Here is a 45,280-nt window from a genome sequence, read left to right on the forward strand (position 1 = left end):
CCCCCCCCCCCCCCCCCCCCCCCCCCCCCCCCCCCCCCCCCCCCCCCCCCCCCCCCCCCCCCCCCCCCCCCCCCCCCCCCCCCCCCCCCCCCCCCACCCCGACCACCCACGCACCTCGGGCGCCCGCCCCCAGCACAGCGCAGCGCCCCAGCACAGCGCAGCGCCCCGCCCTGGTCAGCACCCCTCCCGCCTGGCAGGATCGCGCGCATGCCACCCACACGACCGAGGATCAGCAGCCGCCGGGCCCTGCAAGCCGCAGCCGCCGGCGTCGTAGCTCTCGGCCTGCTCCTGTGGTGGCTGCTCCCCCTGGGCGAGGCCCCGCCGAGCGGAACGATCACGTTCAGCACGGGCACGAAAGCCGGCGTGTACCAGCAGTACGGCAGACTCCTGCGCAACGAGTTCGACAAGGACATGCCGGACCTGCGCGTCACGCTCAAGACCAGCGACGGCTCCCAGGAGAACGTCCGGCTCGTGGCGACCGGCGGAGCCGACTTCACCATCGCCGCGGCGGACGCGGTCGACACGTACGAACTCGCGAACCAGACCGGCGCCGGCCAACTGCGCGGAGTGGCCCGCCTGTACGACGACTACGTACAGCTGATCGTCCCGCGCGACTCGGACATCCGCTCCGTCGCGGACCTGCGGAACAAGCGCGTGGCCATAGGCCGCCCCCGCTCGGGCGTCCGCCTGATCGCCAACCGGGTGCTCAAGGCCGCGGGCCTGGACGCGAAGCACGACATCACGCCGTTCGCCGACGGCATCGACACCGGCCCCGACCAGCTGAAGAAGGGCGGCATCGACGCGTTCTTCTGGTCGGGCGGCCTGCCAACCCAGGGACTGGCGAGCCTCGCCGACAACTTCACCTTCCGGTTCGTGCCGATCCCGGCCACCCTCGTGGCCAAGCTGCACGAACAGGGCGGCGCCACCCGCTACTACCGCGCCACCAACATGCCGGAGTCGGCCTACCCCAGCATCCAGAACGGCGTCGCCGTACCGACGATCGCGGTGTCCAACCTGCTGATGACCCGCGCGGACGTCGACGCGAAGCTCACCGAGTGGGTGACCCGCGCGGTGATCAAGAGCCGGGACGAGATCGGCCGGAACGTCCACTCCGCACAGTTGGTGGACCTGCGCACGGCGATCTACACGGACCCCCTGACCCTGCACGACGGCGCACGGCGCTACTACGAATCGGTCAAACCGTAGCCCGGGCTCAAACCGAGAGCCGACACAGACCGCGAGCCACACCAACCACAAGCCAACACAAACCATGGGCCCGTCAAACCGTGGGCCCACTCCTCGGCACCGACACAGTCACCGTCAACCCGTGCGGCTCATGCGGGCCGTACGAGATGTCGCCCCCGCCCGCCGCGAGCAGCGCGTGCGAGATGGACAGCCCGAGCCCCGACCCCTTGATGTTCTGATGGCGCCCGCTGCGCCAGAAACGGTCCCCGACCCGGGCGAGTTCCTCTTCCGTCAACCCTGGCCCGTTGTCGGTCACCACGACCTTCGAGACGGCCCCGTCGGCCGCGACCACGACCTCCACGGTCTCGTCCTCGGGCGTGAACTTGATCGCGTTGTCGATCACCGCGTCCAGCGCGCTGGAGAGGGTGATCGGATCGGCCCACGCGGTGGTGGCCGGACAGTCCGCCACCAGCCGTACCCCCTTCGCCTCGGCGGTCGGCGTCCAGGCGGCGACCCGCTCCGCGGTCAACCCACCGATGTCCGTGATCCGCAGATCCGCCTCCGTGTGCTCGGCGAGCGCGAGGTCGAGCAGGTCGTCGAGGACCTCGGCGAGCCGCTTGCCCTCGGTGCGGACCGAGGCGATCTCCTCGTTGCCCTCGGGCAGTTCGAGGGCGAGCAGTTCGATGCGCAGCAGCAGCGCCGCGAGGGGGTTGCGCAACTGGTGCGAGGCGTCGGCGACGAAGGCGCGCTGCTGCTCCAGCACCTCCTCGACGTTGTCCGCCATCTCGTTGAACGCTCCGGCCAGGCGCCGGAGTTCCGGCGGCCCGCCGGCCGCGGCGACCCTGGACTTCAGCCGTCCGCTCGCGATCGCGTGCGTCGTGGCGTCGAGCACCCGCACCGGCCGCAGCACCCACCCGGTCAGCCGCAGCGCGGCACCGACGGCCAGCAGCATCGCCGCGATCTCGCCCGCCCCGATGACCAGCCACCCGTGCAGGATCCGCGAACGCATGTGCCCGGTGGGCGAGTCGGTGACGACGACCGCGACGACGTCGCCGTCCCGGATCACCGGTGAGGCCACGACGAGACGGTTCCGCTGCCAGGGCCACACCTGCTTCGGGTCGTGGCTGCGGCGGCTGAGCTTCGCCTCGTCGAACGCGTCGCGGATCACGCCCAGTTCGGGCAGGTAGAACGTCGGCGGCGCCGTCGCCATGGGGATGTCGGTACGGCAGAAGACCCCGGCCCGGATGCCGTAGACGCCGTAGTAGCTGGCGAGTTCGCTGCTGAGGGTGTGCAGGCGCTCGTCCGTGGAGGTGGCCGTGGAGCTGCAGGCGTCGGTGACGAACTGGGCGAGCGAGGCGAAGCGCGCGGTGTCGTCGATCCGGTCGACGACCACGTCCTGCTGTTCGGCGGCGGCCACGCTCACGGCGAGCGGGATGCCGAGCGCGAGCAACATCGCCGCCATCAGGACGATGAGAAGCGGAAGAAGGCGTGTACGCACCCGTACTCGCTACGCGCCCGGCGCGACGAGCCGGTAGCCGACCCCGCGCACGGTCTCGATCAGCGCGGGCATGCGCAACTTGGCGCGCAGGGACGCGACATGCACCTCCAGGGTGCGCCCGGTCCCCTCCCAGCTGGTGCGCCACACCTCGCTGATGATCTGCTCCCGGCGGAAGACGACTCCGGGACGCTGCGCCAGCAGGGCCAGCAGATCGAACTCCTTGCGGGTCAGCTGGACGACCGAACCGTCCACGCTGACCTGGCGGGTGGGCAGTTCGATGAGGACCGGGCCCAGCCGCAGCGAGGTGTCGGCGCCCCCGGCGGCGTCCTCGTGGACGGTGCGCCGGCTGACGGCGTGGATCCGGGCGAGCAGTTCCCCGGTGTCGTAGGGCTTCACCACGTAGTCGTCGGCGCCGAGGTTGAGGCCGTGGATGCGGGAGCGGACATCCGCGCGCGCGGTCACCATGATCACCGGGGTGCTGGTGCGTTTGCGGATCTTGCCGCAGACCTCGTAGCCGTCCTGGTCGGGCAGACCGAGGTCGAGCAGGACGACGCCGAAGCCGTCCACCTCGGGGACGAGTGCCTGCAGGGCCTCCTCGCCACTGCGCGCGTGCGTGACGTCGAAGCCGTGCCGCGCGAGGACCGCGGACAGAGCGGCGGCGACATGGTTGTCGTCCTCGACGAGGAGAAGTCTCATCCGGGCCCCCTTCGGTTCAGCAGGCGTACGAACAGGATGGGTACAAAACGCGTGCGTACGCGCGCGTGCACCAAGGCAGTCACGCTGATGGACGAGGACGCCGTCAAGCCGGTTCCGGTTGCGGGGCTCTTCCGTTACCCGGCCGATACGAGCCACTGCGGCAAGTACACGGCAAGTGCTACGACATGTGTCCGATTGCTATCGGATCGTGATGCTCAGATTCCGCTCAGATCTACTGACGTCGGCATTACCTCCTCATTACTGTCCTCCGCAACCGAGGAGGACGGAGCCCGATAGCGATGACCGAAGTATCGGTGACCAAGGAAGACCTGGTCCCAACCGGCGAACTGGTCGTCCTGAAGAGCGTCAACAAGCACTTCGGCGCGTTGCACGTACTCCAGGACATCGACCTGACGATCGCCCGCGGCGAGGTCGTCGTCGTGATCGGGCCCTCCGGGTCCGGTAAGTCCACCCTGTGCCGCACGATCAACCGTCTGGAGACCGTCGACTCCGGCTCGATCGCGATCGACGGCAAGCCGCTGCCCCAGGAGGGCAAGGAGCTGGCCCGGCTGCGGGCCGACGTCGGGATGGTCTTCCAGTCCTTCAACCTCTTCGCGCACAAGACCGTGCTCGAGAACGTGGTGCTGGGCCAGGTCAAGGTCCGCAAGGCGGACCGCAAGCAGGCCGAGGAGAAGGCCCGCGCGCTGCTCGACCGGGTCGGTGTGAGCACCCAGGCCGACAAGTACCCCGCGCAGCTCTCCGGCGGCCAGCAGCAGCGTGTCGCCATCGCGCGCGCCCTGGCCATGGACCCGAAGGTGATGCTCTTCGACGAGCCGACCTCCGCGCTCGACCCGGAGATGATCAACGAGGTCCTGGAGGTCATGCAGCAGCTCGCCCGCGACGGCATGACCATGATCGTCGTCACCCACGAGATGGGGTTCGCCCGATCGGCGGCCAACCGCGTGGTCTTCATGGCCGACGGCCGGATCGTCGAAGAAGCTGCGCCCGACCAGTTCTTCAGCAACCCGCGCAGCGACCGCGCCAAGGACTTCCTGTCGAAGATCCTGCACCACTGACGCGCCCTCACCTGACACACCGTCACCTGACGTACCGCCACACCGTCCCGGACGGCCCTCAGCCCTTCTCCTCACCAGCCAAAGGATGTTCTCCATGAAGCTCCGCAAGATCACCGCCGCCACGGCCGCCGTGCTCGCCCTGGGCCTCGCCGCGACCGCGTGCGGCTCCAGCGACGATGACAGCGACAGCGGCTCCTCCGCCAGCAGCGGAGGCGGCGGCAAGATCAAGGTCGGCATCAAGTACGACCAGCCGGGCATCGGCCTCAAGGAGCCGGACGGCTCCTTCTCCGGCTTCGACGTGGACGTGGCGACGTACGTGGCCAAGCAGCTCGGTTACGAGCCCAACCAGATCGAGTGGGTCGAGACCAAGAGCGCCGACCGTGAGACCGCGATCTCCCGCGGCGACGTCAAGTTCATCGCGGCCAGCTACTCGATCAACGACGAGCGCAAGCAGAAGGTCGACTTCGCCGGCCCCTACCTGCTGGCCCACCAGGACCTGCTGGTCAAGAAGGACTCGGACATCGCCAAGGGCACGGACCTCAACGGCAAGAAGCTGTGTTCCGTGACCGGCTCGACCTCGGCGCAGAACGTCCAGGAGACGATCGCCCCGAAGGCCCAGCTCAAGGAGCTCGCCGGCTACTCGGAGTGCATCGCCGCCCTGCAGAACGGCGCCGTGGACGCGGTGACCACCGACGACTCGATCCTCGCGGGCTTCGCCGCGCAGGACAAGTACAAGGGCCAGTTCAAGCTCGCCGGCCTCAAGCTCAGCAACGAGAACTACGGCATCGGCCTGAAGAAGGGCGACTCCGCGACCCTCGGCAAGATCAACGACGCCCTGACGAAGATGGTCAGCGACGGCTCCTGGGACAAGGCGGTCAAGGCCAACTTCGGCCCGGCCGGCTACAAGAACGACCCCGCCCCGAAGATCGGCGACATCGTCAAGTAGTCCCTGGCACAGGCCGGGCACCGCAGGGTTCCCGGGGCGCGCCGCCGCCGTGATCGAGGCGGCGGCGCGCCCCGCCCTCTTCGTACGCCACACACCCGGAAGCGCGGGAGATCGTGTTCGACTTTCTTGAAGGTTACGACGTCCTCGGGGCGTTCTGGATGACGGTGAAACTCACCGCTCTGTCCGCCCTCGGCTCCCTGGTCTGGGGCACCCTGCTGGCCGCGATGCGGGTCAGCCCGGTCCCGCTGATGCGCGGGTTCGGCACGGCCTACGTCAACATCGTCCGCAACATCCCCCTGACGGTCATCATCGTCTTCTCCTCGCTCGGCCTCGCCGACGTCTTCGGCATGACGCTGGGCGCGTCCAACGACTTCACCGCCCAGGGCTTCCGCCTCGCGATCCTCGGCCTCGTCGCCTACCACGCGGCCTTCGTCTGCGAGGCGATCCGCTCCGGCATCAACACCGTGCCCCTCGGCCAGGCCGAGGCGGCCCGCGCGATCGGGCTGAGCTTCAGTCAGACGCTCCGCCTGGTCGTGCTGCCGCAGGCGTTCCGTTCGGTCATCGGCCCGCTGGCCAACGTACTGATCGCACTCACCAAGAACACCACCGTGGCGGCCGCGATCGGCGTGGCCGAGGCGGCCTACCTGATGAAGAAGATGATCGAGAACGAGGCACAGACGCTGCTCATCGGTGTGGTGTTCGCCTTCGGATTCGTGGTCCTGACCCTGCCCACCGGCCTCATCCTGGGCTGGCTGGGCAAGCGACTGGCGGTGAAGCGATGAGTTCCGTCCTCTACGACTCCCCCGGCCCCCGTGCCAGACGGCGCAACGTCGTCCTCTCGGCGGTCTTCGTCGTCCTGCTCGCCCTGGCCCTGTGGTGGGTCTGGCAGAAGATGGACGACAAGCAGCAGCTGAAGTGGGCCCTGTGGGAGCCCTTCACCACCTCGGAAGCCTGGACGACGTACCTGCTGCCGGGCCTCGGCAACACCCTGAAGGCCGCCGCGCTCGCCATGGTCATCGCGCTTCCCCTGGGTGCGTTCTTCGGCATCTCGCGCATGTCCGAGCACCGGTGGGTGCGGGTGCCGGCCGGTGTGATCGTCGAGTTCTTCCGCTCGATCCCGGTCCTGCTGCTGATGCTGTTCGCCAACGAGGTCTACGCCCGCTCCTCCGGCGTGAGCAGCGAGGACCGGCCGATGTACGCGGTCGTGACGGGCCTGGTGCTGTACAACGCCTCGGTCCTCGCCGAGATCGTCCGGGCCGGCATCCTCGCGCTGCCCAAGGGGCAGACGGAGGCGGCCTACGCGATCGGCCTGCGCAAGGGCCAGACGATGACCAGCATCCTGCTGCCGCAGTCCGTCACGGCCATGCTCCCGGCCATCGTCAGCCAGCTCGTGGTCATCGTGAAGGACACCGCGCTCGGCGGCGTGATGATCGGCTACTCCGAGCTGCTCACCGCGCGCAGCACGCTGGCGGCCAACTACGCCAACGTCATCCCGAGCTTCATCGTGGTCGCGATCGTCTTCATCGTCGTCAACTTCATCCTCACCAGCTTCGCGAGCTGGCTGGAGGGCAGGCTGCGCCGCAGCAAGCGCAGCACGGGCGCGGTCCTGGGCGCCGAGAAGATCGAGGACCTCAACCCGGCAGGAGTCGCCGGCTCCTTCGGTGCCGGTGCCGACAGGATCTGATGATCGGTCAACTCCCTTGACCCACACGGAGGCAGTGGCATGATCGCCACTGCCTCCGTCACTTGACGCAAGCACCGGCAATGGGTTGCATACGTTCTGTGATCGTGCACCCTGCCCCACCTCCCTGTTCACATGCGTCCCTCGGGACACCGTCGCGGGCAGGGGGCGCCGCGCCGTGGACCCGGTGATCATCGTCGGGGCGGGGCCCGTCGGGCTCACCCTCGCCCTTGCCCTGGCGCGTCAGGAAGTCCCCTCGGTCGTGCTCGACGAGGGTCCCGGCAAGGACGAACCCCGCCCCGCGCGCACGGTCGTCCTGCGGGAGGACACCACCGCCCTCGTCGAGCGGCTGACCGGCGCCCGCCTCGCCGACCTGGGCGTCCACTGGGCCGGATGGCGGTCGCTGCGGCGCAAGCAGGTGATGCGCGAGGTCACGTTCGGCACCCCCGACGAGCCGGCCCCCCTGCACATCGCCCAGCACGTGCTGACCGGCGCCCTGCGCGAGGCACTGGCCGGCGAGCGGCTGGTCAAGATCGCCGTGGACAGCCGCCTCGACACCATCGAGCAGGAGCCCTCGGGCGTCACCGCCCACACCCGCGGCCCGAAGGGCACCTGGTGGCGCGGCAGCCACCTGGTCGGCTGCGACGGCCCCCGCTCGACGGTCCGCAAACTCCAGGACATCCGCTTCCCCGGCCGCACGGCCGTGGAGCGACACGCCGTGGCCGCGCTGCGCACGGAACTTCCGTGGGGCGGTGAGGCGTTGCTCCATCGGATGCCGCCGTGGCGGACGTCGGGCCCCTCGGGCGGGGAGGTGACCGGACGCCCGCTCCCGGACGGGGTGTGGCGCCTGGACTGGCTGCTGCCACCGGGCAAGGACCTGGTCACACCCGAGCTGCTGCTGGCCCGCATCCGCGAGACCCTGTCCGGCTGGACAGGCGGCGGGACACCGTCGTACGAACTCCTCGACACCGGCGTGCACACGGTCCACCACCGGCTGGCCCGGCGGTGGCGCAAGGGCCGGATCTTCCTCGCCGGGGACGCGGCGCACCTGCTCGGCGCCCTCGGCACGCAGGGGCTCGACGAGGGGCTCAGGGACGCCGACAACCTCGCCTGGAAGCTGGCGCTGACCTGGCACCACGGACCGCACGAGGCGCTGCTCGACAGCTACCAGGCGGAGCGGCGCGGGGCGGTCGCCGCCCGCCTGCGCGCCGCCGACCAGGTGCTGCCGCTGCTGCGCGGAGGCGGCGGACTGCGCGCGTACGTCCCCGGCGCCGCCCGCGGGAACGACGCGCTGCTCACGGACGGTCACCTGGGGCACGGGGCACTCGGCGCGCCGGGGGCGTACGCCGCCTCGCCGCTGGCGCCCCGGCACCTCGAGGGCGAGGTGCCGGTGGGCACGCTGCCCGGGGCGCCGGTCGACGATGTGCGGGTGACCGCGGAGGACGGCACGTTCGTGGGGCTGCGGGAGCGGCTGGGGCGGGGCGCGCTGCTGGTCGTCCTGGTCGCGCCGGGCACCGGCGTGTGGGACCGCAAGCACTGGGTGACCGCCGGGATCATGCCCCGCCTCGCCGCCGCGGTGGCCGCGCTGCCGCACCCCGCCGAACTGCTGGTCGCCGAGAGCTACCCGGGCGCCGCCGCGCACACCGTGCTGCTCGTCCGGCCCGACGGGCACCTCGTGACCTCGCTGACGGGGGTCCGCCCGGCCGACCTGTACGCGGCCGCGGAGGCGGCCCTGGGTGGACCGGCCAAGGCACAGACCTCGACGGCGGAGGCGGGCGCGGGGGCCGGGTCCCGCTGAGGAGCCCGGGGCCGCTGAGCAGCCGGATCCCGGCTGAGGATCCCGGATCGCGATGAGATCGTCGTACTCACTGTCACTGTGCGGTCCACATAGTGACAGTGAGTTGACCGGCCCGCACCGCCATGGTGTACTCCGGATCGTGACCGACACCTGTGTGCGCCTGTGGCGGAGGGTCCATATGGACCTCGTCCGCTATGCGGGCTGCGTGTGTCGCCCGTCCTGCTGAATTCGCATCCCTTTCTCCCGCGCGCGCCGCCGTCGTAGCCGCCGCGCGCTCCGCGAACGCACATCAGGACGGTACCCGTGTCTGTCTCTGTCCCTCCCTCCGCCTCCCCTGCCGTCGCCGCACCGACCCAGGCCGACCTCCTCGACTTCGTACGACGCACCGCCGCCGACACCGAGCTGATCTCCTCCCTCCCGCTCGACCCGGAGGGCCGCACCTGGATCCGGCTCGAAGGCCCCGGCGGCAGCGAGGCCTGGTTGATCGGCTGGCCGCCCGGCACGGGCACCGGCTGGCACGACCACGCCGAGTCCGTCGGCGCGTTCATCACGGCGGCCGGTGAGCTCAAGGAGCACTCGCTCGCCGCCCGGCTGCCCGCCGACGGCTGGAAGACCCTCGAACTCACCGAGGGCGTGGACCGCGAGCGCAAGCTGCCCGCCGGCAAGGGCCGCGCGTTCGGCCACCACCACGTCCACGAAGTCCTGAACGAGTCCACCGAGCAGCACGCGGTCTCCGTCCACGCCTACTACCCGCCCCTCCCCCAGATCCGCCGCTACAGCCGCACGGGCCAGGTCCTGCGCCTGGAGCACGTGGAGCGCCCGGAGGACTGGCAGTGAGCGACACGACCCAACAGCCCGTCGGAATCGACGAGTTGCTGGAACGGGTGCGCGAGGACTACGAACGGATCGAACCCGCACGGGCCTACGAGGCCGCCCGCGCCGGCGAGGCCCTCCTGGTCGACATCCGGTACGCCGCCCTGCGTGAGCGGGACGGCGTGATCCCCGGTGCCGTGATCGTCGAGCGCAACGAACTGGAGTGGCGCCTGGACCCACAGGGCAGCCATCGCCTCCCCGAGGCCACCGGCCATGACCTGCGGGTCGTGGTGATCTGCAACGAGGGTTACGCGTCGAGCCTGGCGGCCGCGTCGCTGCACCAGCTGGGGCTGCGCCGAGCCACCGATCTGGTCGGGGGGTTCCAGGCGTGGAAGGCGGCGGGACTGCCGGTGGCGGCGGCAGGCGACGCGTAGCGGCTCGGCGGGGCGGCCTGGTCGGGGTCGACCGGAGGTCGGGCGGCCACGCGTCCGATCAGTAGAGGTCGGGCGGGCAGTACAGCGGGGCGGTGTCCGCGTTGTCTTTGGTGATCAGCTCGGCGGGGGTCCTGGCGATCCTCTCCGCCTTGCGACCGCGCAACAGGTCGATGGCGTTGGTGACCGCCAACTCCCCGGTGTCCGCGGCCGAGTTGGAGACAGTCGCCGCGAACCGGCCGTCCTTCAGGGCCGCCAGCCCCTCGTCGGTGCCGTTGACGGTCACGATCTTCACTCGCTTGGCGCCGGCCGCGTCGAAGGCCTTGCGGACGGCGAAGCCCATCTCCTCGTTGGCGACGAACGCGTAGTCCAGGTCGGGGTGGGCTTCGATCATGCCCTTGGCGACCAGGCCCGCCTTCACCGGGTCGAACATGCCGGGCCGGTTCGCGACCACCTTCGCGGAGGCGGGCAACTCGGCCGTGAAACCGCCGACCAGCAGGTCAGACGCGGCACCGGGGGCACCCGCGACGATCCCGACCCGCACGTCCTTGCCGCCCGCGTCCTGCTCGATCCAGTCGGCGTCCAGGCGGCCGACCTTCTTCAGGTCGACGACCACGGCACCCAGGATGTGCGAGGTGTCCGGCGGCACGACCGAGGTGAGGAAGATCGGTATCTTCGCGCTCCTGGCCCGCGCGATATCGTCCGCGAGCGCCTTCACATCGACGGTCTGCACGATCAGCGCGCTCACTCTGGCGGCGATCATGTCGTCGATGTTGGTCAGCTCCGCGCCCGCCTCCTGATGGGAGTTGGCGGTGCGGAGCCGGGCGAAGTTGCTCCTTGTCGCCTGCTCGACGGACTCCTCCAGGCACGTGTGGAACGTGGTGGTGCCGCCGTTGACGAAGCCGAGCGTGATGGTGCCCTGCACCGACGCGCCCGTGTCCCCCTCGCCGGGCACCAGCCCGCACCCGCTCAGCAGCAAGGCGGCCACACTCAGGGCCGTCACCGCGGGCGTTCTTCGTAAGCGGACAGCTTCGGACACGGCGGGGCCGCCTTTCGTGGCGTACGGAGGCTGCGTGCGGGGAGTGCGGGCGGGCACGTGCGGCTGCGGCGGAACGGTCCGTGCCCCGGTGGGACGGGCGAACGCTCGCGATGGCACGGGGCGACCTGTGGTCGGAGGGTCCCGCGACGGCAGCAGACGGTACCCGGGACCGGCACCGCTCAACCCTTCAAGGCGCGCAACCTAATGCTGCACACCGCGGCGGGCTCGAACCCGGCCGCGAGGCCCTAGCGTCGGACAACTCGGGGGGAGCCCAGGGCCTGTCTTCCGGCGCCGTCCGGAACGGCACCGCTGAACAACCGGAAGGCAGGCCTTGGTTGAGCTGAACAACCGGAAGGCAGGCCTTGGTTGACGGGACGTCAGTCGCGACCGGGATGCCGAGGGAGCGGGCGGGGCGTGTCGGGGCGTTGCCCGTCGTGGACGTTGCCCGTCGTGGGCGGGGCCCGTCGTCGGCGTGGCCTGTCATGCCGAGCCGAAACGCCGTGAGGGCGAAGCCCGTGTCTCCGCGGTCCGCGTCCCCGAACCCCGCGTCTCCGCCCGACCCTTGAACGCGATCGGCGCCCCCGCGCGTCCACCGTGTCCAGGGCCGGGCCCGTCCTCGACCCCGGTCCGGAGCGCACCGGTCCCACCGATCACATCGGTCCCACCGGCCGTCCCTCCGGGCTCAGAAACCCTTGGCTCAGAACCCCTCGTCCCCCAGGAACTCCGTGTCCTCGCCCTCTTCCGCCAGCGCCTGCCGGACCACCCGCAGGGCCATGCCCTCGGGGTAGCCCTTGCGGGCGAGCATCCCGGCGAGGCGGCGCAGCCGTTTGTCGCGGTCGAGGCCACGGGTGGCGCGCAGTTTGCGGGCGACGAGTTCGCGCGCGGTCTCCTCTTCCTGCTCGGAGTCGAGCTGTCCCACGGCCTCGTCGATCAGCGTCGAGTCGACTCCCTTGGTCCGCAGCTCCCGGGCGAGAGCGCGCCGGGCAAGACCCCGGCCGTGGTGCCGGGACTCCACCCAGGCGTCCGCGAACGCGCCGTCGTTGATCAGTCCGACCTCCTCGAACCGCGACAGCACCTCCTCGGCGGCCTCGTCCGGGATCTCCCGCTTGCGCAGGGCGTCCGCGAGTTGCTTGCGCGTGCGCGGGGTCCCGGTCAGCAGGCGCAGACAGATCGCCCGCGCCCGCTCGACCGGGTCCCCTGAAGGCCCCTCCTGCTCGGCCCTCGACGAAGAGGGGGAGCCTCCGTCCTCACCGGCGGCTTCACCACGACGCCGCTGCCGACGCCCACGGGTGCCGCCGCGAGAGCCTCCCCGAGAGGCCCGGGCCCCCCGCGCCGAGCCACCACCACCGGCCGCCCCGCCTTCGTCGTACGACCCGTCACTGCCGTACGAGATCCCGGTGCCGCGCCGTGCAGCGCGGCCAAACCCCTCATCCGCGCCGGACGCCCCCCTCGTGCCGTCCGGCCCACCAGAACCGTCCCCGTACGCATCGCCGTCCGGCTCGGCAGAGCCCCCGTCGCCGTCCCCTGCCCGTCCCCGCTCACGCGGGGCGTCGGGGTTGGCGCGCTCGGCCAAGTCGGCGAGCCATGCTTCTGCGTCACGCACGGTACGGGTCAGCTCTTGGCGGCCGGAGCCTTGGCCTTCGCCGCCTTGGCGGCCGCGGGAGCGGGCACCTTCGCGGCGTCGTCCGCGGGAGCACCGGCGGTGACGGTGGCGGCGTCCGCACCCGGTGCCGCGGTCGGCTCCTCCGGCCGCACACCGACGCCCAGCTTCTCGAGGATCTTCTTCTCGATCTCGTTGGCCAGGTCGGGGTTGTCCTTCAGGAAGTTGCGCGCGTTCTCCTTGCCCTGGCCGAGCTGGTCACCCTCGTACGTGTACCAGGCGCCGGCCTTGCGCACGAAGCCGTTCTCCACGCCCATGTCGATCAGGCCGCCCTCGCGGCTGATGCCGTGGCCGTAGAGGATGTCGAACTCGGCCTGCTTGAAGGGCGGCGCGACCTTGTTCTTGACGACCTTGACGCGGGTGCGGTTGCCGACCGCGTCGGTGCCGTCCTTCAGGGTCTCGATGCGACGGATGTCGAGCCGCACCGAGGCGTAGAACTTCAGCGCCCGGCCACCGGTCGTGGTCTCCGGGGAGCCGAACATCACGCCGATCTTCTCGCGGAGCTGGTTGATGAAGATCGCCGTGGTCTTGGACTGGTTGAGCGCGCTGGTGATCTTCCGCAGCGCCTGGCTCATCAGGCGGGCCTGCAGACCGACGTGGCTGTCGCCCATCTCGCCCTCGATCTCCGCGCGCGGGACGAGCGCCGCGACGGAGTCGATGACGATGAGGTCGAGGGCACCGGAGCGGACCAGCATGTCCACGATCTCCAGGGCCTGCTCACCGTTGTCCGGCTGGGAGAGGATCAGGTTGTCGATGTCGACGCCGAGCTTCTTCGCGTACTCGGGGTCGAGGGCGTGCTCCGCGTCCACGAACGCGACCTGGCCACCGGCCCGCTGTGCGTTCGCCACCGCGTGCAGGGTCAGGGTCGTCTTGCCGGAGGACTCCGGGCCGTAGACCTCCACCACTCGGCCGCGCGGCAGACCGCCGACACCGAGGGCGACGTCGAGTGCGGTCGACCCGGTAGGGATGACCTCGATGGGCTCGTTCGGTCGCTCCCCCAGGCGCATCACCGCGCCCTTGCCGAACTGCCGTTCAATCTGTGCGAGAGCGGCGTCGAGTGCCTTCTCGCGGTCGGTTCCTGCCATGGGTTCCACCCGATTTGCTTGAGTCGATCGCTTCACGTCAAAGACGCTAACGCCTGCCACTGACAATGCGTCCCGACGCCCGTCCAGCCTGTGGATAACTCGGGGACTTCTGCATCGAAAGCGTGTCGAAACCCCCGTCGGGATCCCTGTCGAGAACCTCGCCGGAACCCCCATAAGAATGGATGTTCGATTTTTGTGTCAAGCGCACCACGCGGCACCCCAGTGACTGGTTTCGCGGCCCTCCGACCCGACGGACTCCGGCCACCTCCCCCTGCGCGCACAGCGACTTTCACGAGGCGCACGGCCGCTCCCGCAAGGCATGCGGCTACTTCCGTCGGCGTACGACGGGTGTCTTCGGCGGGACGACGACCGGGTGGAGCCGTCCCGCGAGGCTGGGCGCATGCAGACCGAGAACATCACCCGAGCGGGCGGCACGAGGCGTTCCCCTGTGGGCGCGGACCGCCCCACCGTGCCGCCGGGCACGGGTGCCTTCCTGACCCCGGACACCGGTGAGTGCCTCTCGCCGAGAGGCACTGTGCTCACCGTCCCGACCGTCGCCGAACTCGCGGCCCTCGCCGGAGCCACGGCCACGCCGACACGGCTGCGGACCCGATGACGACACCGTCCACCACCCCGGCACAGCCATCGGCCGCCAGGGTCCGGCTGTCGGCGGCCGGGGCACGGCTGTCGGCCGCGACGAGACGGCTGCCCCGAACCCACCCCACCGAGCGCCTCTGCCACGCGACCGGTCTCCTCCTCGTCCTCTCCGGGCTCGCGCACCTGGTGGTGTTCGCCGTCGCCGGAGGCCCCTGGGACGGACCCGTCTCCTGGCGCAAGCCGGTGACGTTCGGGCTGTCCTTCGGGGCGACCCTGATCGCGATCACCTGGGTCACGTCGTATCTGTACGTCCGACCGCGGCTGCGCGCCCTGCTGCTCACCGTGTTCGCCGCCGACTGTGTCGTGGAGGTCGGGGGCATCACCGTTCAGGCGTGGCGCCGGGTGCCCTCGCACCTCGACATGGAGACGCCCTTCGACACCGTGGTGTCGATGACGCTCGCGGTGGGCGGCGGCGTTCTCGTGGCGCTGCTCACCGTGTTCGCGGTCGCCTCGTTCCGGCACCGCCCCACCGGTCCCGCCGGGATGGCGCTCGCCGTACGGTCCGGCTTCGCGATCCTGCTCGTCGGGCTCGCCTCGGGCGCCGCGATGATCGCGCGCGGTGTCGTCCTCACCCGTACCGGCCACCAGGAGGCCGCCTACCACTCGACGGCCCCGCTCAAGCCCCTGCACGGGGTCAGCCTGCACGCCGTGCTGGTCCTGCCGGCACTGGCCTGGCTGCTGTCGCACACGTCCTGGAGCGAGCCGACCCGCCGCCGGATCGTGGCCACGGCGACCGGCTGCTACGTGGCGGCGGTCGCCGGGGCCGGGGTGTGGGCCGTGCTCACGTACTGACGGCCTCGCACACCGATCGGCCCACTCCTCAGGGCCTCGGAACCCGCGGGTCCCTCATGACGAACCCCCTCCGTCACCGTCTCCGGAAGGGCTCTCCCCGCTCTGCTCCCGCTCTCCCGGCCGCCGTTCCCACAACAGCCGCGCGCGCGTGAACAGGCCGGGCCCCGATCGAGGCGAGCCACCTCGCCGGTGCCCCTGGACACGGGGGTCGTCCGTGACGGCGTACCGCTTCACGTACGCCCCGAGGAATGCCTGCAGCGTGGCGACCGCGGGGATGGCGATCAGCGCGCCGACCGCGCCGAGGAGCGCGGTGCCGGCGATGACCGATCCGAAGGCGACGGCGGGGTGGATGTCGACCGTCTTGGACGTCAGCTTCGGCTGCAGCACATAGTTCTCGAACTGCTGGTAGATCACGACGAAGACGAGCACCCACAGCGCGTACCAGGGATCGACCGTGAAAGCGATCAGCATCGGCAGCGCGCCCGCCAGATACGTGCCGATGGTGGGGATGAACTGCGACACCAGGCCCACCCAGACGGCGAGCACGGGCGCGTAGGGCACGCCCAGGGCCTCCAGCAGGATGTAGTGCGCGATGCCGGAGATGAGTGCCATCAGACCGCGCGAGTAGATGTAGCCGCCGGTCTTGTCGACGGCGATCTCCCAGGCGCGCAGCACCTCGGCCTGGCGCGCGGGCGGCAGTACGGAGCAGATCGCGCGGCGCAGTCGCGGGCCGTCCGCGGCGAAGTAGAACGAGAACAGTGTGATCGTCAGCAACTGGAAGAGGCCGCCGAGGACCTGGGCGGACACGTCGAGCACACCGGTGGCGCTGTTCTGCACGTAGTTGCGCAGCCAGTCGGAGCGGAGGAGGCCCTCCTGGACGTCGACCCGCTTCAGGTCGGTGTTGAAGTGGGTGTTGACCCAGTTGATGACGGAGTCGAGGTAGTCCGGGAAGTCCTCGACGATCTTGATGATCTGCCCCGCGAGCATGGAGCCGAGCAGGGTGACGAAGCCCGCCGCCGCGATCATCACGCCGAGGAAGACGAGACCGGTGGCCAGCCCGCGGCGCATGCCGCGCGAGGCCATCCAGCTCACCGCGGGCTCGATGGCGAGGGCCAGGAAGAACGCGATGAGGATGTTGATCAGCAGGCCGGTGAGCTGATGGAAGGCCCAAGTGCCCAGCTGGAACGTGGCGTAGAGGGTGAGCACGAGCACCACGGCACGCGGCAGCCAGCGGGGCATGCGCGTGCCCGGACCGTCGGCGGGGGGCCGCTCGGGCGGCGTCGTGCCGAACGGTGATGCGTGCTGGGCGACCTGCCCGGTCTCGTCAGTGGGTGCCACGGTGCCAGTCTCGCCCACGGGACCGACAATCGGCTGCCGTCCTGCGATCTTCGTGACAGGTCAGCGCTTTTCTCCCGGAACGTCCATGACCGTGCAGACCACACGCCACACGTCCTTGGCCGCCCAGCCCGAGTCCAGCGCCTCGTGCACCGTGCGCCCGCCGAGCTCCGTCATCACGTGGTCGCGCGCGAAGGTGTCGGCGTATCCCGGACCGAAATGATCCGTCATCCGCTCCCAGAAGACCGTCAACCGCATGACTCCAGTATCCCGCCCCTGAGAGTGGGCCTGAGCCGGGACCCCTTGCCGAGACCGCTTTCCGTCCTACGGTCTGACGCATGTCCGAAACAGGAGCTTCCCCACTCCCTGCCACGCCCCCGGCGCGCTCCCCGCTCTTCCGCGCCGAGCACTTCGTGTGGCTCACCGCGCGCGTGCTGGAACAGCACCTCTTCGCGCACGACTTCCTCAACGGCGGCGCGGATCCGGTGGAGACCGCGCTGGACGCCTACCGCAACGAGGACGGCGGGTACGGTCACGCGCTGGAGCCCGATCTGCGCGGTCCGGTCAGCCAGCCGCTGCACACCGCTCACGCGCTGCGTGTCCTGGACTGGATCGGGCGCTGCGGCGGCCAGCGGGTGGAGCGCGTGTGCCGCTATCTGACCTCGGTCTCCACGTCGGACGGCGCGCTGCCGGCGGTCCATCCCAGCCAGCGTGGCTATCCGGCGGCCCCCTTCGTGCCGATCGTGGCCGACCCGCCGAGCGAACTCCTCGCCACGGGGCCGGTGGTGGGCCTGCTGCACCGCAACGAGGTGTGGCACGCCTGGCTGTTCCGGGCCACGGACTTCTGCTGGCAGGCGGTCGAGTCCCTGGAGAAGTCCCATCCCTACGAGGTCGAGGCCGCCGTGGCCTTCCTGGACTCCGCTCCCGACCGCCCGCGCGCGGAGGCCGCCGCCGACCGCCTCGGCCGCCTGGTGCGCGACCACCGGCTCGCGGCGCTGGACCCGGACCGCCTCGACGAGTATCCGGTCGCGCCCGGCTACGCCCCCGGCGAGCACCACTTCCCGCACGACTACGCGAGGACCCCGAGCTCCCTCGCGCGCGCGTGGTTCACGGACGAGGAGATGACCCGCTCCCTGGACCACCTCGCCGCCACCCAGCAGGAGGACGGCGGCTGGCCCGTCCGCTGGCGTCAGTGGACACCGGTGGTCGCCTTCGAGGCTCGCCCCATGGTGACGATCGAGGCACTACGCACCCTGAGGGCACACGGCCGCCCCATCGGCTGACGCCGGGCCTCTCACCCGCCCACAGCCCGTACGCCCGCCGTCACCGCGACGGCCACCGCCACAACGACCAGGAACGGAGCACGCAGCACCAGCGCCAGGCCGGCCGCGGCCACCCCCGCGGCCCGCGCGTCGAGCACCAGGGCGTGCCCGTCGGCGAAGGTCTGCTGGGCCGTGAGCGCGGCGAGCAGAGCCACCGGCAACAGCGCCGCCAGCCGCCTGACGAGCGGCCGCTCCAGAGCGCCCGCGGGCACGAGCAGCCCGGCCAGCTTGACGGCATAGCAGCCCAGTGCGGTCGCACCGATCGCGATCCAGGTGTTCAACGCTCTCCCCCTGACACGTCGTTCGCGTCTTCACCACGCACGCGACCACCGCGGCGCCGCTGCACAGACCCCTTCACAAAGAGGGCGACCGGCGCGGCGAGCGCGGCCACCAGGACGGGCACCCCGGCCGGCAGCACGGGCAGCAGCCCGAGCCCCAGCAACACGGCGAGCCCGGCCACGGCACGCTCCGTGGCAGAGGTAAGCATCGGCGCGAGAAGGGCCAGAAAGACAGCGGGCCCGGCAGCATCGAGCCCCCACGCATCGGTGTCCCCGATGGCCTCGGCCCCCAGCGCGCCCACCAGGGTGGTCAGGTTCCACAGCACATACAGGGTGAGCCCGGTGACGCCGAACCCGATCCGCACAGCACGCCGCGTGGGCTGCGCCAGCGCGACGGCGGTCGTCTCGTCGATGACCCACTGAGCGGCAAAGGGCCGCACCACACGCGGCAGAGCCAGCAACTGCGACAGCCGCAACCCGTAGAACGCGTTGCGCACCCCCAGGAAGAAGGCACCCGCGGCAGCCGTGAACGGATTCCCGCCGGCCGCGAGCGCCCCCACGAGCGCGAACTGCGACGCACCGGTGAAGACCAACAGGCTCAGCGCACAGCTCTGCAGCACGCTGAGCCCACTACCGGCCGAGGTCACCCCGAAGGCGAACCCGGAGAGCCCGACGGCGACGCCGACCCCGAGGGCGTCCCGAATGACGGCCGCATCCGGCTTCCCTCCCTCTTTCGAACGTATGTCTACGGAAGCTGTCTGTTCTGGCACGCCTATGACCGTAGGAGCAGCGGCCCGCCCGCGTCTTGTACGTTCTTGCGCTCCCGCTGATAGGCGCCGGGCGGCACCCCGACGATCCGCGCGAAATGCCGGTTCAGGTGCGGCTGATCCGTGAACCCCACGGCGACGGCCGCCTCCGAGGGCACCGTCCCCGCATCCAGCAGTCGCCGCGCCCGCCGCACCCGGGCATCCGTCAGCCAGGCATGCGGCGGCATCCCGTAGACATCCCGAAACGCCCGCAACAGGGAGAACGGCCCGACCCCCAACTCCCCCGCCAGCCCCTCCAATGTGGGCGGCTCCACCATCCGCTCCTCCAGAACGGCACGCGCGCGTACGGCGACCCGAGCCCCCGCCGACCGCACCTCCCGCTGCGGCAAGGCCCCGCCGTTCAACCGCAACAACCGGGTCACAGCGACCCGAAGAAGCGTGTCGGCGGCAAGCGCATTGCCCTCATCGGCGGCCCGCAGCACCTGATGCACCAGCCCCACGGCATACGGATCATCGAGCACAGGCCGAACGAAGCCAGGCGTACCCCGCAGCGAGGTCGTCTCGGCCGCGATCGCGCCCACCACCTCGGGCGACGGATAGACAGCCCCGTACCGCCACCCCTCGGGCACCCCCGCCCGCCCGGTGTGGGTCGTATCAGGATTGACCAACGCGAGCGCCCCGGCGCCCGCCGACACATCGCCCCCACCGTGATGGAAGACCTCCACCCCGTCCGCGATGGCAGCGATCACGAAGTGCTCATGCGTGTGCCGCACGAAGGTCTTGCGCACATACCGGGCCCGCAGCAGATCGACACCGGGCAACTCGCCGTACCGCCAGTGCCGCGCCACCTCACCCGATCCAGCCATGCCCCCATTCTCCGCCCACCGCCCGACCCCACCGTTCCCGGACGCGTTTCCCCTGTTCAGAGGCATTGTCAGTCCCTGGGTGCAGGATGGACGCATGGTCAGTTCCGCACACCGAGCCCTGGACGGCTTCTCCCCCGCGACCCGCGGCTGGTTCACGGGGGCCTTCGACGCGCCCACCGCGGCCCAGGTGGGCGCGTGGCAGGCCATCCAGGAAGGCTCGGACGTGCTGGTCGTGGCCCCCACCGGCTCCGGCAAGACCCTCGCCGCCTTCCTGGCCGCCCTGGACCAGCTGACCTCCACACCCCCGCCGGCCGACCCCAGGAAACGCTGCCGCGTCCTGTACGTCTCCCCCCTCAAGGCCCTCGCGGTGGACGTGGAGCGCAACCTCCGCAGCCCCTTGACCGGCATCCGCCAGGAATCCGTACGCCTGGGCCTGCCCGAGCCGGAGGTCAAGGTCGGCATCCGCTCCGGCGACACCCCGCCCGCCGAGCGCCGCTCCCTGGCCACCCGCCCCCCGGACATCCTGATCACCACCCCGGAATCCCTGTTCCTGATGCTGACGTCGGCCACCCGCGACGCGCTGACCGGCATCGAGACGGTGATCCTGGACGAGGTCCACGCGGTGGCCGGCACCAAGCGCGGCGCCCACCTGGCCCTCACCCTGGAGCGCCTGGACGAGATCCTCCCGAAGCCGGCCCGCCGCATCGGCCTGTCGGCGACGGTCCGCCCGGTGGACGAGGTCGCCCGCTATCTCTCCCCCCGCCGCAAGGTGGAGATCGTCCAGCCGAAGTCGGGCAAGGAGTTCGACCTCTCGGTGGTCGTCCCGGTCGAGGACCTGGGCGAACTGGGCGGCTCCCCGGTGGCCGACGCCTCCGACAATTCCGGGGCGGCGGAACGCCCCTCGATCTGGCCGCACGTCGAGGAGCGCATCACCGACCTGGTCCAGGCCCACCGCTCGACGATCGTCTTCGCGAACTCCCGCCGCCTGGCGGAACGCCTGTGCAACCGCCTCAACGAGATCGCGTACGAGCGAGCCACCGGCGAGCCCCTGGACGAGCACCACTCCCCCGCCGAGCTGATGGGCGGCTCGGGCGCGGCCCAGGGCGCCCCGCCCGTCATCGCGCGCGCCCACCACGGCTCGGTCTCCAAGGAGCAGCGTGCCCTGGTCGAGGAGGACCTCAAGGCGGGCCGTCTCCCGGCCGTGGTCGCCACCTCCAGCCTCGAACTGGGCATCGACATGGGCGCCGTGGATCTGGTGATCCAGGTCGAGTCGCCGCCCTCGGTCGCCTCCGGCCTCCAGCGCGTGGGGCGAGCGGGCCACCAGGTCGGCGCGGTCTCCACCGGCGTGGTCTTCCCGAAGTACCGCGGCGACCTCGTCCAGGCCGCCGTCGTCACCGAGCGCATGCGCACCGGCTCCATCGAGTCCCTGAGGGTCCCCGCCAACCCGCTGGACGTCCTGGCCCAGCAGCTCGTCGCGATGACCGCCCTGGACACCTGGCAGGTCGACGACCTGCTCGCCACGGTCCGCCGCGCCGCGCCCTTCGCCTCGCTCCCCGAGTCCGCCTTCACCGCCGTACTGGACATGCTCGCGGGCCGCTATCCGTCCGACGCGTTCGCAGAGCTGCGCCCGCGCGTGGTGTGGGACCGCGTCGCCGGCACGGTCACCGGCCGCCCCGGCGCCCAGCGGCTCGCGGTGACCTCCGGGGGCACGATCCCGGACCGCGGCCTGTTCGGCGTCTTCCTGGCCGGCTCGGACCCCAAGAAGGGCGGCGGCCGGGTCGGCGAGCTCGACGAGGAGATGGTCTACGAGTCGCGCGTGGGCGACGTCTTCACCCTCGGCACCAGCTCCTGGCGCATCGAGGACATCACCCGCGACCGCGTCCTGGTCTCCCCCGCACCCGGAGTACCGGGCCGGCTCCCCTTCTGGAAGGGCGACCAGCTCGGCCGCCCCCTCGAACTGGGCCGCGCGGTGGGCCAGTTCCTGCGCGAGGTCGGCTCCCTGCCCAAGGAGGACGCCCGCCTGCGCCTCCTCGCCGCGGGCCTGGACACCTGGGCGTCGGACAACGTCATCGCGTACCTCGACGAGCAGCGCGAGGCCTGCGGCCACATCCCGGACGACCGCACGATCGTCGTCGAGCGCTTCCGCGACGAGCTGGGCGACTGGCGCGTCGTCGTGCACTCCCCCTTCGGCGCCCAGGTCCACGCCCCCTGGGCCCTCGCCCTCGGCGCCAAGCTCTCCGAGCGCTACGGCATGGACGCCCAGGTCATGCACGCCGACGACGGCATCGTCCTGCGCCTGCCGGACGCCGACCTGATGAGCCTGGACCTCCTCGACCAGGAGCCCATGAAAGTCGGCACGGAGTACGACGCCGAACAGGCCCCCGTCGGCGCCGCGGACGTCGTCTTCGACAAGGGCGAGGTCGACCAGATCGTCACCGACCAGGTCGGCGGCTCGGCCCTGTTCGCGGCCCGCTTCCGCGAGTGCGCCGCGCGCGCGTTGCTGCTCCCGCGCCGCAGCCCCGGCAAGCGCACCCCACTGTGGCAGCAGCGCCAGCGCGCCTCCCAACTCCTCCAGGTGGCAAGCGAGTTCGGCTCGTTCCCGATCGTCCTGGAAGCGGTCCGCGAGTGCCTCCAGGACGTCTTCGACGTCCCCGGTCTCGTCGAGCTGATGGGTGACCTGGAGTCCCGCAAGGTACGCCTGGTCGAGGTCACCACCCCCGAACCGTCCCCCTTCGCCCGCTCCCTCCTCTTCGGATACGTCGCCCAGTTCCTGTACGAGGGCGACTCGCCGCTCGCCGAGCGCCGCGCCGCCGCCCTGTCGCTGGACTCCCGGCTGCTGGCCGAGCTGCTGGGCCAGGCGGAACTGCGCGAGCTGCTGGACGCCGAGGTGCTGACCGAGCTGGAGCGCGAGCTCCAGTGGCTCACCGAGGACCGGCGCATCAAGGACGCCGAGGGCGTCGCCGACCTGCTCCGGATGCTCGGCCCCCTGACGGACGCCGAGTTGGCCGAGCGGGGCGCCGAGCCGCAGTGGGCCCGGGAGTTGGCCGGCGCCCGCCGAGTGATCAAGGTCCGGATCGCCGGCACCGAACACTGGGCGGCGATCGAGGACGCGGGCCGCCTGCGCGACGCCCTCGGCACGGCGCTGCCGGTCGGCGTCCCGGAAGCCTTCATGGAACCGGTCAAGGACCCCCTCGGCGACCTCCTCGCCCGGCACGCGCGCACCCACGGCCCGTTCACGTCGGCCACCGCCGCGGCCCGCTTCGGACTGGGCGTGGCGGTCACCGACGGCGCCCTCCAGCGGCTGGCCGCGGCCGGCCGGGTCGTCCAGGGCGAGTTCCATCCGGCAGGCATCGGCCAGGAGTGGTGCGACGCCACCGTGCTGCGCCGCCTGCGCCGCCGCTCACTGGCCGCGCTGCGGCACGAGCTGGAGCCGGTGGCACCCGCCGCGCTCGCCCAGTTCCTCCCGCAGTGGCAGCACATCGGCAAGGGACACGGGCTGCGCGGCATCGACGGACTGGTGCGCGCGATCGAGCAGTTGCAGGGCGCCTCCGTGCCCGCCTCCGCCCTGGAGAAGCTGGTCCTCCCGTCCCGCGTCGGGAACTACACGCCCGCGATGCTGGACGAGCTGACCGCCGCGGGCGAGGTCGTCTGGGCCGGCGCCGGCGCCCTCCCCGGCAAGGACGGCTGGGTCTCCCTGTACGTGGCGGACGCGGCCCCGCTGCTCCTCCCGCCGCCCCACCCCCTGGAGCTGACGGCACTGCACCAGTCCGTCCTGGACATCCTCTCCGGCGGCTACGGCCTGTTCTTCCGCCAGATCGCCGACCAGGTCCGCGCGACGACCCACCCGGACGTCACCGATCCCCACCTCGCGGACGCCCTTTGGGACCTGGCCTGGTCCGGACGGCTCACGAACGACACGCTGGCGCCCATGCGCTCCCTGCTGGGCTCGGGCCGCACCGCCGGCTCCACGGCCCACCGCGCCAAGCGCACGGTCCCGCGCGGCCGGTACGGCTCGCTGACCGCCGCCGCCCGCCCCGCCTCCCGCAGCGGCCCGCCCACGGTGGCCGGCCGCTGGTCCCTGCTCCCCGCGCGCGACGCCGACCCGACGGTCCGCGCCCACGCCCTGGCCCGCACCCTCCTCGACCGGCACGGCGTGGTCACCCGGGGCGCCGTCGCCGCGGAGGGCGTCGAGGGCGGCTTCTCGGCGACGTACCGCATCCTGTCCGTCTTCGAGGAGAGCGGTCAGGCCCGGCGCGGCTACGTGGTGGAGGGGCTGGGCGCGGCCCAGTTCGCGATGGACGGCGCGGTGGACCGCCTCCGCGCGGTGTCGAACGCCCGCGACCGGGGCGAGCCCGTGCCACCCCGTCCCATCGCCGACGATTTCCCTTCCCCGGACTGGCCGCCGTCGCTGCCGTCACCACAGTCACCGCAGTCGGACGGCTTCGCCCTGCCCTTCGACGCGAAGGACGCCGCCTTCGACCTCTCCGACCTCGACGACGGCTTCAGCGACGGTTTCAGCGGCTCCAAGGACGGCCGCGGGGACGGCTTCGACGGCGACTTCACCTTCCCGCCCACGCCCACCGCCACCCCCAGGTCCCGCGACGAGTACGTCTCCCCCCGCGACCTGGCCTCCCCCGGCGCGGGCGGCCCACGAGGCGGTACCAGCTCTCCGTACGACTCCCACGGCTCCTACGGCCCAGGCGCCGGCGCATCCGCCTTCCCCGGCCACCGCTCCCGCCCGGCCCCCGACTCCCGGGCCGTCGTCCTGGCCGCCGCCGACCCGGCGAACGCGTACGGCGCGGCCCTCCCCTGGCCCGAGCCCCCGACCGGCGCGGGCCACAAGCCGGGCCGCAAGGCGGGTTCCCTGGTCGTCCTGGTCGACGGTGAGCTGACGCTCTACATGGAGCGCGGCGGCAAGACCCTGCTGGCCTGGCCCACCGAACCGGACGGCACGGCCACCGAGGACCCACGCCTGCAGCAGGCCGCGACAGCCCTGGCCGCGGCCGCCCGCGCGGGCTCCCTGGGCACCGTCACCGTGGAACGCGTCAACGGCGCCTCCGCCCTCACCTCCCCCATCGGCACCCTCCTGGAAGGAGCCGGCTTCATCGCCACCCCACGCGGCCTGCGCCTACGAGCGTGATCATCCTCGCGCCCGCGCCCGCGCCCGCGCGCGTGAGCGCCCCTGCGCCTCCGCGCATGAGCGCCCCTCCTCCCGTCACCGCGCTCCCGTGCCACCCTTGACCCATGCCCGAAGGAGACACGGTCTGGCAGACCGCGAGGCGGCTGCACAGCGCCCTCGCGGGCAAGGTGCTGACCCGTAGCGACCTCCGCGTCCCCAAGTACGCCACAGCCGATCTCACGGGCCGCACGGTCCTGGACGTCACCCCGCGCGGCAAACACCTCCTCACCCGCGTCGAAGGCGGCCTGACCCTCCACACGCACCTGCGGATGGACGGCTCCTGGAAGGTCTACGAGAACGGGCGGCGCTGGAGCGGCGGCCCCGCCCACCAGATCCGCGTGATCCTCGGCACCGCCGAGAACACCGCCGTCGGCTACCGCCTGCCCGTCCTGGAACTCCTGCGGACCGCCGACGAACAGCGCGCCGTCGGCCACCTGGGTCCCGACCTCCTCGGTCCCGGCTGGGACCCCGACCTGGCCCTCGCCAACCTCCTCGCGGACCCCGCCCGCCCCCTCGGCGAGGCCCTCCTCGACCAGCGCAACCTCGCCGGCATCGGCAACATCTACAAGAGCGAGCTCTGCTTCCTGCTCGGCGCCACCCCCTGGCTGCCCATCGGCGCGCTGCCCGCCGACCGCGCGGCGAAGCTCCCGGCGCTCGCCAAGAAACTGCTCGAGATCAACCGCGACCGCCCGGTCCGCAGCACGACGGGCCGCCGCGGCCAGGACCTGTTCGTGTACGGCCGCGCACCCCGCCCCTGTCTGCACTGCCGGACCTCGGTCCGCGTGGCCGACCAGGGCGACGGCTCCCGCGAACGCCCGACCTACTGGTGCCCCACGTGCCAGACCGGCCCGGCGCCGACCGCCACCGCGTCCCGCGGAACTCCACGCCGCACAGCCAATTGACGACCCGTCAGAAACCCTCGTACCGTCCCTTCATGCCCCTCACGGCGTACGACCTCACCGGACGCACCGCATTCGTCACCGGGGCCGCCGGCGGTATCGGCCGCGCCTCGGCCCTGCTGCTCGCCGAGGCGGGCGCCACCGTCCACTGCGCCGACCGCGACGAACACGGCCTGCACGAGACGGCGACCCTGATCAAGGACGCCGGCGGCAGCGCCCGCACCCACCACCTCGACGTCACCGACCGGGCACAGCTGCGGCAGGCCGTCGAGTCCTGCGAGCGGCTGGACGTGATGGCCGCGATCGCCGGGATCATGCACAGCAGCTCGGTCCTGGAGACCCTGGACGAGGACCTCGACCGCGTCCTCGCCGTCAATTTCAAGGGCGTGCTCCACGCCTGCCAGGAGGCGGCCCGCCGGATGCTCGACGGGAAGAACGGCGGCAGCATCGTCACCATGGCCTCGGGCGCCGTCGACACCGGCCGCCCCGGCCTGCTCTGCTACGGCGCGGCCAAGGCGGCCGTGGTCCAGCTGACGAAGACGCTCGCGAACGAGGTCGGCCGGCACGGCATCCGCGTCAACGCGGTCGCGCCGGGCTTCATCCGCACCCCGATGACCGCGCGCCACGAAGCCGAGGAACAGGCACAGACCGAGGCCGTGATGGCCCGGATGGCGCCGCTCGGCCGGGTCGGCGAGGCGGAGGACGTCGCGCACACGGTGCTCTACCTGGCCTGTGACGCGTCGGCCTTCACTACGGGCCAGATCTTGCGTCCGAACGGCGGAGTGGCGATGCCGTGGTGACCCGAGCACCCCGCCAGGCCGCCCGCCACCGGCCCGCCCCGAGCGCCCCCGCGGCCCGCGCCTTCGGCACACAGTGCACCGGCAGCAGACTCAGCCCCCACCCGCCGGCGGCGACCGCACCTTCCAGCACCCCGGCACCGGGCGCCAGCGCGAGCCGCAGCACGGCCCACCACCACAGCGCGCCGAGCCCGGCCATCGCCCCCCAGCGCACTATCGGCCGTGCCATGGACTCCACCACCTTCAGCCGGACACCCCGACGCCAGGGGCGCCTCACCCGCCACATGGAGGGCGCACCGGCGGCACACGGATGCACTCGGACCCGTACCCACGATGCACGAAAGCCCCGGTCGGCGCCTCTCCAGTCACCTGGCAGAGACCCCGACCCGGGGCTCGTACACATCTTCGACGCCGGTCAGCGCCTGATCAGCCGCACACCGGCGTGAGCGTCACGCGGCGACGACGTCGACCGCCTCGGCGGGCGCCTTGATGGTCACCCGCTCCGGTGGCACACCGGCCACCGATACGGAACCCAGCCTCGGGCGAACCGGCGTGGGTACGGGCTCGGGGGCCGCGGCGGACCGGGCCAGTTCGGCGAGAGCGAGCTCGTCGCTCACTTCCCGCATGAGTTCGGACATCCGTACGTCCAACGCGTCGCAGATGGCGGAGAGCAGCTCGGAAGATGCCTCCTTCTGCCCCCGCTCCACCTCGGAGAGATAGCCGAGTGAGACTCGGGCGGACGAGGAGACTTCGCGCAGAGTACGGCCCTGGCGCTGGCGCTGCCGACGCAGCACGTCACCCAGCAGGCGACGGAGCAGAATCATCGGTGGCTCCCTCCTCGGACCGCGTAGCCGCATCCTTCACGCCCCACCGTACCGCCTTGCGCCGCGGCCGTGCGGGGAGCGATGTCGTGTTCACTCAGGGCTGCAAACATCAAAACCCCCCGTTCTGTTCCGTATCCTGTGCCCGCTCATTCCCGGTGTGTTCGCTCACGAGCTCCGCCACAAGCAGTGCGAGTACGCTCCGTACACTCTCTCTACGAATTTCCTCACGGTCGCCGTTCAACCGCAGGGCCTCTACTTTTCCGCCACCGGCGGAACCGGAATCGACCGTGAAGGGGCCGTCCACGGCCACGAAAACCGTCCCGACGGGCTTGCCGTCCTGCGGCTGAGGCCCCGCGACGCCCGTGGTCGCGATACCCCAGTCCGCGCCGAGGGCCTTGCGCACGCCGGCCGCCATCTGGGCCGCGACCTGCGGATCCACCGCCCCCCGCTGTGCCAGCAGGGCGGCGTCGACACCCAGGAGCTCGTGCTTCAGCTCGGTGGCGTAGGCCGTCACCGAACCGCGGAAGGCCTTGGAGGCCCCGGGGACCGATGTGATGTCCGCCGCAACCAGCCCACCGGTCAGGGACTCGGCGACCGCGAGGGTCCAGCCCTTCACTGTCAGTAGTCGCACCACGTCGGCGGCTGGAGAACTCACGCTTCTGCCTCCTCCAACGCGGCCCTGCGCTCGGCGATTCCCTGCCGGCGCAGCACAATGGCCTGTCTCACATAGTCGAGCCCGGTCACCACGGTCAGGACGACGGCCGCGGCCATCACCCAGAACCGCAGGGTGGCCAGCCAGCCCGTCAGCGCGAGGACGTACATCCCGACGGCCACGCCCTGGGTGAGGGTCTTGAGCTTGCCGCCCCGGCTCGCGGGGATGACGCCGTAGCGGATGACCAGGAAACGCAGCAGGGTGATGCCGAGTTCCCGGCCGAGGATGACGATCGTCACCCACCAGGGCAGATCGCCCAGCGAGGACAGACAGATCAGCGCCGCCCCCATGATCGCCTTGTCGGCGATGGGGTCGGCGATCTTCCCGAAGTCGGTGACGAGGTCGTACGTCCGGGCGATGTGACCGTCGAACAGGTCGGTGATCATGGCGATGGCGAAGGCCGCCCAGGCGAACGCGCGCCAGGCCGGGTCGTACCCGCCGTCGGCCAGCATCAGGGCGACGAAGCCGGGGACGAGGACTAGCCGGAGCATGGTCAGCAGGTTGGCGATGTTCCAGACGCTGGCCTCGTTGACGGCCGCGGCGGCCAGCTTCCCGCCCCGCACCGGCTTCACGCCCGCTTCGGACGCGACACCTGACCCGGCGTCGGACGCGATCGCCGGTCCGCCTTCGGACACGGCGTACGCCACGGCCTCGGGCAGCGACTCGGGAACCGACGGGGAGACGGACTCGGACTCGGACACGGACGCGGATGCGGATGCGGACTCGGGATCGGAGAGGGCGCCGGGCGCCGCGCTCGCCGGCGCACCCTGCGCGCCGGATGAGCCGTTCGCCGCCGATGCCGGCACTCCGGTCATCTGCCCGCCTCCTCACTACAGTCGAGCGAGCCCGCGAGCGGCTCGGCCACCAGGTCGACACCTTCCGTACCGACCACCTTGGCCTCGACGATACGGCCGACACTCAGACCCGCGCCGCTCGTGAGCAGCACCTGGCCGTCCGTCTCGGGTGCCTGGTGCGTCCCGCGTCCGTACACGCCCTCGTCGTCCACGGACTCCACCAGCACGTGCACGGTCTCGCCCAGGCGCTCCTCGGCGCGCTGCGAGACCAGTTCCTCGGCGAGCCGCGAGACACGCGCCAGCCGCTCGGCGACGACGTCCTCGTGGAGCTTGTTCTCGTAGCCGGCGGCCTCCGTGCCGTCCTCGTCGGAGTAGCCGAAGACGCCGATGGCGTCCAGCCGCGCTCCGTTCAGGAACCGCTCCAGCTCGGCCAGGTCGGCCTCGGTCTCGCCGGGGAAGCCCACGATGAAGTTGGAGCGCACACCGGCCTGCGGGGCCTTGGAACGGATCGTGCCGAGCAGCTCCAGGAAGCGGTCGGTGTCGCCGAAGCGGCGCATGGCGCGCAGCACTGCGGGGGCGGAGTGCTGGAAGGAGAGGTCGAAGTACGGGGCGACCTTGGGGGTCGAGGTCAGTACGTCGATGAGTCCTGGCCGCATCTCGGCCGGCTGGAGGTAGCTGACGCGCACGCGCTCGATGCCGTCGACGTCGGCGAGTTCGGGCAGGAGGGACTCCAGCAGGCGGATGTCGCCCAGGTCCTTGCCGTAGGACGTGTTGTTCTCGGAGACCAGCATGACCTCCTTGACGCCCTGCTCGGCCAGCCAGCGCGTCTCGTTGAGCACGTCGCTGGGGCGGCGGGAGATGAAGGAGCCGCGGAAGGACGGGATGGCGCAGAAGGAGCAGCGCCGGTCGCAGCCGGAGGCGAGCTTCACCGAGGCGACCGGGGAGCCGTCCAGGCGGCGGCGCAGGGGCGCGCGCGGGCCGGACGCCGGGGCGAGGCCCTCCGGAAGGTCGGCGGGAGTCACCGGCGCGGCCGGGCCGTGTCCGGGCAGCGCGACGTCGGCGGCCGATTCCTGACGCTGCGCCGGGCTGATCGGGAGCAGCTTGCGGCGGTCTCGCGGGGTGTGGGAGGCGTGGATGCCGCCGTTCAGGATGGTCTGCAGGCGGTCGGAGATGTCCGCGTAGTCGTCGAAGCCGAGCACGCCGTCGGCCTCGGGGAGGGCCTCGGCGAGGTCCTTGCCGTACCGCTCGGCCATGCAGCCCACCGCCACCACGGCCTGGGTTCTGCCGTGCCCCTTGAGGTCGTTGGCCTCCAGGAGGGCGTCGACGGAGTCCTTCTTGGCGGCGTCGACGAAGCCGCACGTGTTGACGACGGCCACGTCCGCGTCCGCGGCGTCCTCCACGAGGTCCCAGCCGTCCGCCTCCAAGCGGCCTGCGAGCTCCTCCGAGTCCACCTCGTTACGGGCGCAGCCAAGGGTGACGAGTGCGACGGTACGGCGTTCAGGCATGGGCTCAAGACTACTTCGTCCCACTGACACCCCACGTCGACGGGGCTGGCGATCATCGCCAGCCCCGCGGGAACACGCATCAGGTCACGCTCGACGGCAGGACCGCCGCTCTAGCCGACCTGCGGATCGCCCTTCGTATACGTCAGGCGCTCCACCGCGCCCGGCTGGAAGTCGTCCTCGATCTTCTTGCCGTTGACGAACAACTGGATCGCGCCCGCGTCACCGAGGACGAGGTTGATCTTGTCGCTGTCCTGGAAGGTCTTGGAGTCGCCCTGCTCCAGCAGGCCGTCGAAGAGCAGCCGGCCGTTGTGGTCCTTGGCGGAGATCCAGCTGCGTCCGTCGGCGGCGCTGACCTGGACGGTCACCTTGTCCTGGGGCGCGGCCGCGATGGCACTGTCGGAGGGGTCGCTCTTGGGATTCTCGGAGGGGGTCTTCTTGGGTGTGGGCGAGGCCGACTTGCTGACCGTGGGCGTGGCGCCCTCGGCCACCTGGTTCTTGGCACCGTCGTCACCACCCTTGAAGGCGGTGAAGCCGACGAAGCCGATCACGGCGACGATCGCGGCGACCATCGCCGCGGTCCAGTTGGGCCCGCGCCGCTCGGGGCGGATGCGCTCCGCCTCGAAGAGCGGTGCCGCCGGCGTCGGGGCCGGACGGCCGCCGCCGTGCGTCTCGCTGAACTGCTCGAGCAGCGGTGCGGGATCGAGGTGGACGGCCTTGGCCAGGGTCCGGATGTGCCCGCGCGCGTAGACGTCTCCGCCACAGGGAGCGAAGTCGTCCGCCTCGATGGCGTGCACGATGGCGATGCGGACTCGGGTGGCGTTGCTGACATCGTCGACGGTGAGCCCGGCCGCGATGCGCGCCTGCTGAAGGGCGCGGCCGATGGAGGGGCGGGCTTCCTCGCGATCGTCTTCGAACGGACGCTCGTCTTCAGGAGAGTTGCCGATGGACACGGGGGCGCCTTTCGAGCGTTAAGCCACCTGTGCTGGAGATTCAGTCTAGGGGGGGTACCAAAGGGCGGGGCAACCGGGCGGTGGGACTTTGTAGCCCATCGGTATGGCCGGACACGCCGATGGTGGGGGTACTGCCTGTCGCTTCCCTCAACTTGACGTACGCCGAAGGGAAACGGTTGCTCAATGATCCCTTACGGGTGGATCACGATCGAACATCGGTGACCGCACCCGGCCCGGATCCCGTACCGGACTCCCCTTACGCCTCCCCGCGGATCACCGCGAGCACACCATCCAGTTCGTCACCCTTCACAAGAACGTCACGCGCCTTGGAGCCCTCGCTCGGTCCGACGATCCCCCGGGACTCCATCAGGTCCATGAGCCGCCCCGCCTTGGCGAAGCCGACGCGCAACTTGCGCTGGAGCATGGACGTCGACCCGAACTGGGTGGAGACCACCAGCTCGGCCGCCTGGCACAGCAGGTCGAGGTCGTCGCCGATCTCCTCGTCGATCTCCTTCTTCTGCTTGGTGCCCACGGTGACGTCGTCCCGGAAGACGGGCGCCATCTGGTCCTTGCAGTGCTGGACGACGACGGCGACCTCCTCCTCGGTCACGAAGGCGCCCTGCATACGCGTGGGCTTGTTCTGACCCATCGGCAGATACAGCCCGTCACCCTTGCCGATGAGCTTCTCGGCGCCGGGCTGGTCCAGGATGACGCGGCTGTCGGCGAGCGAGGAGGTGGCGAAGGCGAGCCGCGAGGGCACGTTCGCCTTGATCAGTCCGGTGACGACGTCGACGGAAGGCCGCTGCGTGGCGAGCACCAGGTGGATGCCGGCCGCGCGCGCGAGCTGCGTGATGCGCACGATCGAGTCCTCGACGTCACGCGGGGCGACCATCATCAGGTCGGCCAGCTCGTCGACGATCACCAGCAGGTACGGATAGGTCTTGAGTTCCCGCTCGCTGCCCTCGGGCGTCTTGAGCTTGCCGTCGCGGATGGCCTGGTTGAAGTCGTCGATGTGCCGGTAGCCGAACGCCGCGAGGTCGTCGTAGCGCAGGTCCATCTCGCGTACGACCCACTGGAGCGCCTCGGCGGCCCGCTTCGGGTTGGTGATGATCGGCGTGATCAGGTGCGGAATGCCCTCGTACGCGGTCAGCTCGACCCGCTTGGGGTCGACGAGGACCATCCGCACGTCCTCGGGAGTCGCGCGGACCATGATCGACGTGATCAGGCAGTTGATGCAGGACGACTTACCGGAACCGGTGGCTCCGGCGACCAGCACGTGCGGCATCTTCGCCAGGTTGGCCATCACATAGCCGCCCTCGACGTCCTTGCCGAGTGCTACGAGCATGGGGTGGTCGTCCTCGGCGGCGGCCGCCAACCGGAGCACGTCACCGAGGTTGACCATCTCGCGGTCGGTGTTCGGGATCTCGATGCCGACCGCGGACTTGCCGGGAATCGGCGAGATGATCCGGACGTCGGGGCTGGCGACGGCGTACGCGATGTTCTTGGTCAGCGCGGTGATCCGCTCGACCTTCACGGCGGGGCCGAGCTCCACCTCGTAGCGCGTGACCGTCGGCCCGCGCGTGAAGCCGGTGACGGCCGCGTCGACCTTGAACTCGGCGAAGACATTGGTGAGCGAGGCGACGACCGCGTCGTTGGCGGCGGAGCGCGCCTTGCCGGGGCCACCGCGGGTGAGGAGGTCGAGGGAGGGCAGGGAGTACGTGATGTCGCCGGAGAGCTGCAGCTGCTCGGCGCGTGGCGGCAGGTCGCCCGGGGCCTCGGGCGCGGGCTTGGTGAGGTCGGCGACCTCGACCTTCAACTTCTCCTGCTTGGGCCGCGCGGCCGGCACCGGCGTCGGCGTCGGCGTCGGCGTCGTCTCCTCGCGGTCGCCCACGCGCACGCCCTGAGTGAGGTCGGCGACGATCGGCGAGGGCGGCATCCCGTGCATCACCGCCCCGTCGAGCGCGGCGGCGGCGGCCGCGGCGACGTCCACGGCGTCCATGGGCCGGTTCATGTCGGGCTGCTGCACGGCGGAGCGCCTGGGGCGGCCACGGCGCTTGGTGAGGGCCTCCTGCTCCGCGCTGTCGGGGTCGTACGCCTCCGGGCTCGAACCGCGCTTGCGCGCGCGTGCCGGCAGCGCCTCGCGCCACTGCTCGTCGTAGCGCTGCTCGTCGTCCTCGGCGAACTCGTCCTCTTCGAGCTCCTGCGCGTGCACGACACCGAGCTTCACACCGAGCAGCCGCAGCCGCTGCGGGATGGCGTTGACCGGGGTGGCCGTCACCACGAGCAGCCCGAAGACCGTCAGCAGCACGAGCAGCGGTACGGCCAGCACCTCGCCCATGGTGTACGTCAGCGGGGTCGCCGCGCCCCAGCCGATGAGACCGCCGGCGTCCCTTATGGCCTGCATGCCGTCGCTGCGGGCGGGCGCGCCGCACGCGATGTGGACCTGGCCCAGCACGCCGATGACGAGCGCGGACAGACCGATCACGATGCGGCCGTTGGCCTCGGGCTTCTCGGGGTGCCGGATGAACCGCACGGCGATGACCGCGAGCAGTATCGGCACCAGCAAGTCGAGACGCCCGAAGGCGCCGGTCACCAGGATCTCGACGAGGTCGCCGACCGGTCCGCGCAGATCCGCCCAGGTGCCCGCGGCGACGATCAGCGCGATGCCGAGCAGCAGCAGCGCGACCCCGTCCTTGCGGTGCGCCGGGTCGAGGTTCTTCGCGCCGTTCCCTATGCCGCGGAACACCGCGCCCACGGAGTGCGCCAGGCCCAGCCAGACGGCGCGTACGAGCCTGTAGATGCCTCCGGTCGGGCTCGGCGCGGGCCTCGGGGGCGCGGCTTTCTTGGCCGCCGCCTTCCGGGCGGGCGCCTTCTTCGCCGGGGGCTTCTTCGCAGCGGCCTTCTTCGCCGGAGCCGCCGCCTTCTTCGCGGGCTGCTTCTTGGCAGCGGAGGGACGTGAGGCCATAGGTGTGAGGTTACCGGTGGAGACGACAAGGGACACGTGTGCCCACTGCTTCACCCGTTCGTGTCGCCCTTGGGGATACGCGGAACTGACGCGTCCTCATCGGCAACTGTCCCGCGCGCGGGCCTCAGTTCTGCGAGGGCACCGTCGACGTGTTCCCGGCGCCCGGCTCCAGGGCGTCCAGCGCCCGCCGCAGACCGGTGAGTTTGCGTTCGAGATGGGCCGCCGTGGCCACCGCCGCCGCGTCCGCCGACTCGTCGTCGAGCTGCTTGGACAGCGCCTCGGCCTGCTCCTCGACCGCCGCGAGCCGCGCCGACAGCTCGGCGAGCAGAGAGGCCGGTTCCTTGGCCTCGCCGACCGCGGCCTTGCCGCCGCCACCCTCCAACTGGAGCCGCAGCAGCGCCGCTTGCTCCCGCAGTTGGCAGTTCTTCATGTACAGCTCGACGAAGACCGAGACCTTCGCACGCAGCACCCACGGGTCGAACGGCTTGGAGATGTAGTCGACCGCGCCTGCCGCGTACCCGCGGAAGGTGTGGTGCGGCCCATGGTTGATCGCGGTGAGGAAGATGATCGGGATGTCCCGGGTCCGCTCCCGCCGCTTGATGTGCGCGGCCGTCTCGAAACCGTCCATACCCGGCATCTGCACGTCCAGCAGAATGACCGCGAAGTCGTCCGTGAGCAGTGCCTTGAGTGCTTCCTCCCCGGACGATGCCCGCACCAGTGTCTGATCGAGCGCGGAGAGGATGGCCTCCAGCGCCAGCAGATTCTCCGGCCGGTCATCGACCAGGAGGATCTTGGCCTTCTGCACCATGGCCCGCCCTCCTCGCCCCGGATGTGCACCGGGCGCCGCCCCTGGGGACGACTCCCTTTCGCCGCCCGTCCTTGTGCCGGTCATCGTAGCCGCACCCCGCCTGTCGCCACACCCTGTCACCGCGATGTCACTGTGCACGTAGCAGAAACGCAGCGAGAGACCAGAAGGTTCCCCGCTTCCCGTACTTCTACACCGCTCCGGGCACACTCAGTCAGCAACTCCGTGTGAACATCAAAGGTTCCCCTCACTCCCCTCGCATCCACTGATCCATCACAGCCAGCAGATGATCGGGATCGACGGGCTTGGTGACGTAGTCCGAGGCGCCCGACTCGATGGCCTTCTCGCGGTCGCCCTTCATCGCCTTCGCGGTCAGCGCGATGATCGGCAGGCCCGCGAACTGCGGCATCCGCCGGATGGCGTTCGTCGTCGCGTACCCGTCCATCTCCGGCATCATGATGTCCATCAGGACAACCGCCACGTCGTCGTGCTGCTCCAGCACCTCGATGCCCTCGCGCCCGTTCTCCGCGTACAGCACCGAGAGACCGTGCTGCTCCAACACGCTGGTCAACGCAAACACGTTGCGGATGTCGTCGTCGACGATCAGCACCTTCTGCCCGGCGAAGCGGATGTTGCGGTGCGGCTGCAGCACCGCGCTCGGCTCAAGAGCCGTACGCGGCTCCAGGGCGCCGTTGCGGTACTCGGTGTCGAGCCCCGGCCGCCGGCGGCGCCGGAAGAGCGCGGCGGCCCCGTTCTGGGTCTCCTGGTACGACTTCACCTCGGCCGGCGTCTCGATCGCCGACTCGGTGAGCTGGACCAGGTCCGTCGCGGCCACCAGATCGCTGGCCCCGAGGGCCGGCATCGGCTGCTGGTAGCCCTGCGGCGGCAGTTCGCTGGGGTGCAGCGGCAAATACAGCGTGAACGTCGAGCCGCGGCCCGGTTCGCTCTGCGCGTGGATCTCGCCACCGAGCAGCTGGGCGATCTCCCGGGAGATCGACAACCCCAGGCCCGTACCGCCGTACTTGCGGCTGGTCGTGCCGTCCGCCTGCTTGAACGCCTCGAAGATCACCCGCATCTTGCTGGCCGCGATGCCGATCCCGGTGTCGGTCACGGAGAACGCGATCAGGTCGGCGTCCGCGTCCCGCAGCGACCCGGCCTCCAGCAACTGCTCCCTGATCGACGCCGGTGTGTCCGCCCCGGCCGGCCTGATCACCAGCTCCACCGCCCCCGAGTCGGTGAACTTCACCGCGTTGGACAGCAGGTTGCGCAGCACCTGGAGCAGGCGCTGCTCGTCGGTGTGCAGCGTGGCCGGCAGCTCCGGCGAGACCCGCACCGACAGGTCCAGGCCCTTCTCCGCGGTCAGCGGCCGGAAGGTCGCCTCCACGTAGTCGACGAGCTGGACCAGGGCGATGCGCGTCGGGGAGACGTCCATCTTGCCCGCCTCGACCTTCGACAGGTCGAGGATGTCGTTGATCAGCTGGAGCAGGTCGGATCCCGCCCCGTGGATGGTCTCGGCGAACTCGACCTGCTTCGGGGTGAGGTTGGCGTCCGCGTTGTCGGCGAGCAGCTTGGCCAGGATCAGCAGCGAGTTGAGCGGCGTACGCAGCTCGTGCGACATGTTGGCCAGGAACTCGCTCTTGTAGCGCATGGAGACCGCGAGCTGCTCGGCGCGCTCCTCCAGGACCTGCCGCGCCTCCTCGATCTCGGTGTTCTTCACCTCGATGTCGCGGTTCTGCTGGGCGAGCAGCTCGGCCTTGTCCTCCAGTTCGGCGTTGGACGCCTGGAGGGCCTTCTGCCGGTTCTCCAACTCGGCCGACCGCTCCCGGAGTTGCTCGGTCAGTTCCTGCGACTGCTTCAGCAGCTGCTCCGTCTTGGTGTTGACGGAGATCGTGTTGACGCTGGTCGCGATCATCTCGGCGATCTGGTTGAGGAAGTCCTTCTGGATCTGCGTGAAGGGCGTGAAGGAGGCCAGCTCGATGACGCCGAGCACCTGACCCTCGAACAGCACCGGAAGGACGATCACCTGCGCCGGCGGCGCCTCACCGAGCCCCGACGAGATCTTCAGATAGCCGCTGGGCGCGTTCTCCACGAGAATCGTGCGCTTCTCCTGCGCGGCCGTCCCGATCAGCGCCTCACCCGGCCTGAACGACGTCGGCATGGAGCCCATGGAGTAGCCGTACGACCCGAGCATGCGCAGTTCGTACGCCTCCTCGCCCTCCGCGTCCGCCAGGGGCATCGCGACGAAGAACGCGCCGTGCTGGGCGGAGACCACCGGCGTCAGCTCGCTCATGATCAGCGAGGCCACGTCCTGCATGTCCCGGCGGCCCTGCATCAGCGCGGAGATACGGGCGAGGTTGCCCTTGAGCCAGTCCTGCTCCTTGTTGGCGATGGTGGTGTCGCGCAGGTTGGCGATCATCTTGTTGATGTAGTCCTGGAGTTCCTGGATCTCGCCGGACGCGTCCACGTCGATCTTCAGGTTCAGGTCGCCGCGGGTCACCGCGGTCGCCACGCGCGCGATGGCACGCACCTGCCGGGTCAGGTTCCCGGCCATCTCGTTCACCGACTCGGTGAGGTCGCGCCAGGTGCCGTCGACGTCACGCACGCGCGCCTGACCACCCAGCTGCCCCTCGGTGCCCACCTCGCGGGCGACTCGGGTGACCTCCTCCGCGAAGGAGGACAGCTGGTCGACCATCGTGTTGATGGTCGTCTTGAGTTCGAGGATCTCCCCCCGCGCGTCGATGTCGATCTTCTTGGTGAGATCGCCCTTGGCGATGGCGGTGGTGACCATGGCGATGTTGCGCACCTGACCGGTCAGGTTGGACGCCATCTGGTTCACCGACTCGGTGAGGTCTTTCCACGTGCCGGCCACGCCGGGCACCCGCGCCTGCCCGCCCAGGATGCCGTCCGTACCCACCTCGCGGGCCACCTTGGTGACCTGTTCGGCGAACGAACTCAGCGTCTTCACCATGGTGTTGATGGTGTCGGCGAGCTGCGCGACCTCGCCGCGCGCCTCGATCGTCACCGTCCGGGTCAGGTCGCCGTTGGCGACGGCCGCCGCGACCTGGGAGATGTTGCGCACCTGCACGGTCAGGTTCTTGGCCATCAGGTTGACGTTGCCGCTGAGGTCCTTCCAGATGCCCGTGATGCCGGGCACGTGCGCCTGGCCGCCCAGGATGCCCTCGGTGCCCACCTCGCGCGCCACCCGGGTCACCTGCTCGGCGAAGGACGACAGCTGGTCGACCATCGTGTTGACGGTGGTGACGAGTTCGAGGATCTCGCCCTTCGCGTCGACGGTGACCTTCTTCGACAGGTCGCCCTTGGCGACCGCGGTGGTGACCTCGGCGATGTTGCGGACCTGGATGGTCAGGTTGTTCGCCATGAAGTTCACGGACTGGGTGAGGTCCTTCCAGGTGCCGGAGACCCCCTGCACCTCGGCCTGACCGCCCAGCTGCCCCTCGGTGCCCACCTCGCGCGCGACGCGGGTGACCTCCTCCGCGAACGACGACAGCTGGTCGACCATCGTGTTCAGGGTGTTCTTCAGCTCCTGGATCTCTCCGCGCGCGTCCACGGTGATCTTCTGCGACAGGTCACCCCGGGCGACCGCGGTGGCGACCTGGGCGATGTTGCGCACCTGGGCGGTGAGGTTCCCGGCCATGCCGTTCACGGAGTCGGTGAGGTCCCGCCACACACCGGCCACACCCGGCACCTGCGCCTGCCCGCCGAGGCGGCCCTCGGTGCCCACCTCGCGGGCCACCCGGGTCACCTGCTCGGCGAACCCGGAGAGCTGGTCGACCATCGTGTTGACGGTGTTCTTGAGCTCCAGGATCTCCCCGCGCGCGTCCACGGTGATCTTCTGCGACAGATCGCCCTGCGCGACCGCGGTGGTCACCTGGGCGATGTTGCGCACCTGAGCGGTGAGGTTGCCCGCCATGCCGTTGACGGAGTCGGTGAGCTCCTTCCACGTACCCGCGACCCCCGGCACGACCGCCTGACCGCCCAGGCGGCCCTCCGTGCCCACGTCCCGGGCCATCCGCGTCACCTGGTCGGCGAAGGACGACAACTGGTCCACCATCGTGTTCACGGTGTTCTTCAGCTGGAGCATCTCGCCGGAGACGTCCACGGTGACCTTCTGCGACAGATCGCCGTTGGCCACCGCCGTCGTCACCTGGGCGATGTTGCGCACCTGCCCGGTGAGGTTGCGGAACGCGGTGTTGACCGAGTCCGTCAGGTCCTTCCACGTACCGGCCGCGCCCGGCACCTGCGCCTGCCCGCCCAGTTCACCCTCGACACCGACCTCGCGCGCCACGCGCGTGACCTCGGAACCGAAGGACGACAGCTGGTCCACCATCCCGTTGACGGTGTTCTTCAGCTCCAGCATCTCGCCGGCCACGTCGACCGTGACCTTCTGCGACAGGTCACCGCTGGCCACCGCCGTCGTCACCGCGGCGATGTCCCGCACCTGCGTGGTGAGGTTGCGGAAGACCGTGTTGACGGAGTCCGTCAGGTCCTTCCAGGTGCCGGCCGCGCCCGGCACGTTCGCCTGCCCGCCCAGCTGCCCCGCGGCACCGACCTCGTTGGCCACGCGCGTGACCTCGTCCGCGAAGATCCGCAGCGTCTCGGTCATCTGGTTGATGGTGTCCGCGAGCTGCGCGATCTCACCGCGCGCCGACACGGTCACCTTCTGTGACAGGTCACCGTTGGCGACCGCGGTCGTCACCTGGGCGATCCCGCGCACCTGGGCCGTCAGGTTGCCGGCCATGAGGTTCACCGAATCGGTGAGGTCCTTCCACACACCGGCCACACCCGGCACCTGCGCCTGCCCGCCGAGCTCACCCTCGGTGCCCACCTCGCGCGCGACTCGCGTCACCTCGGAGGAGAAGGACGACAGCTGGTCCACCATCGTGTTGACGGTGTTCTTGAGCTCCAGCATCTCGCCGGCGACATGAACGGTGACCTTCCGGGACAGGTCACCCTTCGCGACCGCCGTCGTCACCAGGGCGATGTCCCGCACCTGAGCCGTCAGCCGGTACGCCATCGTGTTGACGGAGTCCGTGAGGTCCTTCCACGAACCCGACATGCCACGCACGCGTGCCTGACCGCCCAGCTTGCCCTCGGTGCCCACCTCACTGGCCACACGCGTGACCTCGTCGGTGAACGTGGAGAGCTGGTCGACGAGGTTGTTGACGGTCCGGCCGACCTTCAGGAACTCGCCGCGCAGCGGATGCCCGGTCCCGTCCGGCGCCTGCGTCCGCAGCTCCATGCGGGGCGACAGATCGCCCTCCGCCACTGCCGACAGCACCCGGCCGACCTCGGAGACGGGCCGTACGAGATCGTCCACGAGCGCGTTCGAGGCGTCCACGGCGGCGGCCCAGGAGCCCTCACCGGCGCCCGCCTCCAGCCGCTCGGTGAGCTTTCCCTCACGCCCCACCATGCGCCTTACACGCGACAATTCACCCGTCAAATGGAGATTACGGTCGGCGACCTCATTGAAAACGGCGGCGATCTCCGACATCACGCCGTCGCCGGACACCGTCAGCCGCTTGCGGAAATTCCCGTCCCGCATGGAGACGAGTGCCATCAGCAACCGATCGAGGGCGGCTGAGTCCACCTCGGTCGTCCCGGCGCGTGGTTTGCGCTGGTTCTTCAGGGACTGTCCGCCTTTCGCGCGCGTTTTCGTGCCCCGCGTCGCTGCGCCAGACTCCACTGTGTCCCTCCCGAAGGGGTCGACCGTTACTGCTGTGCTCGCGTACTACTGTTCGGCGTACCAGTTACTGCTGCTTATCTCTGCCCGATGTAATCAGGCCACACCAAGGGCTGCTGCCCGCCGTACAGATATGACACGCGGCCTGCCCGTACCTTCACATGAAGCCTGCCCAGTGTTTCACCCCGTCTGAACCCGGCCATAACAGTTCGGCAGCTTCGCACAGCGTCCGCACACCCTCTGGGCGGAAACACTGCAGACCGGCATCCGCCCGGACGGCGAAGGTAAGTAACCTTGCATGCGGCTGTCCAGCCGCACCGGTCCGTCCGGCCTGGGCGGTGGCACGACAACGAGCGGGCATCGGAGGGGCGGCCGCAACACATGACCACCGGACTGATCCCCGGGGGACAGCCCCCGGACCGTAGGCCGACGGGCGGCCTGCCGCATCAGCGGCACGAGCCGGTCGGCCACGCAGCCCTGCCCGTCGACAACCGGCTGAGGAGTTCTGTGATCACCGCGCGCGCGGCCGCCAGCTTCGAGCCCGTCGGTCGATCGGTAGCGACCGCCCGCTCCTTCGTCCGCGACACCCTCCAGGGCTGGGGCTTCGCCGACATCGTCGACGACGCCGTGGTCCTCACCAGCGAACTGGTGACCAACGCCGTGGTGCACGCCGGCACCGCCGCCGACGTCCTGTGCCTACGCAGTGACGAAGGCGTACGCATCGAAGTCGCCGACCACTATCCCGAACGCGAGATCCCCCTCCAGGGCCACCCCTCCACCATGGGCAGCCCCGACCGCGAGGGCGGCCGCGGACTCCAGCTGTGCGCGGCCCTCGCCAACCGCTGGGGCGTCGAGTACACGCCCACCCACAAGACGGTCTGGTTCCAGCTGGTCCTGCCCGAGCGCGCGGTCGGCACGCGTGCGGCGGGCCCGTCCCTGCCCGCCGACCTCCTCCCCCTCGCCGACGGCCGGGTCCGCGTCGCCGTCGTCCAGATCGACCGCGGCGGCGCCATCACCGCCTGGAGCGAGGACGCGGAGGAACTCTTCGGCTACCCCTCCGACCAGGTCACCGGCAAGCCCCTCACCGACCTCGCGGCCTGGCCGCACACCCCGGGCACCAGCACCGGCATCGTGGAGGCACTCCAACTCTCGCGCTGGGAAGGCAGTTACGGCATAAGGGGCGCCAACGGCCGCGTCACCCCCGTCTACGCCTCCCACCTCCGCGTCCGCGACACGGGCGGCGAGCCTTCCACGGTCTGCCTCCTGGTACGGGACCACGAACGAGCCGTCCTGCAGACCCCGTTGCGGATGCCCTCCTCCGACTCGAGCACCTCGGCCGACGGCCAGAGCACCGACCCCTTCGAGGTGTTCATCGGCTCCCCCGCGCCGGACGACCTCGACGGCCTGCTCCAGCGCACGGTGGAACGCGCCCGCGACATGCTCGACGCCGACTCCGCCTTCCTGCTCCTGGCGACCGACGACGAAACGGAGTTGGAGGTCCGCGCCTCCACCGGCCTGCCCTCCGCCCGCCAGCGCTTCGCGCGCGTGCCCGTCGAAGCCGGCCCCGGCCGCTACGGCTCGGCCCGCATGCCTGCCGTTCACGACGACCTCACGGCCGTACCCGGCGCGGTCCCGCTCCTGAACGGCACCGGCATGCGCTCGGTCGTCACGGTCCCCCTGAAGGTTGAGGGCCGTCTCACCGGCTCCCTCGGCGTGGCCGCCGAATCACCCGGCAGGTACTCCAACGAAGAGGCCCTGCGCCTCCAATTCGCCGCCGACCGCATCGCGTTGGCCGTCGAATCGGCCCGCCTCGGCGAACTGGAACGCCTGCGCCGCGGCTCCCTGAGCTTCCTCGTCGAGGCCTCCGACCTCCTCGCCGGCACCCTGGACCGCGACCAGACCCTCGCCCTGATGGCCCAGATGACGGTCCCGACACTGGCCACCTGGTGCGCCGTCTACACGATCGCGGACCAGGCCTCCGAGCCGTACCTCTCGTACGTCCTGCACGAGGACGAGGAACTCATCGACGGCATCAAGTCGTTGCTGTCCAAGATCCCCCCGCCCGACCCGGTACCGACTCCGGGTGCACGCGTCTGGTCGAAGCCCGGAGAGGTCGCCCACCAGGCCGCCCTGCGCAGCTCCATGCGCAGCCTCGGCCTCACGGGCGGCCCCAACCGCCAGGTCGCCTCGGGCATCGGCCCGACCCTGGCGACGGCCTCCGCGGTCGGCGGCGAGACGGTCGTCCTCCCGCTCGTGGCCCGCAACCGCGTCATCGGCATGCTGACCCTCGGCAAGCCCACCGACGAACACTTCCGCCAGGAAATCCTGGAACTGGCCGAGGACTTGAGCCGCCGGGCCGCCCTCGCCCTCGACAACGCGCGTCTCTACTCCGAGCGCACGGCCATCAGCCAGTCCCTCCAACGCAGCCTCCTGCCGCCCGAGTTGCCCGAGATCGGCGGTGTCGAGGTCGAGGTCATCTACCGCGCGGCGGGCGAGGGCAACGAGGTCGGCGGCGACTTCTACGACCTCTTCCCGATCAGCGAGGGCGTCTACGGCTTCGCCATCGGCGACGTCTGCGGTACGGGCCCGGAGGCGGCCGCGGTCACCGGCCTGGCCCGCCACGCCCTCCGCCTCCTCGCCAGGGAGGGCTTCGGCGGCCCGGCGGTCCTGGAGCGCCTCAACTCCGCCATCCTCGACGAGGGCGCCCGCAGCCGCTTCCTGACGCTCCTCTACGGCGAGTTGCGACCCCAGGAGGACGGCAGCGCGGAACTGAAGGTGGTCTGCGCCGGCCATCCCCTCCCACTCCGCCTGCGCCAGGACGGCACGGTCGAACCGGCCGCCGAACCCCAGCCGCTCCTCGGTGTCATGGAAGACCTGGAGCTCTACGAGGAGACGGTCACCCTCGACCCGGGCGACGTCCTCCTCTGTGTCACGGACGGCGTCACCGAACGCCGCGAAGGCACGCGCATGTTGGGCGACGACGGCCTCACCGACGTCCTCACGACCTGTACGGGCCTCACGGCCGGCGCGGTCGCCGCCCGCATCATGCGAGCGGTGGAACGCTTCGCGTCGGACGCTCCCTCCGACGACATGGCGATCCTCGCGATGCGCGTCCCGGGCCTCCAGAAGGACTGACACCGGACACGCGGAAGGCCCCGCCCAATTGGGCGGGGCCTTCTGCGAATTGGAGCCCTCTAACGGAATCGAACCGTTGACCTTCTCCTTACCATGGAGACGCTCTACCGACTGAGCTAAGAGGGCCTGTCACCTTTTCGAGGTTTCCCTCGCGGCGACGAAACAGATCATACCCCGAACAGACCCGTGGGCCCAACCGCCGCCGTCCGCCCCCGACTAGGTCAGAAAGCGGGCTGCAACAGTCCCCCGAGCGCATTGCACGCGGACACGATCCGCTGCATCTCCCGCTTCGTCAACGAAGCGTCCACCGGCAGCGCGAGCGTCTCGTCAGCGGCCCGCTCGGTCTCCGGCAAAGCCACACACCGCCGGAACTCCGGCAGCCGGTGCACAGGCGTCTTCACCGGCACCCGGCACTCAACTCCCCTGCCCCGCACGGCCCGAGCGAAGGCGTCCCGATCCGGCCGCCCGTTCCCCGGCACCCGCACGACGTACTGCTGATAGGTGTGCCCGTCCCCACCATCAGGCGTGCGCACCCCCCGCAGCTTCGCATCGAGATAGGAGGCCCGCTCCCGCCGCTGAGCGATCTCGTCGTACGGCACCTCGGACTCCCCCTGCTCCAGCACCAACAACCCGTGCCGCTGCCCGACAGCGTGCAACCGCGCGATGTCGGCCGGCCTGCCGAAGCGGTGTACGACGACGATCGCCGCCGTACGCGAGGTGACGGCCGCCTCCACAGCGGACGCGTCGAGGCAGTACGTCACCGGATGTATGTCGGCGAACACCGGCAGCGCTCCGGCCATCGCAACGGCCTCGGCGACCTCGACGTTCCCGAAGGCCGGCACCACGACCTCGTCACCGAGTCCGACGCCGGCGGCCCTGAGCATTGCAGCAGTACCCATGGATCGGATGGTTGTTGCGCAACGTGAACTTCAAGTAACGCACAACAAAAAAGGGTTGGACCCGGAACCAAAGTTCCGGGTCCAACCCTTTGAATAATTGTTCGGCGGTGTCCTACTCTCCCACAGGGTCCCCCCTGCAGTACCATCGGCGCTGTAAGGCTTAGCTTCCGGGTTCGGAATGTAACCGGGC

General features: G+C 70.7%; 36 protein-coding genes, 1 tRNA gene and 1 rRNA gene. 16 read left to right on the top strand and 22 right to left on the bottom strand.

Translation table 11 applies throughout. The features are described 5' to 3' along the window. Positions 1-207 precede the first annotated feature (207 nt). Positions 208-1,206 carry a TAXI family TRAP transporter solute-binding subunit gene (locus tag ACIQI8_RS44690; RefSeq protein WP_402364913.1) on the top strand — a complete coding sequence of 333 codons (999 nt, stop codon included), beginning with the start codon at positions 208-210 and terminating at the stop codon, positions 1,204-1,206. 73 nt (positions 1,207-1,279) lie between these two features. On the opposite strand, the gene ACIQI8_RS44695 is transcribed toward ACIQI8_RS44690, so the two are convergent. Next, positions 1,280-2,683 carry a sensor histidine kinase gene (locus ACIQI8_RS44695; RefSeq protein ID WP_402364916.1) on the bottom strand — a complete coding sequence of 468 codons (1,404 nt, stop codon included), beginning with the start codon at positions 2,681-2,683 and terminating at the stop codon, positions 1,280-1,282. A 9-nt stretch (positions 2,684-2,692) separates the two neighbouring features. After that, positions 2,693-3,379, bottom strand: a complete 687-nt coding sequence (locus ACIQI8_RS44700) for a response regulator transcription factor (RefSeq protein ID WP_123997308.1) — start codon at positions 3,377-3,379, stop codon at positions 2,693-2,695. A 299-nt stretch (positions 3,380-3,678) separates the two neighbouring features. On the opposite strand from ACIQI8_RS44700, the gene ACIQI8_RS44705 reads away from it, so the two are divergent. The 8 genes from ACIQI8_RS44705 (at position 3,679) to ACIQI8_RS44740 (ending at position 10,127) form a co-directional block, all read left to right on the top strand. Continuing rightward, positions 3,679-4,455 (top strand): amino acid ABC transporter ATP-binding protein, encoded by a 777-nt coding sequence (locus ACIQI8_RS44705; protein WP_402364920.1) that lies wholly within the window; start codon positions 3,679-3,681, stop codon positions 4,453-4,455. Positions 4,456-4,549: 94 nt separating this feature from the next. After that, entirely contained in the window at positions 4,550-5,401 is an 852-nt protein-coding gene (locus ACIQI8_RS44710) for a glutamate ABC transporter substrate-binding protein (protein WP_402364923.1), read from the top strand. Between the two features lie 113 nt (positions 5,402-5,514). Further along, positions 5,515-6,183 (top strand): amino acid ABC transporter permease, encoded by a 669-nt coding sequence (locus ACIQI8_RS44715; RefSeq protein WP_402364926.1) that lies wholly within the window; start codon positions 5,515-5,517, stop codon positions 6,181-6,183. Next, positions 6,180-7,085 carry an amino acid ABC transporter permease gene (locus ACIQI8_RS44720; protein WP_402364929.1) on the top strand — a complete coding sequence of 302 codons (906 nt, stop codon included), beginning with the start codon at positions 6,180-6,182 and terminating at the stop codon, positions 7,083-7,085. Before ACIQI8_RS44715 ends, ACIQI8_RS44720 begins: the two co-directional genes overlap by 4 nt. A 175-nt stretch (positions 7,086-7,260) precedes the next feature. After that, on the top strand, positions 7,261-8,880 hold the full coding sequence (locus tag ACIQI8_RS44725; protein WP_402364932.1) for an FAD-dependent monooxygenase: 1,620 nt from the start codon (positions 7,261-7,263) through the stop codon (positions 8,878-8,880). Between the two features lie 52 nt (positions 8,881-8,932). Further along, on the top strand, positions 8,933-9,106 hold the full coding sequence (locus ACIQI8_RS44730; protein WP_402364935.1) for a putative leader peptide: 174 nt from the start codon (positions 8,933-8,935) through the stop codon (positions 9,104-9,106). Between the two features lie 77 nt (positions 9,107-9,183). Further along, on the top strand, positions 9,184-9,717 hold the full coding sequence (locus ACIQI8_RS44735; protein ID WP_402364938.1) for a cysteine dioxygenase: 534 nt from the start codon (positions 9,184-9,186) through the stop codon (positions 9,715-9,717). Beyond that, a complete protein-coding gene (locus ACIQI8_RS44740; RefSeq protein WP_402365009.1) occupies positions 9,708-10,127 on the top strand; it encodes a rhodanese-like domain-containing protein in 420 nt (139 codons plus the stop codon). Before ACIQI8_RS44735 ends, ACIQI8_RS44740 begins: the two co-directional genes overlap by 10 nt. 58 nt (positions 10,128-10,185) lie before the next feature. Here ACIQI8_RS44740 and ACIQI8_RS44745 read toward each other — a convergent pair whose 3' ends face one another. The 3 genes from ACIQI8_RS44745 to recA form a co-directional block, all read right to left on the bottom strand. Next, positions 10,186-11,127 (bottom strand): sugar ABC transporter substrate-binding protein, encoded by a 942-nt coding sequence (locus ACIQI8_RS44745; protein ID WP_402364941.1) that lies wholly within the window; start codon positions 11,125-11,127, stop codon positions 10,186-10,188. Positions 11,128-11,860: 733 nt separating this feature from the next. Then, positions 11,861-12,766 carry a recombination regulator RecX gene (gene recX, locus ACIQI8_RS44750; protein WP_402364944.1) on the bottom strand — a complete coding sequence of 302 codons (906 nt, stop codon included), beginning with the start codon at positions 12,764-12,766 and terminating at the stop codon, positions 11,861-11,863. An 8-nt stretch (positions 12,767-12,774) separates the two neighbouring features. After that, positions 12,775-13,908 carry a recombinase RecA gene (recA, locus tag ACIQI8_RS44755; RefSeq protein ID WP_402364947.1) on the bottom strand — a complete coding sequence of 378 codons (1,134 nt, stop codon included), beginning with the start codon at positions 13,906-13,908 and terminating at the stop codon, positions 12,775-12,777. A 400-nt stretch (positions 13,909-14,308) separates the two neighbouring features. Here recA and ACIQI8_RS44760 point away from each other — a divergent pair, with 400 nt between their 5' ends. Continuing rightward, the gene (locus ACIQI8_RS44760) at positions 14,309-14,524 is read left to right on the top strand and encodes a hypothetical protein (RefSeq protein ID WP_402364950.1); all 216 of its coding nucleotides are present in this window, start codon (positions 14,309-14,311) and stop codon (positions 14,522-14,524) included. Then, positions 14,521-15,357, top strand: a complete 837-nt coding sequence (locus ACIQI8_RS44765; RefSeq protein ID WP_402364953.1) for a hypothetical protein — start codon at positions 14,521-14,523, stop codon at positions 15,355-15,357. Before ACIQI8_RS44760 ends, ACIQI8_RS44765 begins: the two co-directional genes overlap by 4 nt. Positions 15,358-15,411: 54 nt before the next feature. On the opposite strand, the gene ACIQI8_RS44770 is transcribed toward ACIQI8_RS44765, so the two are convergent. After that, positions 15,412-16,695 carry an AI-2E family transporter gene (locus ACIQI8_RS44770; protein WP_402364956.1) on the bottom strand — a complete coding sequence of 428 codons (1,284 nt, stop codon included), beginning with the start codon at positions 16,693-16,695 and terminating at the stop codon, positions 15,412-15,414. Between the two features lie 60 nt (positions 16,696-16,755). Beyond that, positions 16,756-16,950 carry a DUF3046 domain-containing protein gene (locus tag ACIQI8_RS44775; RefSeq protein ID WP_123997319.1) on the bottom strand — a complete coding sequence of 65 codons (195 nt, stop codon included), beginning with the start codon at positions 16,948-16,950 and terminating at the stop codon, positions 16,756-16,758. Between the two features lie 80 nt (positions 16,951-17,030). Between ACIQI8_RS44775 and ACIQI8_RS44780 the strand changes: the two genes are divergently transcribed. Beyond that, a complete protein-coding gene (locus tag ACIQI8_RS44780; RefSeq protein WP_402364960.1) occupies positions 17,031-17,975 on the top strand; it encodes a hypothetical protein in 945 nt (314 codons plus the stop codon). Between the two features lie 11 nt (positions 17,976-17,986). Here the strand turns inward: ACIQI8_RS44780 and ACIQI8_RS44785 are convergent, their stop codons facing one another. The 3 genes from ACIQI8_RS44785 to ACIQI8_RS44795 are packed head-to-tail and all read right to left on the bottom strand — an operon-like array spanning position 17,987 to position 19,925. After that, the gene (locus tag ACIQI8_RS44785; protein ID WP_402364963.1) at positions 17,987-18,295 is read right to left on the bottom strand and encodes an AzlD domain-containing protein; all 309 of its coding nucleotides are present in this window, start codon (positions 18,293-18,295) and stop codon (positions 17,987-17,989) included. After that, on the bottom strand, positions 18,292-19,062 hold the full coding sequence (locus ACIQI8_RS44790) for an AzlC family ABC transporter permease (protein WP_402364966.1): 771 nt from the start codon (positions 19,060-19,062) through the stop codon (positions 18,292-18,294). The genes ACIQI8_RS44785 and ACIQI8_RS44790 overlap by 4 nt, the downstream gene beginning before the upstream one ends. A 2-nt stretch (positions 19,063-19,064) precedes the next feature. Continuing rightward, positions 19,065-19,925, bottom strand: a complete 861-nt coding sequence (locus ACIQI8_RS44795; RefSeq protein ID WP_402364969.1) for an AraC family transcriptional regulator — start codon at positions 19,923-19,925, stop codon at positions 19,065-19,067. A gap of 94 nt (positions 19,926-20,019) precedes the next feature. On the opposite strand from ACIQI8_RS44795, the gene ACIQI8_RS44800 reads away from it, so the two are divergent. From ACIQI8_RS44800 to ACIQI8_RS44810, 3 genes are all read left to right on the top strand, one after another. Then, a complete protein-coding gene (locus ACIQI8_RS44800) occupies positions 20,020-25,065 on the top strand; it encodes an ATP-dependent helicase (protein WP_402364972.1) in 5,046 nt (1,681 codons plus the stop codon). Between the two features lie 104 nt (positions 25,066-25,169). After that, a complete protein-coding gene (locus tag ACIQI8_RS44805; RefSeq protein ID WP_402364975.1) occupies positions 25,170-26,006 on the top strand; it encodes an Fpg/Nei family DNA glycosylase in 837 nt (278 codons plus the stop codon). A gap of 32 nt (positions 26,007-26,038) precedes the next feature. Further along, entirely contained in the window at positions 26,039-26,803 is a 765-nt protein-coding gene (locus ACIQI8_RS44810; RefSeq protein WP_402364978.1) for an SDR family NAD(P)-dependent oxidoreductase, read from the top strand. Here ACIQI8_RS44810 and ACIQI8_RS44815 read toward each other — a convergent pair. The 9 genes from ACIQI8_RS44815 to ACIQI8_RS44855 all read right to left on the bottom strand — a co-directional run bounded on the left by ACIQI8_RS44815 (position 26,754) and on the right by ACIQI8_RS44855 (position 41,059). Continuing rightward, the gene (locus ACIQI8_RS44815) at positions 26,754-27,029 is read right to left on the bottom strand and encodes a hypothetical protein (RefSeq protein WP_402364981.1); all 276 of its coding nucleotides are present in this window, start codon (positions 27,027-27,029) and stop codon (positions 26,754-26,756) included. The genes ACIQI8_RS44810 and ACIQI8_RS44815 overlap by 50 nt on opposite strands. A gap of 220 nt (positions 27,030-27,249) precedes the next feature. Beyond that, positions 27,250-27,624: a helix-turn-helix transcriptional regulator gene (locus ACIQI8_RS44820; RefSeq protein ID WP_123997328.1), complete on the bottom strand. Its 375-nt coding sequence runs from the start codon at positions 27,622-27,624 to the stop codon at positions 27,250-27,252. 109 nt (positions 27,625-27,733) lie between these two features. Beyond that, on the bottom strand, positions 27,734-28,279 hold the full coding sequence (locus ACIQI8_RS44825; RefSeq protein ID WP_402364985.1) for a CinA family protein: 546 nt from the start codon (positions 28,277-28,279) through the stop codon (positions 27,734-27,736). Further along, complete coding sequence (gene pgsA / locus ACIQI8_RS44830) at positions 28,276-29,151, bottom strand: CDP-diacylglycerol--glycerol-3-phosphate 3-phosphatidyltransferase (RefSeq protein WP_402364988.1); 876 nt, start codon at positions 29,149-29,151, stop codon at positions 28,276-28,278. The genes ACIQI8_RS44825 and pgsA overlap by 4 nt, the downstream gene beginning before the upstream one ends. After that, positions 29,148-30,635, bottom strand: coding sequence for a 30S ribosomal protein S12 methylthiotransferase RimO (rimO, locus tag ACIQI8_RS44835; protein WP_402364991.1), 1,488 nt, complete (start codon positions 30,633-30,635; stop codon positions 29,148-29,150). Before rimO ends, pgsA begins: the two co-directional genes overlap by 4 nt. A gap of 110 nt (positions 30,636-30,745) precedes the next feature. Further along, the gene (locus ACIQI8_RS44840; protein WP_402364994.1) at positions 30,746-31,585 is read right to left on the bottom strand and encodes a helix-turn-helix domain-containing protein; all 840 of its coding nucleotides are present in this window, start codon (positions 31,583-31,585) and stop codon (positions 30,746-30,748) included. Positions 31,586-31,841: 256 nt separating this feature from the next. Next, positions 31,842-34,550 carry a DNA translocase FtsK gene (locus ACIQI8_RS44845; protein ID WP_402364997.1) on the bottom strand — a complete coding sequence of 903 codons (2,709 nt, stop codon included), beginning with the start codon at positions 34,548-34,550 and terminating at the stop codon, positions 31,842-31,844. Between the two features lie 124 nt (positions 34,551-34,674). Beyond that, positions 34,675-35,358, bottom strand: a complete 684-nt coding sequence (locus ACIQI8_RS44850; RefSeq protein ID WP_402365000.1) for a two-component system response regulator — start codon at positions 35,356-35,358, stop codon at positions 34,675-34,677. 244 nt (positions 35,359-35,602) lie between these two features. Then, entirely contained in the window at positions 35,603-41,059 is a 5,457-nt protein-coding gene (locus ACIQI8_RS44855) for a HAMP domain-containing protein (RefSeq protein ID WP_402365003.1), read from the bottom strand. A gap of 378 nt (positions 41,060-41,437) precedes the next feature. Between ACIQI8_RS44855 and ACIQI8_RS44860 the strand changes: the two genes are divergently transcribed. Next, a complete protein-coding gene (locus ACIQI8_RS44860; protein ID WP_402365006.1) occupies positions 41,438-44,191 on the top strand; it encodes a SpoIIE family protein phosphatase in 2,754 nt (917 codons plus the stop codon). Between the two features lie 50 nt (positions 44,192-44,241). Here the strand turns inward: ACIQI8_RS44860 and ACIQI8_RS44865 are convergent. The 3 genes from ACIQI8_RS44865 to rrf form a co-directional block, all read right to left on the bottom strand. Beyond that, positions 44,242-44,317, bottom strand: a tRNA-Thr gene (locus tag ACIQI8_RS44865). 95 nt (positions 44,318-44,412) lie between these two features. Further along, entirely contained in the window at positions 44,413-45,075 is a 663-nt protein-coding gene (locus ACIQI8_RS44870) for a DegT/DnrJ/EryC1/StrS family aminotransferase (protein ID WP_402365012.1), read from the bottom strand. A gap of 114 nt (positions 45,076-45,189) precedes the next feature. Next, a 5S ribosomal RNA gene (gene rrf, locus ACIQI8_RS44875) occupies positions 45,190-45,280 on the bottom strand; the annotation flags it as partial.

Source organism: Streptomyces sp. NPDC092369, assembly GCF_044755245.1.
In the GTDB taxonomy this organism is placed as follows: Bacteria; Actinomycetota; Actinomycetes; order Streptomycetales; family Streptomycetaceae; genus Streptomyces.

Bases quoted from the DNA above. Each gene is read 5' to 3' on its own strand.
- ACIQI8_RS44690 (WP_402364913.1), top strand. From the start codon at position 208: ATGCCACCCACACGACCGAGGATCAGCAGCCGCCGGGCCCTGCAAGCC.
- ACIQI8_RS44700 (WP_123997308.1), bottom strand. From the start codon at position 3,379: ATGAGACTTCTCCTCGTCGAGGACGACAACCATGTCGCCGCCGCTCTG.
- ACIQI8_RS44705 (WP_402364920.1), top strand. From the start codon at position 3,679: ATGACCGAAGTATCGGTGACCAAGGAAGACCTGGTCCCAACCGGCGAA.
- ACIQI8_RS44710 (WP_402364923.1), top strand. From the start codon at position 4,550: ATGAAGCTCCGCAAGATCACCGCCGCCACGGCCGCCGTGCTCGCCCTG.
- ACIQI8_RS44720 (WP_402364929.1), top strand. From the start codon at position 6,180: ATGAGTTCCGTCCTCTACGACTCCCCCGGCCCCCGTGCCAGACGGCGC.
- ACIQI8_RS44730 (WP_402364935.1), top strand. From the start codon at position 8,933: ATGAGATCGTCGTACTCACTGTCACTGTGCGGTCCACATAGTGACAGT.
- recA (WP_402364947.1), bottom strand. From the start codon at position 13,908: ATGGCAGGAACCGACCGCGAGAAGGCACTCGACGCCGCTCTCGCACAG.
- ACIQI8_RS44760 (WP_402364950.1), top strand. From the start codon at position 14,309: ATGCAGACCGAGAACATCACCCGAGCGGGCGGCACGAGGCGTTCCCCT.
- ACIQI8_RS44765 (WP_402364953.1), top strand. From the start codon at position 14,521: ATGACGACACCGTCCACCACCCCGGCACAGCCATCGGCCGCCAGGGTC.
- ACIQI8_RS44775 (WP_123997319.1), bottom strand. From the start codon at position 16,950: ATGCGGTTGACGGTCTTCTGGGAGCGGATGACGGATCATTTCGGTCCG.
- ACIQI8_RS44780 (WP_402364960.1), top strand. From the start codon at position 17,031: ATGTCCGAAACAGGAGCTTCCCCACTCCCTGCCACGCCCCCGGCGCGC.
- ACIQI8_RS44795 (WP_402364969.1), bottom strand. From the start codon at position 19,925: ATGGCTGGATCGGGTGAGGTGGCGCGGCACTGGCGGTACGGCGAGTTG.
- ACIQI8_RS44800 (WP_402364972.1), top strand. From the start codon at position 20,020: ATGGTCAGTTCCGCACACCGAGCCCTGGACGGCTTCTCCCCCGCGACC.
- ACIQI8_RS44805 (WP_402364975.1), top strand. From the start codon at position 25,170: ATGCCCGAAGGAGACACGGTCTGGCAGACCGCGAGGCGGCTGCACAGC.
- ACIQI8_RS44810 (WP_402364978.1), top strand. From the start codon at position 26,039: ATGCCCCTCACGGCGTACGACCTCACCGGACGCACCGCATTCGTCACC.
- ACIQI8_RS44815 (WP_402364981.1), bottom strand. From the start codon at position 27,029: ATGGCACGGCCGATAGTGCGCTGGGGGGCGATGGCCGGGCTCGGCGCG.
- ACIQI8_RS44820 (WP_123997328.1), bottom strand. From the start codon at position 27,624: ATGATTCTGCTCCGTCGCCTGCTGGGTGACGTGCTGCGTCGGCAGCGC.
- pgsA (WP_402364988.1), bottom strand. From the start codon at position 29,151: ATGACCGGAGTGCCGGCATCGGCGGCGAACGGCTCATCCGGCGCGCAG.
- rimO (WP_402364991.1), bottom strand. From the start codon at position 30,635: ATGCCTGAACGCCGTACCGTCGCACTCGTCACCCTTGGCTGCGCCCGT.
- ACIQI8_RS44845 (WP_402364997.1), bottom strand. From the start codon at position 34,550: ATGGCCTCACGTCCCTCCGCTGCCAAGAAGCAGCCCGCGAAGAAGGCG.
- ACIQI8_RS44850 (WP_402365000.1), bottom strand. From the start codon at position 35,358: ATGGTGCAGAAGGCCAAGATCCTCCTGGTCGATGACCGGCCGGAGAAT.
- ACIQI8_RS44860 (WP_402365006.1), top strand. From the start codon at position 41,438: ATGACCACCGGACTGATCCCCGGGGGACAGCCCCCGGACCGTAGGCCG.
- ACIQI8_RS44870 (WP_402365012.1), bottom strand. From the start codon at position 45,075: ATGCTCAGGGCCGCCGGCGTCGGACTCGGTGACGAGGTCGTGGTGCCG.